Origin of the sequence: Snodgrassella sp. ESL0253, assembly GCF_013344965.1 — a bacterium.
Classification (GTDB): domain Bacteria; phylum Pseudomonadota; class Gammaproteobacteria; order Burkholderiales; family Neisseriaceae; genus Snodgrassella; species Snodgrassella alvi_B.
Map to the genome: position 1 here is coordinate 1 of NZ_JAAEDQ010000006.1, position 57,671 is coordinate 57,671.

Genomic DNA, 57,671 nt, shown 5'->3' on the forward strand with positions numbered 1-57,671 from the left:
CTAACCATTTATAACACCGAAAGACCTCATGAAGCACTAAATAATATGACGCCGATTGAGTATAAAACACTAAAACAAGCAGCATGATTTTCTACGTCAGTTTTGTACTAACTATGGGGTATTTACATTTCCAATTCCAGTAAAGACATGCTGTATCTGGTTGCATCGGTAAAAAATCATAATTTTTGGGGGTAGTTATATATGTTGCCAGTTTCAGTACTTCATCCATTTATTGTGCGTAAACTGTTTGAAAATAGTGATTAGTCAGATTGTAAAAATCTAATTTATAAAATGTAATCTGCTCTGAGCCTTATGTGTAGCACGGCGGCAATGCTGATGTGCTGATGATGCAACAATACGGTATAAAATGGGTAAAGAAAACTTGCAGAATAAGCAATGTATTCAGGAATACACTAGTTTCTATTTTTAACTATGCAGATTCATAGCCTATAATCTGTTTTTGAAACGTTGAATTGGTGACTTTTTTCCTTGTTAAATTCCATATTTTGGAATGCTCCAGTTTATTTTTAGCCACGCTGTGGTTATTTTGTACCTTTTAGAAAGAATGTATGTCTGAAGTGCTCAGTCACAATTATCCATCCCCGTCAGATAATTTTCGCTGTGGGTTTGTTGCCATTGTCGGCCGCCCGAATGTGGGAAAATCTACATTAATGAATCATCTTATTGGCCAGAAAATCAGTATTACCAGTAAAAAAGCTCAGACTACCCGCCATAGAGTTAATGGTATTTATACCGATAATGAAGCGCAATTAATATTTGTTGATACGCCGGGCTTTCAGACTTATCACCGTAATGCACTGAATGACCGTTTGAATCAGAATGTTACTGAAGCAGTAGCCGGTGTGGATGTAATTGTTTTTGTGATTGAGGCATTACGCTTTTCTGATGCGGATCGCGAAGTATTGCAGCAATTACCGCAGCGTATTCCCGTGGTGCTGGTCGTTAATAAGGTAGACAAGGATAAAGCAAAAGACCAAAGTGTCATGCAGGCTTTTATTGAAGAAGTACAGCAGGCTTTTACTTTTACCAAGGTGGCACTGGTGAGTGCCAAGCATGGTTTGGGTGTTGCCCAACTGGTACATACGCTCAAACCCATGCTCCCACAGGGAATCCCGCTTTATCCTGAAGATATGGTAACAGATAAATCGGCACGATTTCTGGCTATGGAAATTGTGCGCGAAAAACTGTTTCGTTATCTCGGTGAAGAGCTGCCTTATGCCATGAATGTAGAGGTGGAACAGTTTGCTGAAGAAGATGGCCTATACCGGATTTATATTGCAGTTCTAGTGGATAAAGACAGCCAGAAAGGTATTCTGATTGGCAAAGGCGGGGAAAAACTGAAAAAGATTTCCACTGAAGCACGCTTGGATATGGAAAAGCTGTTTGAAACCAAAGTATTTTTAAAGGTTTGGGCAAAAGTGAAATCCGGCTGGGCTGACGATATTCGCTTTTTACGTGAATTGGGCATGTAAGGTTTAATAAATATAAGTATTTATCTGCCCAGATGCCGCTGTACAGGCAAGAAAACAGTTTACTCAGTTTGCGCAGATATTTTGTTAATATAGAAATATTTTGATATCCTTGACATGTATTTATTTGTAAATGTAATCAGACATTGCTCTGCATCAGCTAGCAGGTAATAGTGGTTTTATGCTTTTAAATATTCTGGACTTTGTACATGCCAGTATTCAGCAAGTGGTGCAGGCTGGCGATACGGTGATAGATGCCACAGCGGGTAACGGGCACGATACTCTTTTTCTGGCCACATGTGTTGGCGAACAGGGTAAGGTAATGGCCTTTGATATCCAGAAAGCTGCATTGCAGGCAACCAGTAAAAGATTGGTCAATGCAGGCATGCGTGAACGGGTTGAGCTGATTGAGGCCGGACATGAGCATCTGGATGATTATATTGAGGGTGAAATTAGTGCCATCATGTTTAATCTGGGCTATTTACCGGGAGCAGACAAAAACTGTACTACTACAGCCACTACAACACTGAAAGCCATTCAGGCCGGATTAGCTCATCTGGCGGTTAATGGGGTGCTGGCGGCGGTTTTATATCCGGGGCATGAGCAGGGCAGAATTGAAGCTCACGCAGTACAGGAATGGGCTGCCAGCTTACCACAACAGCAGATAGCAGTATTAAAATATGCTTTTATTAATCGGGTACATAATGCGCCATATGCTTTGTTATTGCAAAAGCATGCATAAAACCACGAGTTAAAGCAAAAGGAAACTAGAGATGAAACGCAGGGAACTGATAGAACTGGCTGCCACTGTATTACAGCGGCTGGACGCCATCTTACCACCATTAGCTCAGGAGCCAGACTGGACGGCGGTTGCTTATCGCTGGCATAAGCTAGGTAATAAGGGCATTCTGGAAAGCCTGCCCCATCCACACACCTTTGCCCTGAACTGTCTGGCCGCAGTAGATGAACAACGACGCCAGCTGGTGCGCAATACCGAACAGTTTCTTGCTGGCCGGCCAGCAAACAATGTATTAATGACTGGTGCGCGTGGTACGGGTAAATCATCATTGGTTAAAGCGTTATTGCATCAATATGCTGCTCAGGGTTTACGTTTGGTGGAAGTGGATAAAAGTGATTTGCTCACTTTACCCGCGTTGCTTACTATGCTGGCGCAACGGCCAGAAAAATTTATTCTTTTTTGTGATGATTTGTCGTTTGAAGACGGCGACGATGCTTATAAAGCACTGAAAACCACGCTGGATGGTGGCTTGTCACAGCGCTGTGACAATGTACTGGTTTATGCTACTTCCAACCGTCGGCATCTGATGCCTGAATATATGGCCGACAACCTTGCACAGACTGGCAGTGGTGGCGAAGTTCATCCACAGGAGGCGGTAGAAGAAAAGGTATCATTGTCTGATCGCTTTGGTTTGTGGCTGAGTTTTTACCCATTCGACCAGAGTGCCTATTTGCAGGCAGTAGAAAACTGGCTGGAAGAAGCTGGTTTACACTTGGATGACATGGCCAGACGTGCTGCACTTAACTGGAGCCAGAGTCGTGGCAGTCGCTCGGGCAGGGTGGCTTGGCAATTTGTCTGTGACTGGGTCGGGCGGGAACCACAAGAAAGAAAAGTTTGATTTTTTCTGCGTGAAGATTTTTTTGGTTCTACAACTTAAAAAATAATGTAATTAATTATAGAATAGATTTAATAAATCTTTTTGTAATAATTTATTTGTTTTATATATTGTTAATAAATTATCTTGAACAATATATAAGTAATCATTGTTTTGAAATTGATAGCCTAAAAAACGATGAGATAAATAATCATTTATTGTTTTTCCTTACAACTGTATAAAAGCTTTATCTTTCTTTTTTGAGCCTTCATAATAAACATTATCACAATCTAATTCTCCTTCTTTACAACAAGAAACTATTTTAATTGTATACCTCGCTGATTCATAATTATTGGTATATAAACAATCACGAGTAAGTTCTTTTGCTGAACAAGTGAAAGACAATAAATACGCTGTATTTCAGACAAATTTTTGTCATGGTTAATTCTGCCAGTATAAGTTTATTTAATTCTTAAGCTTTACAGGATGCAATATGGCTTTCTTGTCAAAATAATATTCTCCATTTGGCGCAGTAATTAAATCCCATTTTAAATTATGCCTCTGTAAAGTAATGATTGCTATACTGTCTTTGCCACCAAAAGTACTATCAAAATGAACTTTAATTTGATTATTCGCCAGCCGGGATTTGAATCTTATATGACAATCTATTTTATTACCAAAATGAGCAATTGAGCACAACTCTCCCTCTACGGCATCATCTGTATTTATTGTTAACTGTATTGAAAAAGTACTATATGGTATTTTGCTATTATCTAAATAAATTTTATTGTTCCAAAGTCCTTTAATATTTACAGCATGTGCGCTTCCTGAATGAAATATAAAAAAAGAGAAAAGGAATAAATAGCGTATAAAACCAAGCTTCATGGATTTTACCTTTTGATAATTATCTTCTTGTTTTAAACTGCTTTATATAAATCAGCAAAAGCTTAATTATCAAATAAATCAGACTGAACTTTGGGCGGAGCCACCTGTACACGGCGTTCACCCGCAGCAAAGCGAATATTTAGATACTGGCCGGTTTTCAGTTTACTGCTATCGCTAATAACCTGTCCGCGCTGATTGGTTACTACGCTATAGCCTCTGGCCAGAATCTGCAATGGTGAAACAGCATCCAGCACGGAAGCTTGCTGTTGTAGTCGCTGCTGTGCACGCAGCAGAATATGATGCCAGAATTGCTGTAACTGCTGTTTGCGGTAGGCGAGTGCCTGCTGCGCATGAGTAGTTTGTGGCCGCAAGCTGCTTAAGCTTCGCTGTTGCTGTAACAGAATTTGCTGTTGCTGTCTGATCTGACGTTGCATGCTTTGCTTTAACTGGCGTTGCAAGTCTGATAGTTGCTGCTGCTGTTGCTGCCAGTTTTGTTGCGGGTGTTTTAACTGGCGCGCCACCCAGTCGAGTTTCTGTGAAGCATCGTAATAGCGCTGTTGCAACAATTGGTGAATGCGGGTTTGCCATTGTGCAACAGTACGTCGCAATTGCGCCATATCCGGGCTGACCAGTTCTGCGGCCGCAGTAGGAGTAGGTGCGCGCACATCAGCAGCAAAATCAGTCAGGGTAAAATCGGTTTCATGGCCAACGCCGCTAACGGTAGGGATAGTACTGGCGGCTACAGCCCGTACTACAATTTCTTCATTATAAGACCATAAATCCTCAATACTGCCGCCACCACGGCAGATAATCAGTACATCTGCGTGAGCATGCTCGTTGGCAGTGGCAATGGCAGATGCAATCTGTTGTTCACTGCCGGCTCCCTGTACCGCAGTCGGATAGACAATCACGCTGATGCCGCTATGACGCCGACGTAAAGTTGTCACCACATCACGCAAAGCTGCTGCGGCCAGACTGGTGACCACACCTACCACTTTCGGATGGGGCGGTAACGGGCGCTTACGTTGAGAAGAAAATAAACCTTCCGCAGTTAATTGTTGCTTCAGACGTTCATAAGCTTCATATAACTGTCCCAAGCCCTTATGCCGCACGGCATTGATGGTAATCTGGAATTCACCACGGGCTTCGTAAATACTGATTTTTCCGGCTACTTCAAGGTCATCGCCTTCCTGTAACGGCTGGCTAAGTTGCTGTGCCACGCCTTTAAACAGTACACATCTGACCTGTGCACGGGCATCTTTTAAAGAGAAATAATAGTGTCCGCTGGCGGCACGGGTAAGATTGGAAACTTCGCCACCAATCCACAAACCAACCAGATTCTGTTCGAGTAATTGCCGGGCACATGCATTGAGTTCAGAGACACTTAATGCAGCTGGAGCAAAGAAGTCAGACATAAAAAACACCATTATTTCGAGCAATTTTGTGGTGCTGATATTATACGGCCTTTTTTACTGGGTTTCAGTTCTGTATATACACCGTGGTATAGTGCCATTTTGTCGTTTATGAGCAGAATTATGGGCTGGTTAGCCGGTTTGATACAACGCCACTGGCAACATCCACAGACAGGGCTGGCCATATTGTTATGGCCGCTGGCACGGATTTTTCAGATAATAGCGATGCTGCGCCGCTGGCTTTATCGAGTCGGGCTATTGCCCAGTAAGCGGCTGCCTTGCCCGGTAGTGGTAATCGGCAATATTCATGTTGGTGGCGTGGGTAAAACTCCCTTAGTGGCTGCACTAGTGCAGGCATTGCATCAGCGGCAGATTAAAGTTGGTATCATCAGCCGCGGCTATGGGCGTTCCAGCAAAGATACGGTAATTATCAATGCCCGTACTACGGCTTCAGAAGCCGGAGATGAACCGCTGATGCTGTTTAAGCAAACTCAGGCACCGATTGCCGTTGCCAGCACACGCGAGGCTGCAGGTAAAGCATTATTACAGGCACACCCGGATTTGCAGCTTCTGCTAAGCGATGATGGCCTGCAACATTATGCTCTCAAGCGGGATATGGAAATTGTGGTATTTCCGGCTGCGGATATTGGCAAAACAATGGATTTGCTACCCAATGGCCCGTTACGTGAATCACTTGGCCGTTTGCACCTGGTTGATGGCGTAATATTCAGTCAGGGCGATGCAATAGCCACGCACCGAGCACAACAGTTAGACATGCTAAAAACACAGTGGTGTGGCTACAGCACATTAAATTATGCTGATTTTTATTGCCTGAACCAGCCTCGGCAGACTGCTCAAGCAATAGAGTTTGCAGGCAGGCATTGTGCGGCCATCGCTGCTATTGGCCGACCAGAGCGCTTTTTTCAGGCATTACAAACTTTAGGCATTGATCTGAAGCAAACCATTGCGTTGGACGACCATGCCGTGATTAAACCAGCAGACTGGCCTGAGGCGGATGTGATATTTATTACCGAAAAGGATGCAGTTAAGCTGACTATGCCTTTGCAACATAATATCTGGGTTTTGCCTCTCTCGGCTCAAATCTGCCCCGATTTGGCTGAATTTATTCAGTCGCGATTACAATTGCGCAGTACTGCTACAATAAAAACGTTATCGTGATGAAAAAGATGCCATAAACACTGGCTACTGGTAAAATTTCTGTAAATTGTTCACACAGCATTTATGGATTGTACAGACTGGTTTGGCTGGTATTGCAGGCGAGGAATTTCTGTTCAGGCCGAATATTTCAGCGTACCCTGTATCGCCATTTCAATATATGGTAAAGTCATTCATCGATGTTATGTGTCAATTATTAACTGGCAATGCCTCATTCAGACATCAGACTGAATGAAAAACGATAGATATCGCTTACCACTGTTGTGGTACTAAGGACAGAAAATGGATCAAAAATATCTGGATATTCTGGTATGCCCCCAATGTAAGGGAAAACTGCAATGGCATGCACAGCAACAGGAGTTGTGGTGTAAGGCTTCGCGGCTGGCTTATCCGGTTAAAGACGGCATTCCCTATATGCTGGTAAATGAAGCGCGTGAATTATCTGACGAAGAATGTACAGTCGACGCATGAGTGATTTTGTCGTATTGATTCCGGCACGCCTGTCTTCCAGCCGCCTGCCAAACAAGGCTTTAGCTGATATTCATGGTAAGCCGATGGTGGTGCGGGTGGCTGAGCGCGCCCGCTCAAGTAAAGCCAGTAAAGTCGTTGTGGCCACAGATCATGCAGATATTCAGGCTGCGTGTCAGGCTCATGGTATTGAAGCCGTATTAACGGCCACAGACCACGAAAGCGGCACCACACGTCTGGCTGAAGCGGCCAGCATCTTAAATTTGGCCGAAAATGACTGTGTAGTTAATGTGCAGGGTGATGAGCCCCTGATTGAACCGGAACTGATTAATGCAGTGGCCGCACAGCTACAGCAAAGCTGTGCCCCAATGGCTACAGCCGCACACTTATTAACTGATTACGCAGATTTTATTGATGCTAATTGTGTTAAGGTAGTGCTGAACAGCCAGCACAATGCATTGTATTTCAGCCGCGCAGCCATTCCTTGGCCGCGTGAGTTGATGCGCAGCGGTGCCGAAATGATGCCGAAAGATATACCGGTATATCGTCATATTGGTATTTATGGTTATCGGGTACAATTTCTGCACCAGTATTCTGATTTGACACCATCCCCATTAGAGCAGGCTGAATCGCTCGAGCAGTTACGGGTGTTATGGCATGGTTTTAACATCGCGGTACAGATCACCCCCCACGCGCCAGCGGCGGGGGTTGATACGATGGCAGATCTGGAACGGGTACGTGCCAGTTGGCCAGATATACACAAATAAATATTATTATTTACAGTATATTAAATTAAAATATAGACACATTCAGGAGTTGAAATGAAAATTTTATTATTGGGTGCACCTGGCGCCGGCAAAGGCACACAGGCACAGTTTATTACCGCTGCGTTCAATATCCCGCAGATTTCAACCGGCGATATGCTCCGTGCAGCAGTTAAAGCAGGCACGCCACTGGGTATTGAAGCCAAAAAAATTATGGATGCCGGTGGTTTGGTGCGTGATGATATTATTATTGGTCTGGTTAAAGAACGTATTGCTCAGCCTGATTGTGCCAATGGCTTTTTGTTTGATGGCTTTCCACGCACACTGGCTCAGGCTGAGGCCATGGAAAAAGCCGGCGTGCATCTGGATGCCGTAGTAGAAATTGCCGTACCGGATGATGTGATTATTGAGCGCCTGTCAGGCCGTCGTGTGCATCAGGCTTCAGGTCGTACCTATCATGTAATCTATAATCCACCAAAAGTAAGCGGTGTTGATGATGAAACGGGTGAGCCACTGATTCAGCGTGACGATGATCAGGAAGAAACCATTAAGAAACGCTTACAGGTTTACCACGAACAGACAGAAGTACTGATTGATTTTTATGGTAAACAGGACGGAGCTACGGCACCGGACTATATCCGGGTAGATGGTACACAGCCGGTAGAAGCAGTTAAGACTCAGGTACTGGCGGCATTAAAACTTTAATATTCTACTCAGGCTGTCTGTTGCGAATTTAATTTTAATCGCAGGCAGCCTTTAATTTTGGCTACAATGTGCCAATACTTTTCCAAACATATATGGCTGGATAAAATATTCAGCCGCGGAGACTTGGGTATGAATATTGCCAAAACTATGTTCGCAACTTTGCTGCTTGGTGTATGTGCTCTGGCACTGGCACGCAAGGAAACCCTATATAACGAACATTATATTGGCCCGGATGAAAATCAGGCATGGGAAGAACATGCTGTGCCGATGCCAGCCTATCCAACAGGTAACGAACAGTGGGCTGATCTCTATATCAGCCAGACTTATACAGGCCAGCCAAAATTAATGCTGAACAGTATTCATATTAATACTGACCATACAATACATTATATTCTGAATCAGCAGTCTAAACAGGGTATCAATAATCTCTCTGCCGAAGCCATCCATTGCCCCACACGACGCATGAAAGTATTTGGATTTGGTGATGATGTCAATAAACGCTGGATACAGCCGCGCAACAGTCAATGGAAAGTAATCGGTACCACCCTGAATGAGCTGGATAAAGTACGCTCAGTGCTGTATCAGACTTTCTGTGAAGACGGATTGCCACGCAATCAGCAGGAACTAATGCAACGTATTACTACTCGCGCCATGCGCTAGACAGGATTAATCGTGGAATGGTTCAGTGATGCTCATATTTGGAGGTTGGTAGTCATCGGTTTTAGTGCCGGTTTGATGGATGCTGCTGTAGGAGGTGGCGGGCTGTTGCAGATACCCGGGCTTTTTAATGCTTTACCAAAACATACCATTGTGCCTATTGTCATGGGTGTCAATAAATTTGCATCAGCTAGTGGTACGCTGGTAGCAGCCATACAATATACTCGACGTATACCTGTACCGTGGGCAATGCTGTTGCCAGCAGCCGTGCTTGCGTTTGTTTTTTCCTATCTGGGCTCGCATATTGTGGTGTATCTGCCCACAGCATGGATGAAACCGTCCATTCTGGTTATTTTAATTGTGATGGCGGTTTATACTTTTCTCAAAAAAGATCTCGGACAGGTTCAGCGCCGGAGCCATCTTAGTCGGCGCGAATATGTTTTTGGTCTCTTTATGGGGGCATTAATCGGCCTTTATGATGGTATTTTGGGCCCCGGTACCGGCAGTTTGCTGGCTTTTGTATTTGTGCGCTTTTTTGCCTTTGATTTCATTACGGCAACCGCCTCATCCAAAGTCATCAACCTGACAACCAATCTGGCCGCGCTGGCTTTCTTCATTCCAAACCAGTACGTGGTGTGGCACTGGGCAATTCCACTGGCTGCTGCCAATTTAACAGGCGGATTAATCGGAAGCAGACTGGCTATGGTTGGTGGCAGTGAATTAATACGCAAAGGATTCATTATCGTGTTATGTATTATGATTTGCAGCTTTGGCCGTGATTTACTTATGCCTTATCTTAAATAATATATTTTTGTATATCATGCTTGTAGTATGTCGTAGTTGCTTGTTTATATCTCTGTACTGCCAGCAGATATATCTGTTATTTAAACAGATTGGCGTTTGTGCCGGAAAAATTGCTGTAATAACTCTTTGGATTCAGCCGCCAGTACACCGCCCAGAATTGCGGTGTGCGTATTAAGCTGGCGGTTGGCAAATAAATTAATCACACTGCCAGCAGCACCAGTTTTGGTTTCAGCAGTACCATAAATTACTCTTTTGACTCTGGCCTGTATTAAGGCGCTGGCACACATGGCACAAGGTTCCAGAGTAATATATACATCACAGTTTTGTAAGCGATAATTGCCCAGCGTGCTACTGGCTGCTGCCAGTGCCTGAATTTCAGCATGGTGGCTGACATTATGGTCGGTAATACAGCGATTATAGCCATAACCAATAAGATTATTTTCGTACACCACAACTGCACCTACCGGCACTTCATTCAGTAGCTGTGCCTGCTGCGCTGCATGTAATGCCTGTTGCATCCAGTGTTGCATGATTTTTGCAGACGGAAACAGGGCTACAGGTGGATGCTGCTTTATCTGTTGACGCCAAAATGTTTTCTCTTCGGCGCTAAAGCTCTGCGCGGTACGGTTTTCCACTAAAGCGATAAATTGCCATAACACGCTTTCAGTACTACTGGTGCTAATGTTTTTAAACTGTAAAAAAGCGGTAATAGCACCATGCTGCTGCAAATCTTCTACGCAATGTATATTAAGCTGTTTAAGAATGGCTATGGTTTTAGGTGCCAGCGGTGGTGTTGTAAGTGGCGTATTCATAAGCAAAGAGAATGATTGATGCCTATTATCCTACTATAAATCTGGCCAATCATGAAAAGGGAATTTGATATGCAGATGGTGTGATAATTACTGATCATCATGGTGGTTTGGGCGTGCGCTGGCTGAATATTATCTGACTCAGAAAATCAAGGTTATTTGCCTGATGCACCATGGCTGGCGCAAGCAGCCGGAAGGAGTACTATAATATGTAATTAATTGGCTGATACTGAGATTCAGGCCATATGACGACAAATTGGCCAGCGAGCAAAACGATCTGGGAAACAAGGATGATATGGTTCTGATTAATAATGCCGGTATAGTGGAATTTAATGTGCTGATAAGGCTAAAACAGCACCACTTAACAAATTCCCGCCCAGCAAAGAGGCATGATTAAATCTATCCGGTAAAATTGTATTCTGATTACTTCTTCGTTTAGTACCTTGTAGAAATTTGTATTAAATCAGAATAATTAGCCAATCTTAAATAGTGATTGGCCATTGATTTTCACTCGTGGTTAAGCATTGGTACTATCGTTAAGCATACTGGTTTGACCTTGCTCAATAATAGCTTGCTCTATAGCGGCTTGATGCACCTCATCGCCATAATCTTGTCGTGGTTCTGGCCTAATCCCTAATTTAATAAGTAATGCTTGATCTTTTTCTATCTGGGGATTAGCTGTTGTTAATAATTTATCTCCATAGAATATAGAATTAGCGCCTGCTAAAAAGGCTAGTGCTTGGGTTTGCTCATTCATTTGTTGCCGGCCTGCTGATAAACGCACATAGGATTTAGGCATCATAATACGGGCGACAGCAAGCATTCTGATAAAATCAAACGGGTCTATATCTGGTTCATTTTCCAGAGGTGTGCCTTTAACTTTAACTAAATTATTAATGGGAACGCTTTCTGGATGTTCTGCTAAATTAGCTAACTGGATTAATAAATTAGCACGATCTTTAACTGATTCTCCCATTCCCAGAATACCACCTACGCAAATTTTCATACCTGCTTCTCTCACATAAGCTAATGTCTGTAATCGATCACTGTAAGTATGGGTGGTAATGATATGAGTATAAAATTCTGGTGAAGTATCTAGGTTGTGATTATAGTAATCTAGTCCGGCATCGGCCAAGGCACAGGCTTGATCTGGTGATAGTTTACCTAAAGTCATACAAGTTTCCATGCCTAATGCTTTCACACCCTTTACCATCTCTAAGACATAAGGCATATCTTTAGCTGTAGGATGCTTCCATGCTGCTCCCATACAGAAACGGGTTGAACCTATTGCTTTAGCTGCTTTGGCTTTCTCTATAACCTTTTGTACCTCAAGTAATTTTTCTTTATCTAGCCCTGTATTGTAATGGCCGGACTGAGGACAGTATTTGCAATCTTCCGGACAGGCACCTGTTTTGATTGATAATAAGGTTGAAACCTGTACCTCATTTGAATTGAAGTATTGTCGGTGTACGGTTTGAGCCTTAAAAATAAGATCATTAAAAGGTAATTGAAATAATTGCATTACTTCAGGCAGAGCCCAGTCATGACGAATAGTGCCCAAGGACATAATAGTTTCCTTTAGTAGCAAGGTTGAGTTTCACAATGAAACATAGCATTTAATGCTGTATTGCCAACCATTTTAAGTTGTAAAATCTACATGAAACGGGGATAGATTTACGGACGGATGCAGTTTTCTGTTTGTGCTATACTGTTTGTTATCTGAAGTTAAAATACGTCTGAATTGGTTTTCTCCCAGCATCAGAAATTGCGATAATACGCTATCAATCCTGAATATACTAATATTTTTTTTAAGGATAAACAGATTGTTTTGTGCCGCACTGCTGTAAATCTTCTATGCTATATATCAAGCTGTTTTAGAATAATTATGGTTTTAAAGGCCAGTGGTAGTGTAGTTACCGGTATGTTCGTAGGCCATGAATTTGTTTGGTGTCCAGTGTCACTCTACAACTCTGGTTAATCTTGAAAAAGGAATTTGATATGCAAAATTGTGTGATTATTACTGGCCATAGCCGTGGTTTGGGCCGCGCTCTGACTGAATACTATTTAGCTCAGGAAATCAGGGTTGTTGGCCTGTCGCGGCATGGCTGGGACAATCCGCCAGAACGATTACTGCAATATGCAATTGATTTTGCTGATGCAGAGGCTATGGCAACATTAGTACAATCAGCTAGCTGGCAGAGTAATCTGGAAAACAAGAATGAAGTGATTCTGATTAATAATGCTGGGATGGTAGAACCAAATGCACTGGCCGGCCAGCAGGACTATGATGCAATTATCAAAGCCGTAACGGTAAATATTGCTGCGCCATTGTTGTTAACCAATGCCGTGATTGCGGCTGCCACCAAGGCCGACATTCGTATTGCTCATATCAGTAGCGGCGCTGGCCGCCATGCAATAGCAGGCTGGAGTGTTTATGGTGCTACCAAGGCCGCATTGGATCAGCATGCAGCGGTAGTGGCTGCTGAGAAGCATCCGCACGTGCGTATTGCCAGCATTGCACCTGGGGTGGTTGATACGAATATGCAGCAGAATATTCGTTCTGCCGAGATAGAAAAATTTCCGCTGGTACATAATTTTATTAATTTAAAAGCGAAAAATCAGTTACAGAGTGCTGAAGATACGGCACAACAAATTGCTGCCATGATTGCAGCCGAAGATTATGGCCAGCAGACTCAGCGTGATGTGCGGGAATAAACAGGGGTTTGTTATAATAGCTCCTTTTTTGCTTTGCCTGTTAATTTCATGACGACTGCCGCTTACGAACAACAACTGTCTGATAAACAACTTTATCTGGATAATTTATTTGCAGACTGTGCTTTCCCACCGGTGCAGGTTTTTACTTCGCCTGCATCGCATTACCGGATGCGTGCCGAGTTTCGCATCTGGCATGATGGGGATGAGTGCAGTTATGCCATGTTTACGCCGGGTGAAAAAGCCAGTGCCAGTAATGTACGCAAGTTGCGTAATTTTACTATTGCTCATGAAAATATTAATTCACTGATGCCAAAGCTGTTGGATAGCATACAGGCCAATGAGCTGATAAAAGCACGGCTGTTTCAGGTTGAGTTTTTAACCACACTGGCAGGTGACACGCTGGTAACGCTGATTTATCACAAAAAACTGGACGATAGCTGGGTTCAGGCGGCCAGAATATTGGCAGCCAAACTGGGTATTCAGATTTTGGGACGCAGTCGCGGACAGAAAGTAGTTCTGGAACGGGATTATGTTATTGAGCGGTTAACTGTTAATCATGAGGTGTTTCAGTACAAGCAGCTGGAAGGTGGCTTTACTCAGCCCAATGCAGAAGTATGTCAGTCTATGTTGAGTTGGGCTACGAATGTGGCGCAAGCGATTAATAGCGGAGACTTGCTGGAACTGTATTGTGGCAATGGTAATTTTACTCTGCCTCTGTCCCGCCATTTTCGCCGGGTGCTGGCTACAGAAGTATCAAAAACCTCTGTACAGGCTGCGCACTGGAATATTGAAACTAATCAGATAAATAATATTGCTTTGGCTCGGCTGTCGGCCGAAGAGTTTACTGAAGCTTATACCGGTGTCAGGGCTTTCCAGCGTTTGGCGAGCGAGCAGATTTATCTGGCTGATTATCAGTTCAGCTCGGTTTTTGTGGATCCGCCACGAGCCGGCATTGATCAGGCAACGCTTGAATTATTGCAAAAATTTGACAATATCATTTATGTATCGTGTAATCCTGTCACTTTGCACGAAAATCTGCAAATGCTTCTAACTACGCATGAAGTGAAGCGGGCGGCGATGTTTGACCAGTTTCCCTTTACACCACACATTGAATCGGGTGTGTGGCTGCAAAAGCGTTGATTAATTCAATTATTGATAATATTCGGCTTAATCCAGTGCTCTGAACTTTAAAACGCTCTGATTCTGGCTTGTTTAGCTTTGATACCAATTCTATTTTAACTCTCATCATCAATGATGATTCCGATAAAAAAACTGCCTGACAGCTATCAGGCAGTTTTTTTATTGCATAAAGAAAAAGCAATTAATTCTGTTCTTCAGTTTGAGCTTTCTGACGTAAGCGCAAGCCTAATTCATGCAGTTGTTTTTCATCTACATGATTTGGTGCATCTACCAGCAAGTCCTGTGAACGTTGGGTTTTCGGGAAAGCAATAACGTCACGAATGGAGTCAGCACCAGCCATCAGGGTAACCAGACGGTCCAGACCGAAAGCCAGACCACCATGAGGTGGCGCACCGAATTTCAGGTTGCTTAGGAGAAAACCGAATTTATTCTGTTGTTCTTCTGGCGTAATTTTTAGTGCAGCAAATACTTTTTCCTGAATATCAGCACGATGGATACGGATGGAACCACCACCGATTTCCCAGCCGTTTAATACCATATCATAAGCACGGGCAAGGCATTGTTCGGGTGCACTTACCAGTAAATCTTCATGGCCAGTCTTGGGTGCAGTAAACGGGTGATGCATGGAAGACCAACGTTGTTCTTCCTCATCATATTCAAACATGGGGAAATCAACTACCCATAATGGGCGCCATTCTTCGGTAAAGTAACCATTGGCAGCACCGTGTTCATGGCCAATTTTGACACGCAGGGCACCAATGGCTTCGTTCACAACTTTAGCTTTGTCTGCGCCAAAGAAAATGATATCGCCATTCTGGGCACCGGTTTTTTCAATAATCGACTGCAATGCGCTATCAGACAGGAATTTCACAATCGGAGACTGCAAGCCGCTGTCTTCGCCATTGTTTATCTTGCTGGTGTCGTTAACCTTGATATAAGCCAAACCTTTGGCACCATAGATGCCTACAAACTCGGTATAAGTATCTATTTCCTTGCGGCTCAATCCGGCGCCATTAGGTACACGCAATGCCACAACTCGGCCGTTTTTCATGTCGGCAGCAGCACGGAATACTTTGAATTCTTCCGTTTTCATGACATCAGTGAGCTCGGTAAATTGCAGGTTTACCCGTAAATCCGGTTTGTCTGAACCATACAGGAACATGGCGTCGTGCCAGCTCATGCGTGGGAAAGTGGGTAAATCGACAGACAATGCTTCCTGAAATACCAGTTTAACCATGTTTTCAGTGATATCCATGATTTCGTTCTCGCTAAGGAACGAAGTCTCCAAGTCAATCTGGGTAAATTCAGGTTGACGGTCGGCACGTAAATCTTCATCACGGAAACATTTAACAATCTGGTAGTAACGGTCAAACCCGGCCACCATCAGTAACTGTTTGAATAATTGCGGTGATTGAGGCAACGCAAAAAATTCACCCGGGAATACACGGCTAGGTACCAGATAGTCACGAGCACCTTCCGGAGTAGAGCGGGTAAGCATCGGTGTTTCGATATCAATAAATCCCTGACTGTCCAGATAACGGCGCACAGCCATGGCCACACGATAGCGTAGGCGCAGATTATTCTGCATAACCGGACGGCGTAAATCGATTATCCGGTTGGTGAGGCGAACATTTTCGCTAATGCCCTCGTCATCAATCAGGAAAGGAGGGGTAGCAGCGGTATTGAGTATTTCTATTTCCTTGGCTAACAGTTCAATGCCGCCAGAAATCATTTTGTCGTTTTTGGTGCCATCCGGGCGTGCACGAACACGGCCAGTAATGCTCAGTACATATTCATTACGGGCAGAATCGGCCAGAGTAAATGCCTCTGGTGTATCAGGGTCAATCACAACCTGTACGATGCCTTCGCGGTCACGCAAGTCAATAAATATTACACCACCATGGTCGCGACGGCGATGTACCCAGCCTTTTACGGTGACGGTCTGGTCGAGATATTGCTCGTTAATTAAGCCACAATAGTTGGTTCGCATTTTAATGCCTTTGTTGCAGTGATTACGGTTAATTGTGTCATCAGGAATATCATCCCGGTCAAAGCCCGGTGCTAGTGTGGTTTGGCTGGTTTGTGTAGCGGGAAAATAGCCTGTAATGACTGTTTATGTGGGGGTTCGTCTGGCTGTACCATGCCCAGCGATATAACATATTTCAGTGCATCGTCCACGCTCATATCGATTTCGCGTACATCTTTACTGTTGACCATAATATAGTAGCCGCCGGTAGGATTGGGCGTAGTTGGCACATATACAGAAATGTACTCGTTTGCCGGCGTGTCGCCAGCCTGATGTGGCAGGGCAGATGCAATGTTATCCGGTATATGGCCAGATACAAATCCAATCGTCCAGATGCCTGGCTGCGGAAAAGGTATCAGTACCGGTGTTTTGAACGACTGGCGCGAATCTGACAATAATGATTCAGATACTTTCTTGACGCCCGAATAAATGCTTTTTACGACAGGAATGCGCCCCCAAAATGCATCCCAAGCAGCTAATATTCTGCGCCCGAGCATATTTGCGGCCAGTAAACCAGTAACAAATACAATGATAAGCGCAGCCAGCAAACCTATACCATGGATTTTAAAACCTAAAAATGCCTGTGGTTGCCAGCGTGCCGGTAAAATGTTGACGAGCTGATCTGCCATGCCAATGATATAACTGATTACCCAAATTGTCACAATGATGGGCAGCCATACGAGCACGCCAGTGAGCATGTATTTTTTTAAGGATTTTTTCAGTTTTCCGCTCTCGGCAGGCTGTTGCGCCATGGTGTAGTTAAATCCTTTTAATCTGGTCAGCTTACGATTATCAAACTTTATATTATACCTACATTTGGTTGTTTTCACAGTGGCTATTACTGATGTTAATTAAATTTAATTTTAGGCGGGTAGTTTTGGAAATATAAGCTGTCTCTATCTGGGCAGGCTTGTGATTAATCTGATGCGAGTGAGTAATGGCTCGGGGCAAAAATCAGTTTTATGAATACTTTGCTGTTTATGGTTAAATCTGAATATTGATGTCCGCTGTCTTGTATAAGCTATTATGTGATTTATTTCCATTTAACTGTTTGATTGTTTGATGTAAAGATGATTGCTGTAGCCAGTATTTACCCATATATAAAATAAGCAGATGAAAATCGGTTAATTACTGACTAATGCCTGAGTGGCTTTAAGATTGAACTGATTCAGTCGATAACACATAGAAAAATAATTATAAGTTTTCTGAGGTTAATTTAGAATTATACCGATTAAACCATGAATAAATTACAAAGACATTTTATGTTAATTTATTTGGTATAATGTATGTAGTATAAATATAAAATTAATTATATCTTTTTGGGGAATTGTAGCTGTTTATATGGCGAAAATCCGTTTTGCCTGTGCCTGGTTACCATGGTGGGTTGTGGGTGTCTGTGGGTCTTACTTATTACCTCAGTCTGTAATTTTGCCATGGCTAAGTGCTTTGTTTATTCTGGCTGTATTGATTGTGTGGCCTGGCTGGCAATGGTGTCGTTATGGCTGTGCAATTTGCGCTGGCGTGATATTTGCACTCTGGCGTACCGATATGATATTGCAACAGCAATGGCCATTAACTGATAAAGCACAGTTACAAGATGTTGTGATTAAAGTCACGGATATTCCTCAGCAGAATCAGCAGCGCAGCCGCTTTGTGGCTCAGGTAAGTTTACCCAACGGCCAACAGCAGCAATGGCTACTAACGGATTACACAAAACAGCAATGGCCGCCGGGCAGCAGATGGCTGGTAAGGACAAAAGTACGTGCGATTATCGGCGAAACCAATAAGGTTGGTTTCAATCAGGAAGCCTGGGCGCTGGCCAATCATATTGGTGCGATGGCAACTGTTGTCAAAGGGCAGCGTAAAGCATTACCAGCTACATCTGGCTGGCAGGAATGGCTGGCACGCTGGCGTCTGTGGTGTAGCGCACGCTGGCAGGCACAGGCTCAGACTTACCCGCAGGGTGTAGCCTTGCTCAAAGCGCTTGCTGTCGGTGAGCAGTCTGCATTACCCGTAGCCGCCTGGCAAATATTTCGCCCACTTGGATTGAATCATCTGGTTAGCATTTCCGGCCTGCATGTAGGTATGCTGGCCATGCTGGCTGCATGGTTATGTGGTAAATGTTTACAGTATTTACCCATACGCATTCACCAGCCATGGATATACACCCGCTGCACGGCTGTGCTGACAGCTATTCTTTATAGTGCACTGGCCGGTTTTGCTGTGCCCACTCAGCGCAGTATGCTGATGATTATTATTCTGGCCTTAACTTGGCGACGCGGGTATTTGCGTGCCTTTCAGGTATGGTGGTTAACGATAGCGATTGTGTTGCTGTTTGACCCTTTGGCTGTATTAAGCGTTGGATTCTGGCTGTCTTTTCTGCTGGTTGCTGTGTTGATGTGGGCTGGTGACGGCTATGGCTATGGTGCTAAATGGCGTCAGTTAGTACTGGCGCAATGGGCAGCAGGGCTGGCTTCGGTTGTACTGGTGGCTTTTTGTTTTGGTTCGGTACCGCTAATATCGCCGCTGGTAAATGCACTGGCTATTCCCTGGTTTACGCTGGTACTGGTGCCGTTGGCCTTATTGTCATTGATTGTACCAGTGGATATATTGCGTACTCTTGCCGCCTATCTGAGTGAACAAACCATGTGCCTGCTACACTGGGTAGCTGGCTATGCTCCTGAATATTATCCGGCACATGCTCCTTTGGCGTTGTGGCTGCTGGCGTTTATTGCCGTTTTGCTGTTACTGCTGCCACGCGGCTGGTATTTACGTCCATTATGTCTGTTGATTTTATTTTTATTGCTCAGCTATCGGCCACCGCGTCCAGCTCAGGGTGAAGCGGTTATCAGGGTATGGGATGTTGGGCAGGGTTTGGCTGTAAGTATCAGTACAGCCAAACATGAATTATTGTTTGATACTGGCACTGCCTATGCGGCGCAATCTGCCTTGTTGCCCAATTTACGTGCTGCTGGTATTAAACGGCTGGATACGCTGGTTCTGTCTCATAATGATAGTGACCATGATGGTGGTGCAACGCTGATTAAGCGGCATCTGCAACCACAAAGTATTATTGCCGGACAACCACAAGCATATTCTTTTCCCGTGCAAGCATGTAGAGGCGGTTTGAACTGGCAATGGGATGGGGTATGGTTTGAGTTTCTTAATCAGCCAGTGGCGGCCAAAAGCGGAAAAAATGAATATAGCTGCGTGTTACGTGTTGTGAGTGCCGATAAAGCCATCCTGATTACTGGTGATTTGGGCAAAAAGGGGGAGCGTGCTTTACTGGCTGCATATAACGATAATTTATTCAGCCAGATTTTAATTTTAGGCCATCATGGCAGCCGTCACTCCAGTGATATGAATTTTATCCGTACAGTGGCACCACAATATGCTGTTGCCAGTGCCGGCTTCGCCAATCCATATGGCCACCCGCATGTTCAGGTACAGCAGTTGCTGGTACAGGAGGGTATTACCCTGTTGCGCACAGACCGGATGGGAGGCATGCAAACTACTTTATCGGCACGTCCGGTGCGCTGGCAGCTATTACACAGTTATCGGCCTTACTGGCAGCGCAAGCCGGTAGTAGAGATAATGCCAAAATAGCTTCTGAACGGCATAATATACTGGCGTATAATGATAAATGTGCGTTAACTGGCTGGATAGAAGGAATTAATATGCATTGGCGTAGAATTTTCACTTTGGGCTTGATGGGCTTAGTGCTGGCTGCTTGTGCTACACCGGAACAAAAAGCTGCCCGGGCGGCAGCGGAAAAAGCTGCTGAACAGAAGCTGAAGCTGGATTTGGCAGCACAATGTGATGCACGTACTGCCGAATTGATGCAGGCACAAATGCAAAATCCGGCATTTTTTTCTGACCCTGCTAATGCGAAAATAGCGGAAGAATATCGGCAAAAGGTTAATCTGCCGATTTTTCAGAGTTGTTACAGACTGGCTTGGGACAATTATGTGAGTAAGATAAGGTTACAACAGGCGCGGGACTGGGCAATGCAGCGCAGATGGGATGATGACATGAACTGGATGATGTTCAGGCCACGCTGGTGTCGCAGCACCCACAATGGGCGTTCATATGTATACCGCTGCTGATAGCGAAATAAAACAGGCAGGTAACACCTGCCTGTTTGTTTAATTGTGCTTGCTACTGGGTCAGTACATCGACACCTTTAGGTGGTGTAAATTTAAACTGACTGCGGTTAAATTGCGGATGGGTATTGATTTTGCTGAATGTGATGGTGGTTTGATTCCCAAAACTGTCTTTTAGCTGCATGTTGGCCAGATTGTCGCCACGAAAACCGATACGAATATTCTGATAACCGGTATTACTGCGTTTCGGTATGGCGCGTACATAATCGACACCATCGCTGCTGCCATCATCTGACAGGGAATAATTGGCATTCAGTGCTGATTTATTGGAAAGAATGGCTGCTGGCGAATCACCAATTGTCTGGTTCTGCTCTTGTTTGGTTACCTGAGCCAAATCCTGATCATATAACCAGACAGTTTTACCGTCGCCGACAATTGTCTGTTTATAAGGCTGCGTGTATTCCCAGCGAAAGAGCCCCGGGCGTTGAATGGCAAATGTCCCGGATGTTGTTTGCGTGCGTTTTTTGCTGTGAACTGTCTGGGTGAACTGGCCAGAAATACCATCTGTATCTGAATTAAATTTTTGCAGGGTGTCTAAACCACCTGCACTAACCAGTACACTGCTGATAGCCATAATGCCACTAAGCACAGCTTTACTCAAAATTCGCATTAATCACTCCTTTGCTAAACTATTAATGAATATTTTAGCTGTTCGCGGCTAAAGTTGAAACAGAAATTGCCTGTTTGGCTATTTCTGCACAATAGTGCTGCAAACAGGCAAAACCATTTTGGTAAATCAAGTGGCCATTTTAAATGACATCTTATGCATTTCAGGCAAGTAACCGGTTGCCTGAGTGGGCAAAATAAAATTACAAATTAATAATGTTAATTATTGGTTTGTATAATAGATTACTTTTTGAGTATATTTAAAGATTAAGGCAATGGTGCCATATAAGTAAAGTAATCATGCAATAGGATTCTAATGGAAAAAAATCGTAATCCTATCAACTTTTCCATCAGCATGGATTGATCAATTTACTGCTTGGCTGCCTGCTCAAAACGGGCAAAGTTCTGTTTTGCCTGTTGAAGTTTTGCCTTATTCTCATTCAGTTTATTTTGCAGGTCAGTAACTTTGTCACTGTCGCCTTTAGCCTGAGCTTTGTCCAGCTTGCGCTGGGTTTCATTAATTTTATTGATTAATTTATCGATTTTCTGGGTATATTTCTGCCGCAAATCTTCGTTGCTACAGTTCTGGGCAATATCGGCTTTCTGGATATTTAGACGATTAATTTGTTTCTGATTATTATTGGCATGAGCATATTGTAATTGCTTCTCAATCTGTTGCTGCTTTTCTTTACAGGTTTGCCAATTGTCATCTGCCATGGCCGGAAATGTGGCTGACAAGGCCAGTGCAAGTAGGGTACCTTTAAGCGTGCGTGAATAATTCATATATTTATCCTTTTCATGTTAAAGATTTTATATTGTAAAACTATTAGGTGATTTCCACTATATGCAAGGTAAAATCTATCTAAATGATGGTTTATTTTGCTCGTGCAGGCCATGTATACTGAACTGTAATTTACTTTATGCCTGTTTTTGAAAATGTCTATTGCTGCCTTGCTGGAATCTGCCTTATTAAGTTGTCTGCCAGATGAAAAATGTGCCCTGAGCAATGAGGCACAACAGTTATGTTTACAAACACCAGCCAATGCATTGCAACGGGATGAAACTGCTGTAATTAAAGATTTTCGTTTTGCTGGCCATCCGGTGCGGCCAACGCTGGTGCCGCCAGCCAAAGTCAAAAGCCGCAAGTTTACGACAGCGGAGGGTTATGCAGCCTTATTGCATGCAGTTTGTCACATTGAGTTTAATGCAATCAATCTGGCGCTTGATGCTGCCTATCGTTTTCGGCTGTTACCAGAAGAATTTACTCGCGATTGGGTGCGGATTGCCGCCGAAGAAGCACATCATTTCCAGCTTATGCGGCAGCGTTTACAGGCCTCAGGCTACGATTATGGTGATTTTTCCGCGCATAATCATTTGTGGGATATGGCTTATAAAACCGCATTTGATCCACTGTTACGCATGGCTCTGGTGCCCAGAGTACTGGAAGCGCGTGGGCTGGATGTTACCCCGGGAATGCGTACTAAAATAGCGCAAAAGGGGGATGATGCCACTTGTGCTGTGTTGGATATTATCTATCGCGATGAGGTGGGGCATGTGCAGGTGGGGAATTACTGGTATCAGTATCTATGCAGACTGCGCGGTTTGGAACCATTGGCTTTATTCCGGCGCTTACTCAGCCGCTATGATTTATTTATTTTTCGTGGCTATGTGAATATTGATGCACGTGAACAGGCCGGTTTTTCGCGCTTTGAACTGGAAATGCTGGAAAATTTTGAGCAAAACCGCCAGTCTAATGTACATAACTGGCGGCAGGCTCTGCAAAATTAAAAGCAAACGCATAAACCAGACACATAAGTTGATTGGGCTATGCGTTTGTTTGCCCGCTTATTTCATGGCAGCACTTAAAGCATTGACATTATAACGGAACATATCAATATAAGTTGCAGCGGGTGCGCCTTTACTCAGTGCATCAGAATACAGGTGGCCGCTAATTCTGGTTTGGGTTTCACTGGCAATCCGCTGTACCATTTTTGGATTTTTAATATTTTCAATAAAAATGGCTTTAATATGGTCACGGCGAATCTGATTGATGATTGCTGCTACCTGTCGCGCAGACGGTTCTGCTTCTGTGCTTACACCTTGCGGAGCGATGAATTGAATCTGGTAGCGCTTGGCCATATAGGCAAAAGCATCGTGTCCGGTCAGTATTTTACGTTTTTCTGGCGGTACGGCATTAAACATTTTGCTGGCCCAGGTGTTTAATTCTGCAAGTTGTTGCTGGTAGGCGGTCAGCCGCTGCTGATAGTAGGCTTTACCTTGCGGGTCTACACTAATCAGGGCATTGGCGATATTACGCGCATACGTTTGCATTAAAACGGGGTCATTCCAGACATGCGGGTCGGTGTGCTGGTGATGATCGTGTCCATCATCAGCCATCATCAGTGGCTGAATACCCTGAGTAACGACAAACAGGGGAACACGGCTTTGCTGGGCAGCACGTTGTAAAGACAAAGGTTCCAGTCCCAAACCATTCAGCAAAATCAGTTTGGCCGTACGCATTTGACGCAAATCCCTGCTTACCAACTGATACATGTGTGCATCCTGATCGGCACCAATCAGGCTGTGTACCTGAACACGTTCGCCACCAATTTGCTGAGTAACATCACCCAGAATACTGAAGCTAGTAATAACAGGTATAGGTGCGGCATAAATCATGCGGGCAAAGCCCGTCAGACATAAGGTTAACAGGCAGATAAAAAAGCCACGTTTCATTAGCACATCTCCTAAAATGGGTTTATGAATCAGTAATCTGTTTTTTCAGGCAACATGATGGCGTTGGCGTCTGTATAAACGCCATAATATACCGCTCTCACTGCCAATAAATAACGACAAAATATAGACAAAGCCACAGCACAGAATAATGGCGGGGCCAGAAGGTAAATCAATATAGTAAGACAATAACAAGCCTACATAGCCGCACACCACTGCAATAGCAGCAGCGATGGTCATGATGCCGCCCATGGTTTTATGCCATAAACGCGCACTGATAGCGGGTAACATCATTAAACCTACGGACATCAGTGTGCCTAAAGCCTGAAAACCAGATACCAGATTCAATACGACAAGTACCAGGAATATAATATGCCACAGTGTACCCTTACCATTTACAGAGCGTAAAAACAAAGGGTCGATACTTTCAAGCATCAGTGGTCTATAGATAACGGCCAGTACCAGCATGGTTATACTGCTGACAACTGCGACTAATGTTAGTGCCGCACGGTCTACTGAAAGTATGGATCCAAACAATAAATTAAGTAAATCTACGCTATTACCACCTCTACTCACCAAGACCACCCCAATCGCCAGACAGGTGAGAAAAAAAGCGGCAAAACTGGCATCCTCGCGCACATTGGCAAAGCGGCTGGCCAGCCCCGCCAGCAAAGCCATCAGCAGGCCGGCTATAAAGCCGCCTATGCTCATTGCAGGCAGGCTCAAACCTGCGAGCATATAGCCTACCGCGGCGCCCGGTAAAATGGCATGTCCCAGTGCATCACCCACCAGACTCATGCGACGCATCATCAGAAAAACACCTACGGGTGCGGTTCCCAGTGCCAGAAATACAATCGAACACAGGGCAAAACGCATGAAATCGTAATCAGCAAAAGGCTCTAGAAGAAAATGGGCAATATTCATTGATTTACCTGTCACACCACTGGTTTTGTTCATATTGCTGCATGGCTTCTTTAGCCTGTTGCAGATATTGATCCGTTAATACGCTGTCAGTTTTCCCTGCGGCAATTTTTTCACGTGCAATCAGCAGGGTATTAGGAAAATAGGCTTGCACCTGTTCGTAATCATGCAAAACGGTAATTACGGTACACTGGTGTTGTTGCTGGTGTGCCTTGAGAATATCCAGCAAAGCAAAAGTAGTGGCGGCGTCTACGGCATTAAATGGCTCATCCAGCAACAATACTTTGGCATTCTGAATCAGCATGCGCGCCAGTAATACACGCTGAAACTGACCATTGGATAACTGGGCAATGCTGCGTTCCTTATATTGCAGCATGCCTACCTGATTTAATACATCAAGAATACGTTGATGCATGCTTGCGGAGACAGCGGAAAAAAAACCGATTTCATACCACAAACCCATCGCTACGAGCTCAAATACACTCATTGGCTGGCTGCGATCAATGTCGGATTGTTGCGGCAGATAGGCAATATCAGATCGTTGCAATTGCGGCCAGCGAATCTGGCCGCTATCAAGGCGAACAAGATGCATGATGGCTTTCAGCAGTGTCGATTTACCCGCACCATTAGGGCCGAATATTGCCCACATTTCATTAGAATTAAAATCGATACTGATATGGTGGATAGCTGGCCGGTGTCGATAGCTAACGGTAACATTGTCAACCTGAATACTCATGATGCGCACACAGCCCAAGCATACATCAACCACAGCAATCCCAGAATCACGCTCACCCAGGATAAGCGTTTACCCACTCCACACAGCAAAAGAGAAAACATATTATGCCTTTACCGATTCAGCCAGATAATAAATGTTACTATATAACATTACAGTAATGATACCCTATAACATTAGAGCTGTGCAAAATGTTATTATGCTTAAATCGATAACGGGAAAGACTGATGGTGCGTTAGTGATCTAATGGGCAGGCGGTTAGGGTGGAGCGCCTGTTGCAGCCGAACCGACAATGGCGATGGCAGGCCAAGCATAGTGGCGGCTATGGCTTCTGCACATAGGGGGGCAGTTACCAGCCCGCGGCTGCCATGAGCTGTATTGATAAATATACCCGGCTGCCATGGACAGGGTTGAGTAAGCGGGTAGTTTTTGTCCAGACGTAATTGGGCATACTGTGTCAGCATGGCAGAAGTATCACCAACAGGCCCTACCACCGGTAAATGGTCGAAAGCATCACAGCGTATTGCTGCATGTCCCTGGGGGCTGGTATTTGCACATAAATCTGCGGCCAGATGTGGCAGCCATTGACGTAATTGTTGCCAGTTAAGATTTTCATCCTCGGCAGACAAATTATCATCAGTTTGGTTAGGATGGAATGTAGCGCCAAAGCAAAGTTTATCTTGCCATGCTGGTGTGATATAGCTATTGCCACTCAGTGCACACTTTAGATGGGTTGCTTCTGAACGCATGCTGGCAGTGGTTGTCTGCCCGCGTATCTTGTGCAGTGGCCAGCCAGCAACTGGATACAGGGAATTACTCTCGGCACCGGCACAAATCACAATATGAGATGCATCAAGATAAAACGATTTTTGCTGGTTCTGACAGGCGATCTGCCATAAGTCATTCTGGCGGGAAATCGTATTTACTTTAGTAGTCGTTAACACCTGTATGAGCGGATGCCTGAGTAAAACCTGAATCAAGCTAAATGGGTTAATCGCAGCACCATACGGCCACCATAGGCCACTATATGGCACATCTATACCAGCAATCTGGCCTGCCTCTGCTTTTGTAACAGTCTGAAAGAGTGCGCTCTGAGGATTTTGCTGTGCCAGCAAAGTGTTACGCTTCTCTTCGGTGGCGTTGTAATCCAGATGAATAACACCACAATCCAGCCAGCCTTGTCCGGCAGGCAGGCAATTCTTGAGGAGCGCATGGCTGTAGCCATAACTAGCCAGTAACAATTCTGTTTGCACAGTTGCATGCGCTGAAATTTTTGCATACAACAGGCCAAGATGATTGCCTGATGCTGCACTGGCAATTGCATGCTGCTCAATTACTGTTACCGCTATACCACGTTTTGCCAGCGCAAAAGCGGTGGCTGCTCCGGCGATACCCGCACCAATAACCACTACAGATTTAATCGGTAGTGGTGCCGGCAAGGTAAGCCAGGGCTTGTAAATGAATTTGGAATATAGCGGTGTAGGGCAGGCCATACCGGGATTAAACTGCACCCATTGCTCGTATACCTGTGGCTGAATAAGCGTAAATTTACCAGCATCACGAAAGGGATAGCTGAAAACGGGTTGCTGCTGCCAGAATATTTTTGCTTCAAGCCATTGCTGCACAATAGTCTGGCCGGCTGATGATTTTGCAAGCAAAGATTCTGGCCACTTTTCGGCAACAATCACTAGCTCTACTTGCTCATCATTGCTTAGCTGCTGGGCTAACTCATCTGGCTGTGGCCATCCATGAAAAACGTAAATACTCATGGCTGGTGTGCTGGTTCATGATTTTCAGATGATGCACTGCTTCCCTGATTCAGCCATAACCATTGCTGCTGTAATGTTTGCCGTAGACTGTCCTGCTTTTGCTGCGATGTATGTAAGCCAGCAGTCAAGCGTTGATAGTCAATGGTGAAGGCTGGTCGGGTAAATGAGCCATTGATACGTAATGGCAACAGATTTTGCTGTTTCGCCCGTCGGGTAGCAATCAGTACGTTGTAATCCATCTGCTGTTGCAGCCACTTAACACTGCCTGTACCTTTAATATCAAAATTATCGGCATGCAATTCGATACGACTGTTTTTGGTATATCCATTATTTAATGGAATAGCCAGCCGGATAAAGCGAAACGGCGTCTGACTGGTTTCGTTATAGGCCACTGTAGTCTGGTTATCGCTGTTTTGCAGAATATTATTGATATCAATACCATTCCAGACACCCTGATTAATCTGGATGTGTGCCTGCCCGCTTAGGCTGGACAACCATTGCTGGCGGCTAATGCCAGCACCATAGAAATCAATATCTGCATCGCCCTTGCCATCCAGATTATGCAAACCAAATGTATCCTGTAGGAAAGATTTCATTTGCACACGATTTGCGTGTTGCTGCACTTTCCAGGTTAATGGATTGGTATTACTTACCTGCAACATACCATTACTGCTACCACCATATATTTGCAGACTGATTGGGTTTAGCGTGAAAGTACGTGCATCTAAGGCTAGTTGGGTTTTAAACTGATTCAGTTGCACTGTAGGTGTGAGGATGGAGTCGATAGCCAGTTGTGTATTAACTGAATTGTTTCTGAACCAGCGAAGCCAAAGTTGTTGCCAGTCGGCTGAAAGCAGATCTGTAGTCGTTTCTAAGTAAGGGCGTAAATTCAACTGCACAAGGTGAATATTGCCGCTTATTTTCCCTAAATGCCGGTCTGTCTGATAATCCAGTGCAATGTTTATAGGCTGATTATCAAACTGACCTTGCAGGTTGAGTTGGCCATTACCGGCATCATCACCCTGTACGGTACCTGATAAATCACTGATAAAACGTGAATTGGGCAGGGCATCTACTGTATCCTGATGGCTGTTAATCGAAAAATTATCAATTTTCCAGTGACGCATATCCAGCCAGGATAACTGCCCCCTGAGGGTCAGCGCGGTCTGATATAAATGACTTTGCCAGCCACTATCGATTTGAAACTGGGGTAGAGACCAATGATTCTGCAACCAGCTGGTATTGCTGGCAGATAATGTTGCATTAATCTCATTGTCGCCAATCTGTGCAGTGGCTACACCATTTAACTGCGGTAAAAACAGTTTGGCCCAGCCTACCTGCCAGTTTTGGCCGTTACCAGTAACATGTAACTTATTACGTTGGCTGTGCCACTGCCATTGCACGGCCGATGTCTGGAATAACTGCTGTTGCGGCAGCCAGCGAGCATCAAAATGCCACTGGCCATTACTGTCACCTAAAGTGGGCAAGCTGGTTTTTACGTCGAGTTTAACATCCTGCCACTGCATGACTGCATCAGGATGGAATACAGCGCTAAGCTGGCATTGTGTGGTTTGCATACCTTCACCACTTAACACCCCGTTTAGCTGAAGCACGCTGGTGCTGCCAAGATTTTGCCACCTTAAATTGAACTGATTAATCTGTTGCAGATTAATCCCATCATGAATGCGAAAACTGGCATTATCCAGAATCAGACGATTAATCTGAAGCTTCTTACCTTTATGCGACTTTTGCCATAAATCAACCAGATTCCAATGCTCCTGACTATTTCGAATCAGATTAATATCTGTATCCATTAGCTGCAACTTTTCAATAGTCAGACGGCCAAACAGACTCTGCCAGCCCAGACCGATTTTCATATTACCAATATTGATATCATCTGTTTTGGTGGCTTTATTTTGAATGTGTACCTGATGCAAGGTTACAGTTGGGCGTGGAAATATTGAACGGCTGATATCCGGGTCAAAAACAACCTGACGGCCGCTCTCAGCCACGAGTGCATTAGCGCGTTTATTAATTTCTTCTGCATTAAACAAATAATGTAGCACAGCCATATCGATGGCCAAGAGCAAAAAGATGCCCAGACAGCTAAATACCATCAATTTCAGCCAGAATTTGCCTGAATGCAATAAGGAAATCATAAATAGTTAAAATTAAATTATTTTCAAAAAGCAGTAATCTGCCTGCTATGAGACTATATATTTGAGAAATATCTATTACTGACAGCAAATATAATCGACACTGAAAACACAGCACTGATTATACAAATAGTTACATAGAATTACCTGAGTAAATTCAGGTTTGGAATTTAAGTTAGCCAGTTCAGTTATCCAGCTGGCAGGCTAACTTAATGATGCATATGCGAGTGTTCTGGCATAGCCGCATCTGTCTTAGTGGCCGGTGCGACACTAACTGGCACATTAAGGGTAATCGGTTTGGCATGGCGAAAGGTCAGGCGCACAGGAATGGTAGTCCCTTTTATCAGTGGTTTTTTCAAACCCATCAACATAATATGCATTTTACCCGGCTGTAGCTGGGTTACCTGTCCGGCAGGCAAGGGCAATCCATGTGCTAGCGGGCGCATCTTCATCACACCGTTTACCTCAATAGTTTCATGTACTTCACTGGACATTGCTACCGGTGTGGATGCACTCAGCAATACATCATCTTTACCAGAATGATTGTCCAAATCCATAAATACACCGCTGGAAGACATACCGGGTACGCTGAATCGTGCCCATGCATTATTGGCTACAATACCTTGTGCTAATACCAGACCTGCATATGAAGCTAACAAAGTGGTAAACAGAACTTTTTTCATGACTATTACCCCTATCAAAGACAGATATAAAATCTGGTGGTAGCGGTTTAACCGCATAAACCACCACAAAATATATTATATTGCTAAATGAGGTGCAATAATTTGCAATAACTGTGCCAGAATTTTCGGATTAGCAGCCACAATGTCACCACTATCCAGCCAAGTCTGCTCGCCCTGCATGTCGGTAACAATACCGCCAGCTTCCTGCACAATCAAAGCACCACCTGCAATATCCCACGGTTTCAGATTAAACTCAAAATATCCATCTACACGGCCACAGGCTACATTACATAAATCCAGTGCCGCAGACCCTTCACGGCGGCCACCGGCTGTTTTCGCCAATACATCTTTTAAAATGGCCAGATAAGTATCCATCATGCTCTGGTCAACAACTGGAAAACCCGTTGCAATCAGGCTGCGCAACAAATCAATGCGGTTGCTCACCCGAATGCGTTTATCATTCAGTAATGCACCTTGACCGCGGCTGGCCACATACAAATCATTTTGCTCCGGTGCATAAACCAGCGCTTCAGTTAAAGTTCCTTTATGCAGCAATGCCATTGAAATGGCATACTGTTTATGGCCATGCAAATAATTGGTGGTTCCATCCAGTGGATCAATAATCCACTGATATTCAGCATTGTCGTTACCCAGATAGCCAGCTTCCTCACTCAAAATGGCATGGTGCGGGTACACTTCCTGAAGAGTGTTAACAATAATACGTTCTGCCTCACGATCAACATCTGAAACAAAATCATTAGCAGCTTTATTATCAATTTTTATAGTATTTAAATTGCTGCTGGCACGATGCATCATTTGGCCGGCCTTGCGTGCTGCTTTCCAGGCAGTAGTTAAAATAGGATTCATGCTAATTCTCGTGATAGGGCTGATAAAAGCTTAAAACAGATACAAAATGATGTATGTTAAAGAACAAATGCCGCATCTCAAAAACATTGCGGCAATTAAACAGAATAGATAGAAGGCAATTATACGGCAAAAAATGCTTTTTCCCAAACCGGCACGCCAGACCTACCGTTTGCACAGGATGATTTTGCTATAATATACAGGATTTATCAGTGTTCCACTGTCTGAGAGCACTATCCCTATTTTAATTGCAAACATGAATAAACCCATACTTCCAGATTTTCTTAATAACATTACTGTTGTGCTTACCCGCACCAGCCATCCGGCAAATATTGGCTCAGCAGCACGAGCCATGAAGACAATGGGGTTAAACAGATTGACACTGGTTGCACCCAATCTGATGCAGACTCCGATGACACCAGAGCCCGCTGTGTTTGATCATGCAAATCCTGCTGCTTTCGTTCTGCCTGAAGAAAGTTTTACTCTTGCATCAGGTGCACGTGATGTACTGGAGAATGCGCGAATTGTTGCCTCCCTCAATGAAGCACTGGCAGAAACGACATTGTCCTGTGCATTAACCAGCCGGCGCCGTGAACTGACTGCACCATTGCATGCGCCACGCGAAATTATGCCATCACTAATTGATGCCGCACGTGCTGGGCAGAAAATAGCACTTGTATTTGGTAATGAAACTTTTGGTTTGAGTATCGAAGAGGTACAAAGCTGCAACCGTTTGATTACCATCAATGGTAACCCGGATTATTTTTCCCTCAATCTGGCACAGGCTGTACAGGTAATCTGTTATGAGCTGTTCAGTCACGTTGATATCAGCATGGCTCATTTAAAGCAGGAACAGAATCTGGCCACACATCAGCAGACAAGCAGTATGGTAGAGCATTTACGTGAGGTGATGGGCAATGCCGGATTCTTTAACCGTCGCAATGAAGAACGGCTAATGCGGCGCATGGCGGCCATGTTTGACCGTGCCCAGCTAAGCACAGAAGATATTGATGTCTTACGTGGCTTTTATAACACCATAAATCAGCAAATACAGAAAAAGCACAATTAGCACCCAATTGCACAATCTGTCTATACAAGAGGAGAAAAACTTATGAATTATGCTTCTGATCCAGTCTGGTGGCGTCTGAAAAAAACGATTGTGCGTGATTTGGCCAGCTTGCTGACCGCGCCATCGCCCTGGATATCATCTGCTGAGCTGCCCGTTTCAATATTATTAGGGGATGAGGGATTTCGATTTCTACTGTCACTGGATGAACAGCCGGATAATCTGTACCTGTTTCTGAAACAACATGGTGGCTATCAGACTCATCTGGGGGTATATGCAGAACATTTACTTTACTACTGGTTTTTACATGCGCCGCACAGCCGCTTAATTGCTCATAATTTGCCCGTTCAGGATAATCAGCGCACAGTAGGAGCCTTTGATTTCATTGTGCAGCTAAATGACCAGATTTTTCATCTGGAATTAACCTGCAAATATTATGGCAGCCAGTCAGACAAAGCAGAAAGCTTTATTGGTCTGAACAAAGCAGACCGGCTGATAGATAAAATGCACAAAATCAAGCAGCAGCTGGCATTAAGTGTTCAGCCTGCTGCTGAAAGTGCTTTAAAAGACCTGATACTTGAAACCAGCCTGTTGCAGCAAGCCAGTATTATCCGTGGCATGCTATTCACACCCTCAGCCAACCAGCACTTTCAGGCACCGTTACATCCTTTATGCTGGCAGGGGCGTTACATTGAAAACTGGGCAGAATTTGAATTTCAGGAGCACCATCGCTTCTATGTACTTGACCATTTATCCTTTCTGTCGCCAGTACGCGTAAGCAGTAATGCAATTGTTAATTTCAATCAGATTAAGCAAATCAGGCAGGGCATGATAGCATTGGTGCAACAACACGCCGATGGCTATTGGCATGAAGTAGAAAGAATAATGAAAACAGGTCAGCACAGCTAATCAGCCACAAACTGCAGAAAGTGTTTTGTCATTACATAGGCTTTTATAAAGGCTTATGGTACACTTGCCATTTAATTTTTGTCTGCATGAGTGAATGCCCGTGTGCGTACAGCCCAAGCAGTACTTTTTAAGACAAATGAACCAAATCAGATCAACTGACATCTAAGGGTTTACGATGAGCGTAACAGTAGAAAAACTAGATAATTTAGAGCGTAAAATCATTTTGGCTCTGAACTGGGAAGACATCCGAGCAAAAGTTAACGCACGCATGAAAGTAGCACAGAAACGTGCTCGTATTGATGGATTCCGTCCGGGTAAAGCACCGCTGAAAATGATTGATTCCATGTATGGTTATGGCATTCGCGATGAAGTGCTGAATGAAATGACCCATAAAGCATTTGAAGACCTCATCGTAGCTGAAAAACTGAAGGTTGCCGGCCTGAAAAGTCTTACTGCGCTGGAAGATGCTGAGCAGGATGATGAAAAAGTATATAAAATTGCCGTGGTATTTGAAGAATTCCCTGAAATTAAAATCGGTGATTTAAGTGCTCAGGAAGTAACTAAATTCAGTACTGAAATTGGCGACACAGAAATTGACAAAACCGTAGATATCCTGCGCCAGCAACGTACCCGTTTCAATCATGTAGAACGTGAAGCGCGTAACGATGATCGGGTTATCATCGATTTTGCTGGTAAAATTGATGGTGAAGCATTTGCAGGCGGCACTGCCGAAAATTACCCTTTCCTGCTGGGCAAAGGCCAGATGTTGCCAGACTTTGAAGCAGGTATTGCTGGTATGAAAGAGGGTGATGTAAAAGAAGTTTCCGTTACATTCCCAGAAGATTACCAGAGCAAGGATCTGGCCGGTAAAACTGCTATTTTCACCATTACACTGAAAAATGTTTCTGAAGCAGTGCTGCCAGAAGTAAATGAAGAATTTGCCAAATCACTGGGTATTGAAGATGGCGATGTACAGAAAATGCGTGCTGAAATCAAGAAAAATGTCAGCCGTGAAGTAAACCGTCGTGTAAGTGAAATGACTAAAGACAGTGCCATTAATGCCTTACTGGCTGCCACTCCGGTTGATGTTCCTTCATCATTGATTACTGAAGAAGCAAAAACCATGGCCGCGCGAATGAAAGAAAATTTTGCGGCACAGGGTATGGATCAAAAAGATCTGGAATTGCCACTGGATATGTTCAATGAGCAGGCCAGCCGTCGTGTGGCCATCAGCCTGATTATGGGCGAACTGGTGCGCGAAGAAAAACTGGAACCATCAGAAGAACAGGTACGTAACGTAATCAATGAATTTGCGGATAGCTATGAAGACCCGCAAGAAGTTATCGACTGGTACTATAGCGATAAAAAGAATCTGCAGGCACCTACCTCACTGGCTATAGAGCAGAATGTAGTTGACTACGTTTTAAGTAAAGCAAAAGTGGCAGATAAAGTGCTGACTTTTGATGAAGTTATGGGGCAACAGGCTCAGGCCTGAATGTAATACGCATTAAACAACGACCAAAGCACCGAAGTAGTTGTGAAGCTGCTTGGGTGCTTTTATTTCAATTGAGGAAAAAACATGTCACATATTGAAAATCTGGGTCTGGTACCTATGGTTGTAGAACAGAGTGGCCGCGGAGAACGTGCGTATGACATCTATTCGCGCCTGCTCAAAGAACGGATTATATTTATGGTTGGCCCAGTTACCGATGAAACTGCCAATCTGGTTGTAGCCCAGTTACTGTTTCTGGAAAGTGAAAATCCTGATAAGGATATTTCTCTTTATATCAACTCTCCGGGCGGGTCGGTAACTGCCGGTATGTCCATTTTTGATACCATGAATTTCATCAAGCCTGATGTGGCAACTTTATGTCTGGGGCAGGCTGCAAGTATGGGCGCTTTCCTCCTGTCGGCTGGAGCTAAAGGTAAACGATTTGCTTTGCCAAACAGCCGGGTCATGATTCACCAACCACTTATCAGTGGTGGATTGGGTGGCCAGGCTTCGGATATCGAAATCCATGCGCGTGAATTACTCAAGCTGAAAAAACAATTAAACGAACATCTGGCGCGCCATACCGGCCAAAAACTGGCTCAAATTGAAAAAGACACCGATCGCGATAATTTTATGTCGGCTGAGGAAGCGAAAAAATACGGCCTGATTGATGAAGTCCTAACCCACAGACCCAAGTAAAAAGCTTAGATAGATATTTAGATTCAGCTTTTATATTTATGCAAAAAAAATCGAAACCTTTTATAAGGTTTCGATTTTTTACTACTGTCGCCAAAAAAAGTATCAATCAAGATGCAATCTGGTATTACTGTTTGCGCTGATTACTGATACCCATCAGCATTGCCAGAATAACCATTACCGATAAAGTAGCGGTACCACCGTAGCTCACTAGCGGTAAAGGCACACCAACCACAGGTAAAATACCACTAACCATGCCCATATTTACAAATGCATAGCAAAACAGGGTCATGGTCAAAGCACCAGCCAAGGTACGGCAATACAGTGTAGGTGCCTTAAAGGTAATATATAACCCACGCATAAGAATAAATGTGTATACAGTAACTAGCAGGATATTTCCGATCAGCCCAAACTCTTCACCAAACACAGCAAAGATGAAGTCTGTCGTTGATTCGGGAATATAATCAAGATGAGTTTGTGAGCCTTCCAGCCAGCCTTTACCCCAGATACCACCAGAACCAATTGCAGTCATTGATTGCAGAATATGATATCCGGCACCAAGGCGGTCTTTCGTGGGATCAAGCAAAGTTAAAACCCGCATGCGCTGATAATCATGCATCCCATAATTCCAGATTACAGGCAGCATGGCCACGAAACCAATAATCGCTGAAATAATGACTTTCCACGGTAAACCGGCGAAAAATATCACAAACAAACCAGATGCCATAATTAACGTAGCTGTACCCAAATCCGGCTGTTTTAAAATCAGTGCTACAGGAATAAAAATCAGCACAAAGGCAATACTATAGTGATACCAGCGTATATTACTTTCGTTTTTCTGAAAATACCATGCCAATAACATGGGAACCGCAATTTTCATGATTTCCGAAGGCTGAATACGAGCTATACCAATATTCAACCAGCGAGTAGAACCATTTACAGTAATTCCGACAAAATGTACACCAATCAGCAGCAATATACCCAGACAATACGACGGTAAAGCAAAATTACTTAATATCTGTGGTGGCGTACGAGCAATCACCCACAATAAAATAAAACTGAGAATGGTATGCAGAGTTTTATTTTCCAGCTGGCCAAAATCCTGTCCGTCGGCAGAATACAGTAGAAACAGACTCATCACATAAATGGTCAGCATGGCATAAAACAGCCATACATCCATTGGTGCCCACAATTTGTACCAAAAGCGTTTGAGCCATTGTTTTTCATTAATCATCATTTATCTCGCAAGCCAGACTGGGGACGATAAGCGCGCAGTAATGGCGGCAAAGCAGCCTGACTATGTTCATCATGCCGCCGTGCATCCATCATGGCATTATTGGATAAATCATTCACTGGTAAATCTGAAGCGTTGGTTGATTGGCCTGCACTGGGTAGATTTTTTAATTTCAACAGATAAAAATCAGCCAATTGCCGGGCAAGTGGTGCAGCTGTTGCTCCCCAGCCATTGTTTTCCAGAATAACGGCAATGGCAATCTGTGGCTTATCAGCCGGCGCAAAAGCAATAAACCAGGCATGGTCACGTAGCTGCATTTTCAGTGCTGCAGCATTATAACGGGCACCCTGTTTAATCTGCACCACCTGTGCTGTACCGGTTTTACCACCCATGGAATAACTCAAACCCGAACCGATTGCCGCGGCAGTACCTCCCGGTTTCAATACCTTTTGCATTGCATCCTTAACGTATTCAAAATTGCTGCGCTTAAATGGTAATGTTCGAACCGGTTGCGGGTCGATTAGGGTCATTTTTTGTGAATTATGGTCGAGCAAAGCCTGAACCAGATGAGGACGATAGACTATACCATCATTACTCAGAATTGCTGTAGCAAAGGCTATCTGTAAAGGAGTGTAAGCATTGTAGCCCTGTCCAATGGCCATGCTAACACTATCTGCCGGTTGCCATACCCGCGCCTGTGGCTTATTGCGTGCAAATCTTTTTTCCTTCCATGCGCGCGTAGGTAATACCCCCGTGTATTCATGATTTATATCGATACCGGTCTGTTTACCCAGATTAAACTGGGCTAAATAAGGTGACATACGGTCTACACCCATTTCATAACCCAGACGATAAAAGAATGTATCTGATGAAACCTGAATAGCCTTGCTCAGATTGGCCGAACCATGTCCGCTACGGGCAGCATCACGAAACTGATGGGTTGAACCCGGTATACTCCATACTCCTGGCGCAGGCAGAACTGTACTTTGGGTAAGCTTGCCACTTTCGAGCGCAGCCATAGCCAGAAATGGTTTGAAAGTAGAACCGGGCGGATACATTCCCTGTGTAGCACGATTCAATAAGGGATGGCGCCAGTCCTCATTCAGACTTTTCCATGTGTCCGTATCAATTCCATCAATAAACAAATTCGGGTTATAACTCGGTTTGGATACCATTGCCAATATTGCACCCGTTTGCGGATTGATAGCTACCAAAGCACCCCGTTTATTACCCATCAGGCGGTCTGCCTCCTGCTGTACGCGGATATCCAGTCCTAAACGAAGTGTTTGCCCGGGAATTGCCGGTACTGTTTTAATTGTACGGACAATATGACCTTGCGCATCTTTTTCAACTTCACGATAACCTGGAACACCATGCAGCTGCCGCTCATAGTATTCTTCCAGTCCCATTTTGCCGATATGTGTGCTACCACGGTATAACGCAGTCAGATTGGCTTTCTCAAGAGCAGTCATATCGCGGTCACTGATACGGCCGATATATCCCACTATATGTGCCAGCAATTCGCCGTACGGATAATCCCGAAATGTTCGTGCATTAATTTCTACACCCGGAAAACGATACAGTTCAGCAGCCAGCCGGCTGGCTTCTTCCATGGTTAACTTAAGTTTTAATGGCACTTTGTCATAGGAACGATAGTCGGCACGGAATTTTTTAAAACGTTTCAGGTCACCAGGTGTGATATCTACATACGCACGTAATGCATTAATTGTATCTTCAAGTTTGCCATGCACCTGATTTGGGGTGATTTCCAGCGAATAGGCTGGATAATTATGTGCCAGTACCACACCATTAACATCAACTATTTCACCTCGTATCGGTGGCGTGGGTATCAGCGAGATGCGATTGTTAGTGGCTGCAATAACATAGTCGTCATATTTAATTACCTGCAAATAGACAAAGCGGGCAATCAGCATGCAGAAACAGACGATAATCAATATGAAAGCAACCGCAATCCGCAGCCCCAGATCACCATATTGAGCAGGTTTGGATGGGCGTTTTTTTTTGGTTCGAAATTGCAGTGCTTTCATAGACGTCTGGAATAGGCGAGATAAAGCATGAACTTGGATAAAAGAGGCCAGAGCAGAGCACTGATGAATGGAGAAACAAACAGATTCCAGCCAGTAAACTGATGGGTTGAAAAGAAATGTACAATCACCAATAATAATGTCATCAGCATCAGGCAGCCAAAAATAGTCAGAGCCTGATATCCATAGGAATAACCAAGTATCTGATGCCGGTTTTGCTCAACCAGATATACTGCCGCCATTAAACCCAATGCATGTTGCCCAAACGGTGTACCAAGGCCAACATCCATCACCAGACCAAGTACAAAAGCCATACCGATACCAATGTTTTTTGGCCGGTGTAAGCTCCAGTACAAAGTCATCATAGCTGTGCAGGCTGGCAACCAGCCAGCCAGAGGCTGAGGAAAAGGAATCAGGTCAAGAAATAGTGCAACCACCAGGCTCAATACAATAAGCCGTTTTCGGGTACGACGGTGCAGGCTGTCAACTTCAGTCATGATTGGCAGAGGGTGGGTTAGTAACTGCTACATCAGCAGAATAATGAGCAGTCTGCCCATGCTTTTGTGGAATAACCAGTACAAAATTGCTATTGTGTAACTGTGCAACAGGTTCAATCTGTACACGATAATAAGGCGAACCATTACCACTTTGCACCTGTGTCACAGTAGCAATAGGGATACCCGCCGGATAAATACTGTCCATTCCGGACGTAACCAGTAAGTCGTCACGCATCAGACTTGCATTGGCTGGGAAATAGCGCAGATCCAGACTGCCCGAACGGCCATAAATCAGTGTACGTACACCAGTTCGCATCACCATCGCCGGAATAACTGTATTACTACTGGTTATCAAGGTGACTTCAGAACTTAATGGCTGAACAGACGTAATCTGACCAATCAGCCCATGTTCGTCGCTTACCGCATCACCCTGACGAATCTGATGGTGGCTGCCCTTATCAATAATGAAACGGTCAGCCAGTGGATTGGCATCATTGGATACAATCTGTGCCACCTGTGCCTGTGGTAGCGCTGCTTTCTGGAGTTGGGACAAATGATCCAGGCTAACTACAGATTTTAACTGTACATCCAACTGACTGATTTGCAGTTTCAGCTGCGCATTTTGCGCCTTTAACATCCTGTTTTCATTGCTCAGGTTTTGCTGTTTTTCAAAAAAAACCATGCTATTGGAAACAGCATTAACCGGCTGCATGGCCAGCCATTGCAAGGGATATAAGGCCGTACCGATATAATTGCGGCTGATTTTAACCACATCATAACGATTATCAAGCAACAGCAATGCAACCGCAACCAGTGACAAAACAACCAGTTTACTGGTACTGCGCAGGCCATTGTGGACAAAATTTAGTGAAGGCTCTGCCATTGTTAATTATATTAAACAAACATTACGGTGTTTAAGGATTGGATACAAATACAGAATTCATTTTACCAATCATATCTAGCGCATGACCAGAACCACGAGCAACACAAGTCAGCGGATCTTCGGCAATCATCACTGGCAGACCGGTTTCTTCTGACAGCAATCGATCCAAACCTTTCAGTAATGCACCACCACCAGTCAGTACTAAACCACGGTCGGCAATATCAGCACCCAGCTCCGGTGGCGTCTGTTCCAGAGCGTTTTTAACGGCTTGCACAATCTGGTTTAATGGTTCAGTCAGTGCCTCAAGTACTTCATTCGAACTAATTGTAAAGGCACGGGGAATGCCCTCAGCCAGATTACGGCCTTTAACCTCAATTTCCTTAACTTCCATACCTGGGAAAGCAGAACCGATGCTTTTCTTGATTTCCTCAGCAGTTGATTCACCAATCAGCATGCCGTAATTGCGTCGTACATAGTTGATGATTGCATCATCAAACGCATCTCCGCCTACACGGATTGAGTGAGAATAAACCACGCCAGACAGGGAAATCACGCCCACTTCAGTTGTACCACCACCAATGTCAACCACCATGGAACCAGTAGGTTCTTCAATAGGCAAACCTGCACCAATAGCTGCGGCCATTGGTTCTTCAATCAGGTTAACAATTGACGCTCCAGCAGCCAGAGCAGAGTCACGAATGGCTTTGCGCTCAACCTGAGTTGAGCCACAAGGCACGCAGATAACAATACGTGGTGCAGTAAAGCGGCTATTGTTTACTTTTTTGATAAATTGCTTGAGCATTTTTTCAGTGACATTAAAGTCAGCAATCACCCCGTCTTTCATTGGCCGGATTGCCTGAATACTACCCGGAGTGCGTCCCAGCATTTTTTTTGCTGCTGTACCTACCGCCAGCATACCATTTTTAGCATTTATGGTATCGTTTTGCACGGCAACAACTGACGGTTCATTCAGTACGATCCCTTTATTTTTAATAAAAATCAAAGTATTGGCTGTACCGAGATCAATAGCCAGATCATTGGATAAATATTTGGTAAAAAAGCGAAACATGAGGCTGTCCTAATGAACTTTTAAATTATAAGTATGGCAAAAGCTGTTGTGTGACACATTAACCAAAGCAAATCAATGCGCCAAAGAATAGGGTTTTCGGTTATAATTCGACACTATGTAATAACCGAATCAGAACGCGCAATGATACCGCAGTTTGCCCGTTTTGCTAAATCAAATTTAAGGATTTTTGATGGCTTTAACATTAAGTGATGTAGATAAGCTCGCACGCCTCTCTCGCTTGAGTCTTTCAGAAACAGAGCGAAATAATATGCTGGCAGAACTTAATCATGTTTTCGATCTGGTCGAAAAAATGCAGGAAGTCAACACAGATGGGGTTGAACCAATGGCGCATCCACATGAAGTGGCATTACGTTTACGTGACGATTGCGTTACTGAAAAAGATGAGCACAGTGCGTTACAGTCATGCGCTCCTCTGGTAGACAAGGATATGTATCTCGTACCCAAGGTTATCGAATAAGCTCATACTTCATGATATTAACCTTATCTTTATTTCGTTTGAATTTATCGCAGGCAGCCTCTAGCAAGTGTTGCCTGAAAGCTATATAACCATTATGCCAAAAACTTATACATTGAAACAGTGCAGTGAGTTGCTGCAATCAAAACAGGCTTCGGCCAGCGAATTGGCGCAGGAATATCTGGCTGCAATTGCAGAGGGCAATACCAGCCTGAATGCCTATGTAACATTGGATAAAGAACGCACTATTGCTGAAGCCAAAGCTGCTGATACACTTTTGGCACAGGGTTCAGCTACAGCGTTAACAGGTGTGCCCATAGCTTATAAGGATATCTTCTGCCAGCAGGGCTGGCGCAGTGCCTGTTCTAGTAAAATGCTGGACAACTTTATCGCTCCCTATACGGCTACAGTAGTACAGAATCTGCTTGATGCAGGCATGGTTACTCTCGGGCGCACCAATATGGATGAATTTGCTATGGGTTCGACTACCGAGTCTTCCCACTATGGCATCACTCGTAATCCATGGCAGCATGAACATGTGCCCGGCGGTTCTTCTGGTGGTTCAGCCGCGGCTATTGCTGCACGTCTGGCTCCTGCGGCACTCGGTTCAGATACTGGTGGTTCTATCCGCCAGCCAGCTTCACATTGCGGTATTACCGGTCTGAAACCCACTTATGGTTTAGTCAGCCGTTTTGGTATGATTGCTTATGCTTCCAGCTTTGATCAGGCCGGGCCAATGGCACAAACCGCAGAAGACTGTGCACTGTTACTCAATAGCATGGCAGGTTTTGATGAACGCGATTCCACCAGCATCGAGCGCAATAAAGAAGATTACACCCGGGATTTAAACCGTCCGTTACACGGACTGAAAGTAGGCCTGCCACGTGAATTTTTTGGTGAAGGGCTGGATAATCAGGTACATACATCTATCGATAATGTTATAGAAGTATTGAAAAAACAAGGGGCAGAAATTGTAGATATCACCTTGCCGCATACTGAGTTATCCATTCCAGCCTATTATGTACTTACATCTGCTGAAGCCAGTACCAACCTGTCACGTTATGACGGCGTGCGTTATGGTCATCGAGCAGCTGAATTTGGCAATCTGGATGAAATGTACAGTAATAGCCGTGCGGAAGGTTTTGGTGATGAGGTGAAACGCCGTATCATGATCGGTACTTACGTTCTGTCTCATGGTTACTATGATGCCTATTACCTGAAAGCACAAAAATTACGCCGTATGGTTGCAAATGACTTTCAGGCTGCACTAAATCAGTGCGATATTATTCTGGCACCAGTTGCACCTACTGCGGCACCCGCATTGGGAAGCCATAACAGTGATCCGGTGCAAATGTACCTGTCTGATATTTACACGGTTTCACTTAATCTGGCCGGTCTGCCGGGCATTGCGTTACCAGCAGGTTTTACCACCAGTGGACTGCCTGTAGGTGTTCAGCTCATCGGTAACTATTTCGCAGAAAGCCGTCTGCTTGGTGTTGCACACCAGATTCAGCAAAATAGTGATTGGCATACCAGAACACCATTTGCACAATAACTGCCAGTATACGAATTGAAAGAAGACAGAATGAATTGGGAAACTGTAATCGGTCTGGAAATCCACGTTCAGTTAAATACACAGTCAAAAATTTTTAGTGGCTCATCAACTGCATTTGGTGCCGCTCCTAATGCTCAGGCTAATGTGGTGGACTGTGCCTTACCCGGCGCCTTACCAGTAATGAATCGTGAAGTAGTTAACAAGGCCATCAAGCTTGGGCTGGCATTAGGTGCCACGATTAACCGAAAAAATGTTTTTGATCGTAAAAACTACTTTTATCCTGATTTGCCCAAGGGGTATCAAATCAGCCAGTTGGAGCTGCCTATCGTAGAACATGGCCAGCTGGAAATTGTAGTGGGTGATGAAGTAAAAACCATTAACGTAACCAGAGCACACATGGAAGAAGATGCTGGTAAATCTATCCATGATGAATTTGAACAGTATACAGGTATTGATCTGAATCGTGCCGGTACGCCTTTGCTCGAAGTGGTATCCGAACCGGAAATGCGTTCAGCAGCCGACGCTGTTGCATATGCCAGAGCAATGCACAGTCTGGTAACGTGGCTGGATATTTGTGACGGCAATATGGCAGAAGGTTCTTTCCGTATTGATGCCAATGTTTCAGTGCGTCCCAAAGGGCAGGTAGAATTCGGCACCCGCTGTGAAATCAAGAACCTGAATTCTTTCCGTTTTCTGGAACAGGCGATTAATTATGAAGTGGAGCGGCAAATTGAACTGATTGAAGATGGCGGCAAAGTTATCCAGCAAACACGTCTGTTTGATCCCAATAAAGGTGAAACCCGAGCCATGCGCAGCAAAGAAGATGCGCATGACTACCGCTATTTTCCCGACCCTGATTTATTACCAGTAATCATTACGGATGCCATGCTGGATGCTGCTAAAGCAGCCATGCCGGAGCTGCCAAAAGAAATGGCCACCCGATTTATCGAACAGTACGGTATTTCTGACTATGATGCACGGTTGCTAACCAGCAATCATATTCAGGCCAGCTGGTTTGAACAGGCAGCCAAATTAAGCGGTCACGGCAAGCTGGTCGCTAACTGGATGCTGGGCGAACTTGCTGCCGCACTGAATAAAGCCGGTATAGATATCTCCGCCAGTCCAATCAGTGCAGAACGTCTGGCGGGTTTGACAAGCCGGATTGCAGACAATACCTTAAGTAACAAACTGGCTAAACAGGTATTTGAAACCATGTGGGACAGTGATCTGACTGCTGATGCTATTATTGAACGTGATGGCCTGAAACAGATGACAGACACTGGCGCAATTGAGAAAATCATTGATGAAGTGCTCGCCAATAACCAGAAATCTGTAGAAGAATTCAAGTCTGGCAAAGAAAAAGCATTTAATGCTTTGGTGGGGCAGGTCATGAAAGCTTCACGTGGTAAAGCCAATCCACAACAGGTTCAGTCTTTACTGCGTAGCAAACTGGCCTAGGTATTATAAGGATTAAACATGAAAAACTGGCTGGTACTGGCTATCCTATTCGGATTAACTAGTTGTGGCTTTCATCTGAAAGGCACTTCCGCATTTGATGCACCAATGCCTTATCATAGCTGGAAAATTGATGGCGGTAGTATGCAACGAGCACTAGAGGTAGTATTGCGGCGACAGCCAGATGTTATTGTGAATACCGAAAAACCGGATGTGGTGGTTAAAGTCATTTCAGCTACTCAGGATTCGTCTACATCAGCAGTAGACTTGTCTGGCGGAGCCAGCGAATACTTGCTGACACTTAACGTTAGTGTACAAGCCTATCGCCATGATCAGCCGCTGGGAAACCCTATACAAGTAACTGTAAATCGCTATATGGATTACTCTGATCATGAAGTCTTGGCTAAAGAAGATGAACAACGCATGATCTGGCGTGATATGCGCATTGATGCAGCCGAACAGATTGTACGTCGTCTAGCTTTTCTGCCCGTAATTACTGACGAATGAGTGAGTTATCTACCCAGCCTCTAGCCGCAGCCTATCTGATTTATGGTGAAGAAGATTTGTTGCGGCTAGAGGCTATAGACAACGTTCGCACAGCTGCGCGCGAGCAGCAATATAACGAGCGTGAAGTTGTGGTTATTGAAACTGGTTTCGACTGGGCGTCGCTGTTGGCTTCGGTGCAGTCTGTTGGCTTGTTTGCTGATAAGAAATTACTGGAAATGCATATACCCTCTGGCAAACCCGGTAAAGAAGGTGCAGCAATGCTACAACAGTTGGCAGAACAATTGCCGGACAGTACCTGTATGCTTCTGATACTACCCAAACTGGAGCGCCAGCAAATGCAGAGCAAATGGTTTGCAAGCTGGGCTAAAGTTGCTCAGGTATATGATGCAAAAGCAATCAGCCAGGCTGTCTTACCGCAATGGATAAAAAAACGTCTGGCAGAACAAAAGCTGGCCATTGACAATGATGCACTGGCATTATTCGCAGACAAGGTTGAAGGCAACCTTTTAGCAGCGCGGCAAGAAATTGATAAGCTGGCGCTAATTCATCCTGCAGGCCATGTGGTTACCCTGGCTGAAGCACAGGCAGCAGTGGCCAATGTAGCACGTTTTGATGTATTTCAATTGTCTACCGCATGGATGAGCGGGAACTCAGAGCGTATGTTGCGTCTGCTTGATGGTTTAGCCGCAGAAGGCAATGAGCCGGTACTATTGTTATGGGTTATCAGCGAAGATATTCGTACCCTGTTGCGTTTGCTTGCAGTATTAAAACAAGGTAAATCCATCAGTGAATTACGCCAAAGCCTGCGTCTATGGGGTGACAAACAAACTCTGGCGCCACAGGCAGCCAAACGTATCGGAGTTAAACATTTACTCAGGGCCTTACAAACATGCGCGCATATCGACCGGCTAATTAAAGGTGTAGAAGACGGCGATGCATGGACAGAAATCAAGCATTTATTTCTGACTCTGGCAGCCTCAACAGCATGCAGATAACTTCATCATATGTGACAAAAAATGAAAACAGTTGAAAAAAGCGTTTTGGTGTTACACAGTGCCGAACACATATTCGATCTGGTCAACGCTGTAGAAGATTACCCAAAATTTTTACCCTGGTGCAATCGTACAGATATCTTAAAACGGGATGGACAATCGCTGGAAGCCGTTTTGCATATGGATTACATGAAAATACGCCAATCCTTTGCTACCAGAAACATCAATCAAAGACCAAATCAAATCCAGATGAGCTTACTCAATGGTCCCTTTCGCAAACTGGAAGGTATCTGGCAATTTACCCCTATCGATAATCTGGGCTGTAAAATTGATTTTCGTCTAGAGTATGAATTCTCAAATGCCGTGCTTTCAGCCCTGATTGGTCCGGTTTTCAACCACATTGCCACCACTCTGGTAGATGCCTTTATTCAGGAAGCTGACAGGCGTTATGATAACTGACATCATTATAGAAGCAGTTTATGCTACGACTGAACACCAGCATCTCTGGCAGGGGAAGGTTCCTGCTGGAACCTGTGCACGTCAGGCATTACTGCAATCAGACTTACCACAAACATTCCCGCAAATTGATTTTCATACAGCGCCTATTGGTATATTTGGTAAAAAAATTAAAGATGAGTATGTATTGTGCGACTGGGATCGCATCGAAGTTTATCGACCATTACTCATTGACCCCAAAGAAAACCGGCGGCGACGGGCACAGCAGAAAGACTAGTTTCTTTCTTTTAAATTCATTTATTCAGCTTGCTTACACACTGAGGAACATACATGTCTCATATCCGGCTCATAGTAGGTCTGGGCAATCCGGGCAAAGAATATGAACATACTCGACACAACATAGGTTTTGACTTTGTCGATGAACTGGCCTGCTTATGGAAAATTGGTTTAAAAGAAGAAAAAAAATTCTTTGGGCAGGTTGCGCGAGTTAACCTGGATGAAGGTGAAATCTGGCTACTTAAGCCATCTACATATATGAATAAATCAGGTACTGCGGTGCAGGCGCTGACTAAATTCTACAAAATAGCACCCGAAGAAATACTGATTATTCATGATGAACTGGATATTCCCTGTGGTCAGATTAGATTTAAAAAAGGCGGGAGTAATGGCGGCCATAATGGTTTAAAAGATATTCAGGCATGGTTGGGTACACCAGATTTTTACCGACTTCGGCTGGGAATCGGCCACCCGGGTGACCGTAATCTAGTTGTGCATTATGTATTAAACAAGCCGCAGGCACAGGAACATGCCTTAATAACTGAGGCGATACAAAAATCCCTGACTGCCATGCCTCACTTGTTAAAAGGTGAATACAGCAGCGTACAGCAGCAATTGCACAGCAAATAAATTTTGAAAGTTCATGTCATGAAATATCGTGATTTACGTGAATTCATTTCCGTTCTTGAACAGCAACAACTATTAAAGCGGATTCACACACCAGTATCTCCCCATCTGGATATCACAGAAATTGCTGATCGGGTATTGCACAAACAAGGGCCGGCTTTGCTGTTTGAACAACCTGTTAGTCAGGCTGGAAAACCATATCGTTTTCCGGTTTTGGCCAATCTGTTTGGCACACCTGAACGTGTAGCAATGGGTATGGGTGCAGACAGCACCAGCCAGTTACGGGAAATAGGCAAAACTCTGGCTTATCTGAAAGAACCAGAACCACCCAAAGGCATCAAAGATGCTTTTTCCAAATTGCCATTACTCAAAGATTTATGGAGCATGGCACCACATATCGTAAAAAAGGCTCCATGTCAGGAAATTGTCCTTGAAGGTGACGCAGTTGATTTAACACAGTTACCTATTCAGAAATGCTGGCCAGAAGATGCTGCTCCACTCATTACGTGGGGATTAACCGTTACACGCGGACCAGAAAAAAAACGCCAGAATCTGGGCATTTACCGGCAGCAATTACTAGGTAAAAATAAACTCATTATGCGTTGGCTGGCTCACCGTGGCGGCGCACTGGATTTTCAGGCATTTAAACAGAAACATCCCGATAAACCTTATCCAGTATCAGTAGTATTGGGTTGTGATCCGGCAACCATACTGGGGGCAGTTACTCCAGTACCAGACAATCTCAGCGAGTACCAGTTTGCCGGTTTATTACGCGGTTCACGTACCGAACTGGTAAAATGTATCGGCAATGATTTGCACGTCCCAGCCAGAGCAGAAATCGTACTGGAAGGGGTTATACAGCCAGAAGAAATGGCACTTGAAGGCCCGTATGGTGATCATACCGGTTACTATAATGAGCAGGATTATTTTCCGGTATTCACAGTGGAACGCATTACCATGCGGGAAAATGCCATCTATCACAGCACCTATACCGGTAAACCCCCAGACGAGCCAGCAGTACTGGGAGTCGCATTAAATGAAGTATTTATTCCCTTACTGCAGAAACAGTTTCCTGAAATTATAGATTTTTATCTGCCTCCAGAAGGATGCTCGTATCGCATGGCTATTGTCAGTATGAAAAAACAATATGCCGGGCACGCAAAAAGAATAATGATGGGCTGTTGGAGCTATCTGCGTCAATTCATGTATACCAAATATATTATTATTGTAGATGATGATATTAATATACGGGATTGGAAAGAAGTTGTCTGGGCTATTACCACGCGTATGGATCCAGTACGGGATACCACTTTAATCGATCATACCCCGATTGATTATCTGGATTTTGCCAGCCCCATTAGCGGACTTGGCGGCAAAATGGGACTGGATGCAACCAACAAATGGCCGGGAGAAACGAACCGGGAATGGGGTAAGGTGATACACAAAGATGCAGCAACCATAGCCAAAGTTGATGCCTTATGGCAAGATTTAGGTTTATAAATTTATTCAGGCAATATGCAGTTTTCAGTTTTCAGTTGGATAACCCACATACGGTACACACATGAACAGCAAATATATTAATCATGTCTGTACCTTATGTCTGAATCTTTGCATACTATGCATGCTAAATGCCTGCCAAAGTTTGCCTTCACTGCAAGGGCGCAGCGTCGAAACTCATATAGCAGCTGATATCCCTTCTTCTCTAGCTTACACCAACGCTTCTCTGATCACCCAGCACCCGGGATTATCCGGTCTCTATCCTTTGGACGATGGTCATGAGGCATTTGCAGCACGTATGGCTTTGATTCGTGCCGCAGAGCACAGTTTGGACGTACAGTATTACATCTGGCGTAATGACACATCCGGCCAGTTACTCTTTCATGAACTAGTATTGGCTGCTCAACGTGGTGTACAAGTTCGTTTACTGCTGGACGATAACAATACCGTTGGTCTGGATAAAGTATTAACTGCCCTTAATCAAGAACCCAATATCCAGATACGTTTATTCAATCCATTTATGCACCGGCACTGGCGAGCATTAAGTTATGTAACTGATTTTGCCCGTTTAAATCGGCGTATGCATAATAAATCAATCACAGCAGATAATCAGATAACTATTCTTGGCGGACGTAATATCGGCGATGAATACTTTGATATGGGTAAAGGTACACTATTTGTTGATCTGGACATTCTGGCCATAGGGCCGATCGTCAATCAGGTATCCAATAATTTCGATCGTTATTGGAATAGCGCTTCAGCATATGATTTCAGCAGCATCGTTCACCGCCGTAACAAACTACAGGCCAGCATGCCAGTATTCAAGCGCCGAAGTTTCAACTACTTGCGAGCTGATAGCTACGGTAATGCCTACAACCGCGACAACTTTATCAACCGATTACTGGACGGTTCTCTCAATTACCAGTGGGCACATCTGATTCTAGTAAGCGACAATCCAGACAAAGCTTTGCCCAAAGGCAAAAACAAATCAAATACCAGCCAGCCTACTGACAGTCTTTTAGTTGCACCAGATACAGCTCAATCACCTGTAATCAAATATGAAAAAGCCAGTTTGACCCTGAATGCACTTGCTGCATCTGTTGTAGAACCACAAAAAGATTTGCTGGTTATCACACCTTATTTTGTGCCGACACAAACAGGTTTGGAATATTTGTTCAAACTCAGGGAAGAGGGCGTAAGAGTACGCATCCTTACTAACTCATTGGCTGCAACTGATGTACCTGCCGTACATTCTGGTTATGTACATTACCGTACTCCCCTGTTAAAAGAGGGTGTTGAGATTTATGAACTTAAGAATCAAGGATTCTTAAAAGGCCCACGTGATCGGGTTTTTACAGGTAATTCTGAGTCAAGCCTGCATGCAAAAACCTTTACCATAGATGGGCAGCAGCTCTACATTGGCTCCCTCAATTTTGACCCACGTTCGGCTCGACTTAATACAGAAATGGGCGTAGTTATCCAGTCACCCGAGATGGCACAATTCATGAATCAGGCCATCAACGAAGCATTACCGGATGTCACCTATCAGGTAAAACTTTCAGCACAGGGCAAACTCGAATGGTTGAAAACCAACGACAAAAATCAAACTAGGGTTTATCATCATGAACCCGACACCAGTATTTGGCAGCGCATATGGGTCAAAATGCTCTCATGGCTACCTCTGGAAAGCTTACTCTGAAACTGCTACGATTCATATTACCCTTAAAAGGCATGGCTAATGTTGCTATTCATTGATAATTACGATAGTTTCACCTATAACATCGTGCAATACCTTGGCCAGCTAGGCGAAGAAATAATCGTTAAAAACAATGATGAAATCACTGTGGAAGATATAATTGCCCTGGCACCAGAAAAAATTGTCATCGGTCCTGGGCCTTGTACCCCAAAAGAAGCAGGTATCTCGGTAGCGACCATAAAACATTTTGGTGGCAAAATACCTATTCTGGGAATTTGTCTGGGGCATCAAAGTATTGGGTATGCTTTCGGAGGCAAGATAGTACGTGCCAAAAATGTTATGCATGGTAAAATTTCTCCTGTTTACCATCACAATAACTCTCTGTTTTCCAATTTGCCCAATCCCGTAAACTGTACCCGCTACCATAGTCTGGTTATCGAAAAAGAAACATTGCCTGAGTGTCTCGAAATTACCGCTTGGACAGATGATAATGAGATTATGGGCATCAGGCACAAAACTCACGCCATCGAAGGCGTTCAGTTTCATCCCGAAGGATTACTTACCGAAAGCGGCTATGAAATGTTGCATAATTTTCTGCAACAGCACCAAAAATAATAGAAGTAATAAAGCCGTTTAACATACTGGTTACTTTTAGAAAGAATTAATATGATCACGCCGCAACAGGCACTTAACCGTCTTCTGGACAATAACGAATTATTTTATGACGAAATGACCGATTTAATGCGCCAGATTATGAATGGAGAAGTAGCACCCGAAGTTATTGCTGCCATTCTTATCGGTTTACGTATCAAGGTAGAAAGCGTATCAGAAATTGCAGCTGCAGCTACAGTAATGCGCGAGTTTGCAACAAAAGTTCCGGTACAGCAGCGTGAACATCTGATTGATATCGTCGGTACTGGTGGTGACAATGCGCATACATTCAATATTTCCACAACCAGTATGTTTGTAGTGGCTGCTGCGGGTGCCAAAGTAGCAAAACATGGCGGACGTTCAGTATCTTCGTCCAGCGGTTCTGCCGACATTATTGAAGCCATGGGCGCAGCACTAGAATTAACACCCGAGCATGTAGGGGAGTGTATTGACCAGTTAGGTGTTGGATTTATGTATGCACCAAACCACCATAACAGCATGCGCTATGTAGCTCCTGTACGCCGGGCGCTGGGGGTCCGTACTATATTTAATATACTTGGGCCACTAACCAACCCAGCAGGAGCTTGCAATCAGGTATTAGGAGTATTTCATATCGATCTAGTTGGAATTCTATCGCGGGTATTAAAACAGCTTGGCAGCAAACATGTTTTAGTAGTTCATGGTAGTGATGGTCTGGATGAAATTACGCTCACAGGTACTACCCGCGTTGCCGAACTGAAAAATGGCACCATAATGGAATACGATATTCATCCAGCACAATTTGATATACCTATTATTGAAGATCTGAAACCCTTAAAAGTATCTAATAGCGAAGAGTCTCTGCATATTATGAATGCAGTATTAAACGGCGAAAAAGGTCCTTGTCGCGACATAGTCGTACTCAATGCTGCCGCAGCAATTTACGCTGCCGATATCACATCTTCATTAGAGGAGGGCGTAGATTTAGCCATTACCGCCATTGATTCAGGCAAGGCCAAAGCCAAACAAACTGAATTTATCCAGAAAACACAGCAGCTAGCTGCGCAACAAAATATTTAAAGCCAGTTAGCCACCCTGCATTACAACTACTAATCGTTTACAATAATAGCCATAACTCGTCACTAAACACATTATTATCATGCTAGACATTCAATTACTCCGTCAAGATATCAATAGTATTGCCCAAAGATTACAAACCCGTGGCTACAATCTGGATACCGCAGCTTTTTCCCATCTGGAACAGCAGCGCAAACAATTACAGATGCGTACAGAAGAATTACAGGCCAAACGCAATAACCTGTCCAAACAGATTGGCGCACTAAAAGGACAGGGCAAACACAATGAAGCCAGCGAAGTAATGGCTGAGGTTGCCCAGATTAAAACAGAGCTGGAACAAACCGACCAAAATTACCAGAGCATACAGAACCAGATTAACAACTTAATCCAGACTATCCCCAATCTGCCACATAACGATGTTCCTGTAGGTAAAGATGAAAACGACAACATTGAAATCCGTCGCATTGGCACACCACGGCATTTTGATTTTCAGGTTAAAGATCATGTCGATTTAGGCGAACCATTAGGATTGGACTTTAAAACCGCATCAGAACTGTCCGGAGCCCGATTTGCATTAATGCGCGGCCCGATAGCGCGATTGCACCGAGCATTAGCACAATTTATGCTTGATACCCATACACAGCAGCATGGCTATACAGAGCATTACACCCCCTACATTGTCAATCCAGAAATCCTGGTCGGTACAGGGCAGTTACCCAAATTTTCTGAAGACATGTATAAAGTTAGCAGCGGAGATAAAGAAAATACACAGGAACAATACCTGATATCAACCGCAGAGATCACTCTAACCAATACCGTGCGTGAGCGCATCTTAAGCAAAGATGAATTACCCAAAAAATTAACCGCACATTCACCTTGCTTCCGTTCTGAAGCCGGTTCATATGGTAAAGACACTCGGGGACTGATTCGACAGCACCAGTTTGATAAAGTAGAAATGGTGCAAATCCAGCACCCAGAAAACTCCTATGCAGCACTGGAAGAAATGGTTGGCCATGCTGAAAAAATTCTTCAGCTGCTGGAATTACCCTATCGGGTAATCGTATTATGCACAGGTGATATGGGATTCAGTGCGGCCAAAACCTATGATCTGGAAGTGTGGATACCAGCGCAAAATACCTATCGCGAAATTTCAAGCTGTTCAAACTGCGAAGATTTTCAGGCACGCCGCATGCAGGCACGCTTCAAAGACAGCGATGGCAAAAACCAGCTGGTACATACATTGAATGGCTCTGGTTTAGCTGTAGGCAGAGCATTGGTTGCAGTACTGGAAAACCATCAGAATGAAGATGGCAGCATCAACATTCCAGCAGCGTTACAGCCTTATCTGGGTGGTCAAAGCGTCTTGCAGCCATAAGTATCAAAAACCTACATAGGATATTGCCCTTCAATGTAAAGACGCGTATAATCTCCCGCTCAGATGGGTCGTTAGCTCAGTTGGTAGAGCAGTGGACTCTTAATCCATTTGTCCAGGGTTCGATCCCCTGACGACCCACCACTGATTATTGCATTATATTCAATACTTTATCTAGCACTTTTGATGTTAATGAATAGTCCACTGATTCGCCGGTTTTGACATTTTTTTGACATGTATATATCATGAGATCGTCAGAATCACAACCGGCAATAAAAAAGGTACCCAAGTGGCTATCAGTGCATTTTTTTCATACTTGCTTGCCCGCCTATCGCTTTAGCGGGCTTTGATCATGCAAGTAAGTCTAATTGGCATTCATGAATGTTCAATTTGGAAATAAATTGGCAAATGATACCCAACACATAGCCAGCTAACGAAGCAATCAGCAAATGAAAAAAGCCAAACCTGATATGGTTTGGCTTTTTAAAATTTTATCCAATAAATATCTAATAAAATATGGGCAAATAAAAAGCTATTGTTTACAATACGGCCACTTAAACTTAAATGCAGGACATTTAATCATGGCAGATTTTAATCAGATTCTCGATGCCGGTGATGTAGACGGTGGTATTATCAATGTAGTAGTAGAAATCCCGGCTGGTTCCAACCATAAAATAGAGTGGGATCGCAAGCTTGGCGCAATGAAACTGGATCGTGTTGAGCCGGTTATTTTCGCCAAGCCAACTAATTATGGCTTTATCCCGCAAACACTAGACGAGGATGGCGATGAACTGGATGCTTTAATCGTTACCGACCAGCCTCTGAGCACTGGTATCTACCTAGAAGCGCGGATTATTGGCGTAATGAAATTTGTTGATGACGGTGAAGTTGATGACAAAGTAGTTGTTGTACCAGCAGATGATCGCAACAATGGTAATGCTATTCAAACATTGGCGGATTTACCGCCACAATTGATTAAACAGATTGAATTTCACTTCAATCACTACAAAGATCTGAAAAAGGCTGGCACCACTCAAGTAACACACTGGGGCGATATCGAAGAAGCTAAAAAGGTTATTCGTGAATCTCAGCAGCGTTGGCAACAGCAGTAATCTAAAAAAAACAGTATTTAGGTAGCAATAACCTGTAAAGTGGTAATAAATAGGAAAATGCCCTAAATGAGCTGCGAAATTTTTATGTTTTTGATATTAAAATTTCGCAGCAAATATCTTAAATGCAAAATCTGAACATAACATATTTGATAAAGCATGGGCTGCTTCTGAGATAATTTACAATAAAGCTGATAATCTAGAAGAAAGACGGCAAAGAGTTGCTAAGATCATTGGTGGTCTTGTTGCATACAATATAAATCATCCAGACCAAAACTAAGGTGGAATAACACTTGTGCAGTTCGCATGAGTTATATTCTGAATCAGTCTGGATTCAGAATACCATTTATACCAAAGCAAACAGTATCTGGGGGAGATAAGAAATTCAAGTATTTCTATCGAGTTATAACCATCTAATCAATTTTTTATATGTGCAATGGGGCAAGCCAGAAATTGTATGTTATCCGCCTTCAGGAGGTGGAATCTTAATTGGAAAAAAAGGGATAATTTTATTTGAGGTTTCCGGCTGGTCCGATGCTGAGGGCCATGCTACTTTATTCAACGGCTATAAGTGTTATGACAGTTGCTATTTTAATGAACCAGAGTCAACATATACCACAGATCGGGCTAACTTTTGGAGTTTGCTATGAAAATTTTTAGAATGCAAATCATATGTGCTTGTTTACTGATTATATTATCATTTGGTTGTAATGCTTCAAACAATAATATCACATCACCAGAAGCACCTAAGAGAACAATTATTCAAAACTATAAGGACATGGTTTTGGCATTTTGCATAGCAGATGCCTATCATGATGATAAATTAGCTGCAATAGATGCAGGAAGCAGTGTTAGTGCATTAGAGGAATGGACTTACTACGATTTGGAAGAAAGTACGAAAGCGATACAAAATTTAGTAGATACATATCTGTCACGAAATTACTTTAATCCACTCGTTGAAGCAGAGATAAAAGGGGTGAAATTTGATTTCCTAAAATGCCTGGATCTTTATCATAGCAAAGATTTAAATAGGCTAGCTAAAAGAATGGTTGAATATCCACATGAGACTTACAAGAGTTCATTACATAACTATTATAGAGATTTAAATAGAAATAAATGAAAAATATTTCAAATCATCTTGTAATTCTGAAAATTAAAATTTAGAGTTTGCTATGAGAAACTTTAAACTCAAATTTCTATGTGGTTATTTCTCAGCGTTATTGCCATTTTTGTGTAATGCTGCTAGCGATAAAATTACTTCACCCGAAGCGCCTAGCAGAACATTTATTCAAAACTACAAGGATATGGTGTTAGCACATTGTATAGCTAATGCTTATCAAGAAAGTGAAATTGCCTCAATGGATGCAGGAAGTAGTGTAACTGCGTTACGCGAGTGGACTTATTATGATATGAATGAAAGCATAATAGCAGAAGTTCAAATGGTTGATTCATATTTATCACGCAACTATTTAAATCCATCAGCTGAGATAAAAATAAAGGATATCAAATTTGATTTTTTAAAATGTCTGGATCTTTATCATAGTAAAGAATTAGATACTTTAGGAAAAAGAGTAATTGAACATCCACAAGAAACATTTAGAAGTACAGTTCGTAATTATTATAGAGATTTAAATAGAAAAAAATAATTAGTGAAAATGAACAAGAAGCAAGACACATAACAACTCAAGCCAATTTCTGGGAACTAATCGGTTCAAGTTTAATATTACAAATTTAACATAATATTCATTATGCGAAATAAACAAACAATATAGCAGCTATAATGAATCAATTAGATTGGTGTCGGTGATTATCAATTTTTTCTGCGTTTTCCGTGTTTTTATATACTGACTTTACCAATAAAGCCATAGTTTAAAATTACTAACAATATTTTTTATCGTAAAATACAAATTAATTAAAGTCTTTTATATCTTTATCAGGCTAGCAACAACTAAGCAAAACGGGATTAAAAAATCTAGTACGAACAATTGAAACCAGCTGATTTAATTTCAGGTGGCTTATGAGCTAAAAATTGATATTTCTGGAATTACTATGAAAAAAACACTATTACTTGTTGACGGTTCATCTTATTTATATAGAGCATTTCACGCTCTGGCACCATTAACTAGTCCAACAGGCATGCCTACAGGTGCATTATACGGTGTACTAAATATGTTACGCCGCTTGCGGCTGGACACACCACACGATTATGCCTGTTGCGTATTTGATGCTAAAGGTGAAAATTTTCGCCATCAGCTTTATTCTGAATATAAAGCCAACCGTCCACCGATGCCAGAAGATTTGCGACCGCAGGCTGAAGCTTTACCGGAATTGGTAAAATTAATGGGTTGGCCTGTTTTATCTATAAATGGTGTAGAAGCTGATGATGTAATTGGCACATTAGCCTGTTCAGCACAACAAGCCGACTATCAGGTTATTATCTCAACTGGTGATAAAGACATGGCTCAGCTGGTTAATAATCAGGTCACCCTGGTAAATACCATGAGTAATGAAAAGCTTGATGCTAGCGGTGTATTAGATAAGTTTGGTGTCAAACCTGATCAGATAATTGATTACCTGAGTCTGATTGGTGACAAAGTTGATAATGTACCGGGCGTAGATAAATGCGGCCCCAAGACAGCAGTCAAATGGTTACAGGAATATGGAACACTACAAAATATCATTGAGCATGCTAATGATATTAAAGGAAAAGTTGGTGAAAACTTACGTATAGCTCTACCAAAATTACCTTTATCTTATCAATTAATTA

At 43.7% G+C, this 57,671-nt stretch carries 58 protein-coding genes and 1 tRNA gene (1 of these 59 running past the window's edge); 39 read left to right on the forward strand and 20 right to left on the reverse strand.

All coding sequences use genetic code 11. The features are described from left to right. The first annotated feature begins 6 nt into the window (after positions 1 to 6). The 4 genes from GYX26_RS11675 (at position 7) to GYX26_RS06205 (ending at position 3,127) form a co-directional block, all read left to right on the forward strand. On the forward strand, positions 7 to 87 hold the full coding sequence (locus GYX26_RS11675; protein ID WP_141670356.1) for a transposase: 81 nt from the start codon (positions 7 to 9) through the stop codon (positions 85 to 87). 482 nt (positions 88 to 569) lie between these two features. Beyond that, positions 570 to 1,493: a GTPase Era gene (gene era, locus GYX26_RS06195; RefSeq protein ID WP_174828550.1), complete on the forward strand. Its 924-nt coding sequence runs from the start codon at positions 570 to 572 to the stop codon at positions 1,491 to 1,493. A 178-nt stretch (positions 1,494 to 1,671) separates the two neighbouring features. Further along, the gene (locus GYX26_RS06200; protein WP_174828551.1) at positions 1,672 to 2,232 is read left to right on the forward strand and encodes a class I SAM-dependent methyltransferase; all 561 of its coding nucleotides are present in this window, start codon (positions 1,672 to 1,674) and stop codon (positions 2,230 to 2,232) included. A gap of 31 nt (positions 2,233 to 2,263) precedes the next feature. Continuing rightward, positions 2,264 to 3,127: an ATP-binding protein gene (locus GYX26_RS06205; protein ID WP_100113287.1), complete on the forward strand. Its 864-nt coding sequence runs from the start codon at positions 2,264 to 2,266 to the stop codon at positions 3,125 to 3,127. Between the two features lie 441 nt (positions 3,128 to 3,568). Here the strand turns inward: GYX26_RS06205 and GYX26_RS06210 are convergent, their stop codons facing one another. Together GYX26_RS06210 and xseA are read right to left on the reverse strand one after the other, a co-directional pair. Then, a complete protein-coding gene (locus GYX26_RS06210; protein ID WP_174828552.1) occupies positions 3,569 to 3,988 on the reverse strand; it encodes a hypothetical protein in 420 nt (139 codons plus the stop codon). 62 nt (positions 3,989 to 4,050) lie between these two features. Beyond that, the gene (gene xseA / locus GYX26_RS06215; RefSeq protein WP_174828553.1) at positions 4,051 to 5,403 is read right to left on the reverse strand and encodes an exodeoxyribonuclease VII large subunit; all 1,353 of its coding nucleotides are present in this window, start codon (positions 5,401 to 5,403) and stop codon (positions 4,051 to 4,053) included. 120 nt (positions 5,404 to 5,523) lie between these two features. Here xseA and lpxK point away from each other — a divergent pair, with 120 nt between their 5' ends. The 6 genes from lpxK (at position 5,524) to GYX26_RS06245 (ending at position 9,974) form a co-directional block, all read left to right on the forward strand. Then, positions 5,524 to 6,579, forward strand: a complete 1,056-nt coding sequence (gene lpxK, locus GYX26_RS06220) for a tetraacyldisaccharide 4'-kinase (protein ID WP_174828554.1) — start codon at positions 5,524 to 5,526, stop codon at positions 6,577 to 6,579. Positions 6,580 to 6,858: 279 nt separating this feature from the next. After that, the gene (locus tag GYX26_RS06225) at positions 6,859 to 7,047 is read left to right on the forward strand and encodes a Trm112 family protein (RefSeq protein WP_174828555.1); all 189 of its coding nucleotides are present in this window, start codon (positions 6,859 to 6,861) and stop codon (positions 7,045 to 7,047) included. Then, complete coding sequence (gene kdsB, locus GYX26_RS06230) at positions 7,044 to 7,811, forward strand: 3-deoxy-manno-octulosonate cytidylyltransferase (protein WP_174828556.1); 768 nt, start codon at positions 7,044 to 7,046, stop codon at positions 7,809 to 7,811. Before GYX26_RS06225 ends, kdsB begins: the two co-directional genes overlap by 4 nt. A gap of 54 nt (positions 7,812 to 7,865) precedes the next feature. Next, positions 7,866 to 8,513 (forward strand): adenylate kinase, encoded by a 648-nt coding sequence (gene adk, locus GYX26_RS06235; protein ID WP_100089510.1) that lies wholly within the window; start codon positions 7,866 to 7,868, stop codon positions 8,511 to 8,513. Positions 8,514 to 8,642: 129 nt separating this feature from the next. Then, on the forward strand, positions 8,643 to 9,173 hold the full coding sequence (locus GYX26_RS06240) for a CNP1-like family protein (protein ID WP_100137224.1): 531 nt from the start codon (positions 8,643 to 8,645) through the stop codon (positions 9,171 to 9,173). A 12-nt stretch (positions 9,174 to 9,185) separates the two neighbouring features. After that, on the forward strand, positions 9,186 to 9,974 hold the full coding sequence (locus GYX26_RS06245) for a sulfite exporter TauE/SafE family protein (protein WP_370520854.1): 789 nt from the start codon (positions 9,186 to 9,188) through the stop codon (positions 9,972 to 9,974). A gap of 80 nt (positions 9,975 to 10,054) precedes the next feature. Here GYX26_RS06245 and tadA read toward each other — a convergent pair whose 3' ends face one another. Then, the gene (gene tadA / locus GYX26_RS06250) at positions 10,055 to 10,786 is read right to left on the reverse strand and encodes a tRNA adenosine(34) deaminase TadA (RefSeq protein WP_174828557.1); all 732 of its coding nucleotides are present in this window, start codon (positions 10,784 to 10,786) and stop codon (positions 10,055 to 10,057) included. 514 nt (positions 10,787 to 11,300) lie between these two features. Beyond that, entirely contained in the window at positions 11,301 to 12,350 is a 1,050-nt protein-coding gene (gene bioB, locus GYX26_RS06255; RefSeq protein ID WP_174828558.1) for a biotin synthase BioB, read from the reverse strand. A gap of 431 nt (positions 12,351 to 12,781) precedes the next feature. Here bioB and GYX26_RS06260 point away from each other — a divergent pair, with 431 nt between their 5' ends. Then, positions 12,782 to 13,498 (forward strand): SDR family NAD(P)-dependent oxidoreductase, encoded by a 717-nt coding sequence (locus GYX26_RS06260; protein ID WP_174828559.1) that lies wholly within the window; start codon positions 12,782 to 12,784, stop codon positions 13,496 to 13,498. 48 nt (positions 13,499 to 13,546) lie between these two features. After that, on the forward strand, positions 13,547 to 14,638 hold the full coding sequence (trmA, locus tag GYX26_RS06265; RefSeq protein WP_174828560.1) for a tRNA (uridine(54)-C5)-methyltransferase TrmA: 1,092 nt from the start codon (positions 13,547 to 13,549) through the stop codon (positions 14,636 to 14,638). 181 nt (positions 14,639 to 14,819) lie between these two features. Here trmA and aspS read toward each other — a convergent pair whose 3' ends face one another. Beyond that, complete coding sequence (aspS, locus tag GYX26_RS06270; protein WP_174828561.1) at positions 14,820 to 16,628, reverse strand: aspartate--tRNA ligase; 1,809 nt, start codon at positions 16,626 to 16,628, stop codon at positions 14,820 to 14,822. A gap of 71 nt (positions 16,629 to 16,699) precedes the next feature. Next, positions 16,700 to 17,416, reverse strand: coding sequence for a DUF502 domain-containing protein (locus tag GYX26_RS06275; RefSeq protein WP_174828562.1), 717 nt, complete (start codon positions 17,414 to 17,416; stop codon positions 16,700 to 16,702). 589 nt (positions 17,417 to 18,005) lie between these two features. Between GYX26_RS06275 and GYX26_RS06280 the strand changes: the two genes are divergently transcribed. Both GYX26_RS06280 and GYX26_RS06285 read left to right on the forward strand, forming a co-directional pair. Next, a complete protein-coding gene (locus GYX26_RS06280) occupies positions 18,006 to 20,270 on the forward strand; it encodes a DNA internalization-related competence protein ComEC/Rec2 (protein WP_174828563.1) in 2,265 nt (754 codons plus the stop codon). A gap of 71 nt (positions 20,271 to 20,341) precedes the next feature. Then, positions 20,342 to 20,770, forward strand: coding sequence for a hypothetical protein (locus tag GYX26_RS06285; RefSeq protein WP_174828564.1), 429 nt, complete (start codon positions 20,342 to 20,344; stop codon positions 20,768 to 20,770). A gap of 52 nt (positions 20,771 to 20,822) precedes the next feature. On the opposite strand, the gene lolA is transcribed toward GYX26_RS06285, so the two are convergent. Further along, positions 20,823 to 21,437 (reverse strand): outer membrane lipoprotein chaperone LolA, encoded by a 615-nt coding sequence (gene lolA, locus GYX26_RS06290; RefSeq protein ID WP_100089519.1) that lies wholly within the window; start codon positions 21,435 to 21,437, stop codon positions 20,823 to 20,825. Between the two features lie 365 nt (positions 21,438 to 21,802). Beyond that, positions 21,803 to 22,216 (reverse strand): DUF1090 domain-containing protein, encoded by a 414-nt coding sequence (locus GYX26_RS06295; protein ID WP_174828565.1) that lies wholly within the window; start codon positions 22,214 to 22,216, stop codon positions 21,803 to 21,805. Positions 22,217 to 22,363: 147 nt separating this feature from the next. Between GYX26_RS06295 and GYX26_RS06300 the strand changes: the two genes are divergently transcribed. Continuing rightward, positions 22,364 to 23,221 carry a ferritin-like domain-containing protein gene (locus GYX26_RS06300; protein ID WP_174828566.1) on the forward strand — a complete coding sequence of 286 codons (858 nt, stop codon included), beginning with the start codon at positions 22,364 to 22,366 and terminating at the stop codon, positions 23,219 to 23,221. Positions 23,222 to 23,278: 57 nt separating this feature from the next. Here the strand turns inward: GYX26_RS06300 and GYX26_RS06305 are convergent, their stop codons facing one another. The 7 genes from GYX26_RS06305 to GYX26_RS06335 form a co-directional block, all read right to left on the reverse strand. Further along, positions 23,279 to 24,166 carry a metal ABC transporter substrate-binding protein gene (locus GYX26_RS06305; RefSeq protein WP_370520855.1) on the reverse strand — a complete coding sequence of 296 codons (888 nt, stop codon included), beginning with the start codon at positions 24,164 to 24,166 and terminating at the stop codon, positions 23,279 to 23,281. Positions 24,167 to 24,211: 45 nt separating this feature from the next. Next, a complete protein-coding gene (locus tag GYX26_RS06310; protein ID WP_174828637.1) occupies positions 24,212 to 25,087 on the reverse strand; it encodes a metal ABC transporter permease in 876 nt (291 codons plus the stop codon). Positions 25,088 to 25,091: 4 nt separating this feature from the next. Next, on the reverse strand, positions 25,092 to 25,820 hold the full coding sequence (locus GYX26_RS06315; RefSeq protein ID WP_174828638.1) for a metal ABC transporter ATP-binding protein: 729 nt from the start codon (positions 25,818 to 25,820) through the stop codon (positions 25,092 to 25,094). Positions 25,821 to 26,020: 200 nt separating this feature from the next. Continuing rightward, positions 26,021 to 27,586, reverse strand: coding sequence for an FAD-dependent 5-carboxymethylaminomethyl-2-thiouridine(34) oxidoreductase MnmC (gene mnmC, locus GYX26_RS06320; RefSeq protein ID WP_174828567.1), 1,566 nt, complete (start codon positions 27,584 to 27,586; stop codon positions 26,021 to 26,023). Further along, the gene (locus GYX26_RS06325; protein ID WP_370520856.1) at positions 27,583 to 29,745 is read right to left on the reverse strand and encodes an AsmA family protein; all 2,163 of its coding nucleotides are present in this window, start codon (positions 29,743 to 29,745) and stop codon (positions 27,583 to 27,585) included. Before GYX26_RS06325 ends, mnmC begins: the two co-directional genes overlap by 4 nt. A 206-nt stretch (positions 29,746 to 29,951) precedes the next feature. Further along, positions 29,952 to 30,425: a copper chaperone PCu(A)C gene (locus GYX26_RS06330; RefSeq protein WP_174828569.1), complete on the reverse strand. Its 474-nt coding sequence runs from the start codon at positions 30,423 to 30,425 to the stop codon at positions 29,952 to 29,954. 75 nt (positions 30,426 to 30,500) lie between these two features. Further along, positions 30,501 to 31,292 (reverse strand): inositol monophosphatase family protein, encoded by a 792-nt coding sequence (locus tag GYX26_RS06335; protein WP_100137241.1) that lies wholly within the window; start codon positions 31,290 to 31,292, stop codon positions 30,501 to 30,503. Positions 31,293 to 31,545: 253 nt separating this feature from the next. Between GYX26_RS06335 and GYX26_RS06340 the strand changes: the two genes are divergently transcribed. From GYX26_RS06340 to clpP, 4 genes are all read left to right on the forward strand, one after another. Next, positions 31,546 to 32,358 (forward strand): RNA methyltransferase, encoded by an 813-nt coding sequence (locus GYX26_RS06340; RefSeq protein WP_174828570.1) that lies wholly within the window; start codon positions 31,546 to 31,548, stop codon positions 32,356 to 32,358. A gap of 42 nt (positions 32,359 to 32,400) precedes the next feature. Next, the gene (locus GYX26_RS06345; RefSeq protein WP_174828571.1) at positions 32,401 to 33,264 is read left to right on the forward strand and encodes a DUF1853 family protein; all 864 of its coding nucleotides are present in this window, start codon (positions 32,401 to 32,403) and stop codon (positions 33,262 to 33,264) included. Between the two features lie 175 nt (positions 33,265 to 33,439). After that, positions 33,440 to 34,759 carry a trigger factor gene (gene tig, locus GYX26_RS06350; RefSeq protein WP_174828572.1) on the forward strand — a complete coding sequence of 440 codons (1,320 nt, stop codon included), beginning with the start codon at positions 33,440 to 33,442 and terminating at the stop codon, positions 34,757 to 34,759. An 84-nt stretch (positions 34,760 to 34,843) separates the two neighbouring features. After that, on the forward strand, positions 34,844 to 35,455 hold the full coding sequence (clpP, locus tag GYX26_RS06355; RefSeq protein WP_100089530.1) for an ATP-dependent Clp endopeptidase proteolytic subunit ClpP: 612 nt from the start codon (positions 34,844 to 34,846) through the stop codon (positions 35,453 to 35,455). Between the two features lie 124 nt (positions 35,456 to 35,579). Here clpP and rodA read toward each other — a convergent pair whose 3' ends face one another. From rodA to GYX26_RS06380, 5 genes are read right to left on the reverse strand one after another with little or no spacing between them, the layout of a single operon-like run. Continuing rightward, positions 35,580 to 36,686, reverse strand: coding sequence for a rod shape-determining protein RodA (gene rodA / locus GYX26_RS06360; RefSeq protein ID WP_100089592.1), 1,107 nt, complete (start codon positions 36,684 to 36,686; stop codon positions 35,580 to 35,582). Beyond that, entirely contained in the window at positions 36,686 to 38,734 is a 2,049-nt protein-coding gene (mrdA, locus tag GYX26_RS06365; protein WP_174828573.1) for a penicillin-binding protein 2, read from the reverse strand. Before mrdA ends, rodA begins: the two co-directional genes overlap by 1 nt. Beyond that, positions 38,731 to 39,228: a rod shape-determining protein MreD gene (gene mreD / locus GYX26_RS06370; protein ID WP_100089532.1), complete on the reverse strand. Its 498-nt coding sequence runs from the start codon at positions 39,226 to 39,228 to the stop codon at positions 38,731 to 38,733. Before mreD ends, mrdA begins: the two co-directional genes overlap by 4 nt. Next, positions 39,221 to 40,111: a rod shape-determining protein MreC gene (gene mreC / locus GYX26_RS06375; protein ID WP_174828574.1), complete on the reverse strand. Its 891-nt coding sequence runs from the start codon at positions 40,109 to 40,111 to the stop codon at positions 39,221 to 39,223. The genes mreD and mreC overlap by 8 nt, the downstream gene beginning before the upstream one ends. A gap of 31 nt (positions 40,112 to 40,142) precedes the next feature. Then, entirely contained in the window at positions 40,143 to 41,180 is a 1,038-nt protein-coding gene (locus GYX26_RS06380) for a rod shape-determining protein (protein ID WP_100089534.1), read from the reverse strand. Between the two features lie 190 nt (positions 41,181 to 41,370). On the opposite strand from GYX26_RS06380, the gene gatC reads away from it, so the two are divergent. The 20 genes from gatC to polA form a co-directional block, all read left to right on the forward strand. Then, positions 41,371 to 41,658, forward strand: coding sequence for an Asp-tRNA(Asn)/Glu-tRNA(Gln) amidotransferase subunit GatC (gene gatC, locus GYX26_RS06385; protein ID WP_100089535.1), 288 nt, complete (start codon positions 41,371 to 41,373; stop codon positions 41,656 to 41,658). Positions 41,659 to 41,752: 94 nt separating this feature from the next. Further along, entirely contained in the window at positions 41,753 to 43,210 is a 1,458-nt protein-coding gene (gene gatA, locus GYX26_RS06390) for an Asp-tRNA(Asn)/Glu-tRNA(Gln) amidotransferase subunit GatA (protein WP_174828575.1), read from the forward strand. Positions 43,211 to 43,225: 15 nt separating this feature from the next. Further along, entirely contained in the window at positions 43,226 to 44,668 is a 1,443-nt protein-coding gene (gene gatB, locus GYX26_RS06395) for an Asp-tRNA(Asn)/Glu-tRNA(Gln) amidotransferase subunit GatB (RefSeq protein ID WP_255453848.1), read from the forward strand. 18 nt (positions 44,669 to 44,686) lie between these two features. Continuing rightward, positions 44,687 to 45,172, forward strand: a complete 486-nt coding sequence (lptE, locus tag GYX26_RS06400) for an LPS assembly lipoprotein LptE (protein WP_174828577.1) — start codon at positions 44,687 to 44,689, stop codon at positions 45,170 to 45,172. Next, positions 45,169 to 46,167: a DNA polymerase III subunit delta gene (gene holA, locus GYX26_RS06405; RefSeq protein ID WP_174828578.1), complete on the forward strand. Its 999-nt coding sequence runs from the start codon at positions 45,169 to 45,171 to the stop codon at positions 46,165 to 46,167. Before lptE ends, holA begins: the two co-directional genes overlap by 4 nt. A 21-nt stretch (positions 46,168 to 46,188) precedes the next feature. Continuing rightward, positions 46,189 to 46,623, forward strand: coding sequence for a type II toxin-antitoxin system RatA family toxin (locus GYX26_RS06410; protein ID WP_100089539.1), 435 nt, complete (start codon positions 46,189 to 46,191; stop codon positions 46,621 to 46,623). After that, the gene (locus GYX26_RS06415) at positions 46,613 to 46,897 is read left to right on the forward strand and encodes an RnfH family protein (RefSeq protein WP_100089540.1); all 285 of its coding nucleotides are present in this window, start codon (positions 46,613 to 46,615) and stop codon (positions 46,895 to 46,897) included. The genes GYX26_RS06410 and GYX26_RS06415 overlap by 11 nt, the downstream gene beginning before the upstream one ends. Before the next feature lie 53 nt (positions 46,898 to 46,950). Further along, positions 46,951 to 47,526 carry an aminoacyl-tRNA hydrolase gene (gene pth / locus GYX26_RS06420; RefSeq protein ID WP_174828579.1) on the forward strand — a complete coding sequence of 192 codons (576 nt, stop codon included), beginning with the start codon at positions 46,951 to 46,953 and terminating at the stop codon, positions 47,524 to 47,526. 18 nt (positions 47,527 to 47,544) lie between these two features. Beyond that, positions 47,545 to 49,023: a 4-hydroxy-3-polyprenylbenzoate decarboxylase gene (ubiD, locus tag GYX26_RS06425; protein WP_174828580.1), complete on the forward strand. Its 1,479-nt coding sequence runs from the start codon at positions 47,545 to 47,547 to the stop codon at positions 49,021 to 49,023. Between the two features lie 61 nt (positions 49,024 to 49,084). Beyond that, a complete protein-coding gene (locus GYX26_RS06430) occupies positions 49,085 to 50,719 on the forward strand; it encodes a phospholipase D family protein (protein WP_202984289.1) in 1,635 nt (544 codons plus the stop codon). A gap of 39 nt (positions 50,720 to 50,758) precedes the next feature. Continuing rightward, the gene (locus tag GYX26_RS06435; protein WP_100113314.1) at positions 50,759 to 51,331 is read left to right on the forward strand and encodes an aminodeoxychorismate/anthranilate synthase component II; all 573 of its coding nucleotides are present in this window, start codon (positions 50,759 to 50,761) and stop codon (positions 51,329 to 51,331) included. A 51-nt stretch (positions 51,332 to 51,382) separates the two neighbouring features. After that, a complete protein-coding gene (gene trpD, locus GYX26_RS06440; protein WP_174828581.1) occupies positions 51,383 to 52,426 on the forward strand; it encodes an anthranilate phosphoribosyltransferase in 1,044 nt (347 codons plus the stop codon). A 79-nt stretch (positions 52,427 to 52,505) separates the two neighbouring features. Then, on the forward strand, positions 52,506 to 53,798 hold the full coding sequence (serS, locus tag GYX26_RS06445; protein WP_174828582.1) for a serine--tRNA ligase: 1,293 nt from the start codon (positions 52,506 to 52,508) through the stop codon (positions 53,796 to 53,798). A 65-nt stretch (positions 53,799 to 53,863) separates the two neighbouring features. Then, positions 53,864 to 53,939, forward strand: a tRNA-Lys gene (locus tag GYX26_RS06450). Between the two features lie 437 nt (positions 53,940 to 54,376). Next, entirely contained in the window at positions 54,377 to 54,907 is a 531-nt protein-coding gene (locus GYX26_RS06455) for an inorganic diphosphatase (protein ID WP_174828583.1), read from the forward strand. 246 nt (positions 54,908 to 55,153) lie between these two features. After that, positions 55,154 to 55,321, forward strand: coding sequence for a T6SS effector amidase Tae4 family protein (locus GYX26_RS11680; protein ID WP_370520861.1), 168 nt, complete (start codon positions 55,154 to 55,156; stop codon positions 55,319 to 55,321). Beyond that, positions 55,321 to 55,554 carry a T6SS effector amidase Tae4 family protein gene (locus tag GYX26_RS11685; RefSeq protein WP_370520862.1) on the forward strand — a complete coding sequence of 78 codons (234 nt, stop codon included), beginning with the start codon at positions 55,321 to 55,323 and terminating at the stop codon, positions 55,552 to 55,554. The genes GYX26_RS11680 and GYX26_RS11685 overlap by 1 nt, the downstream gene beginning before the upstream one ends. Next, positions 55,551 to 56,024, forward strand: coding sequence for a type VI secretion system amidase immunity protein Tai4 (locus GYX26_RS06465; RefSeq protein WP_100113460.1), 474 nt, complete (start codon positions 55,551 to 55,553; stop codon positions 56,022 to 56,024). The genes GYX26_RS11685 and GYX26_RS06465 overlap by 4 nt, the downstream gene beginning before the upstream one ends. Positions 56,025 to 56,076: 52 nt before the next feature. Further along, the gene (locus tag GYX26_RS06470; RefSeq protein ID WP_174828584.1) at positions 56,077 to 56,550 is read left to right on the forward strand and encodes a type VI secretion system amidase immunity protein Tai4; all 474 of its coding nucleotides are present in this window, start codon (positions 56,077 to 56,079) and stop codon (positions 56,548 to 56,550) included. Between the two features lie 403 nt (positions 56,551 to 56,953). Next, positions 56,954 to 57,671 carry the 5' portion of a DNA polymerase I gene (gene polA, locus GYX26_RS06475; protein ID WP_174828585.1) on the forward strand. Its footprint extends 2,072 nt past the window's final position, so the window shows 718 of its 2,790 coding nt (coding positions 1–718); the start codon lies at positions 56,954 to 56,956; the stop codon falls past the right edge of the window.

Excerpts from the sequence above, each read along its gene's own strand:
- era (WP_174828550.1), top strand. The coding sequence starts at position 570 with ATGTCTGAAGTGCTCAGTCACAATTATCCATCCCCGTCAGATAATTTT.
- GYX26_RS06200 (WP_174828551.1), top strand. The coding sequence starts at position 1,672 with ATGCTTTTAAATATTCTGGACTTTGTACATGCCAGTATTCAGCAAGTG.
- GYX26_RS06205 (WP_100113287.1), top strand. The coding sequence starts at position 2,264 with ATGAAACGCAGGGAACTGATAGAACTGGCTGCCACTGTATTACAGCGG.
- GYX26_RS06210 (WP_174828552.1), bottom strand. The coding sequence starts at position 3,988 with ATGAAGCTTGGTTTTATACGCTATTTATTCCTTTTCTCTTTTTTTATA.
- xseA (WP_174828553.1), bottom strand. The coding sequence starts at position 5,403 with ATGTCTGACTTCTTTGCTCCAGCTGCATTAAGTGTCTCTGAACTCAAT.
- lpxK (WP_174828554.1), top strand. The coding sequence starts at position 5,524 with ATGGGCTGGTTAGCCGGTTTGATACAACGCCACTGGCAACATCCACAG.
- GYX26_RS06225 (WP_174828555.1), top strand. The coding sequence starts at position 6,859 with ATGGATCAAAAATATCTGGATATTCTGGTATGCCCCCAATGTAAGGGA.
- kdsB (WP_174828556.1), top strand. The coding sequence starts at position 7,044 with ATGAGTGATTTTGTCGTATTGATTCCGGCACGCCTGTCTTCCAGCCGC.
- adk (WP_100089510.1), top strand. The coding sequence starts at position 7,866 with ATGAAAATTTTATTATTGGGTGCACCTGGCGCCGGCAAAGGCACACAG.
- GYX26_RS06240 (WP_100137224.1), top strand. The coding sequence starts at position 8,643 with ATGAATATTGCCAAAACTATGTTCGCAACTTTGCTGCTTGGTGTATGT.
- tadA (WP_174828557.1), bottom strand. The coding sequence starts at position 10,786 with ATGAATACGCCACTTACAACACCACCGCTGGCACCTAAAACCATAGCC.
- bioB (WP_174828558.1), bottom strand. The coding sequence starts at position 12,350 with ATGTCCTTGGGCACTATTCGTCATGACTGGGCTCTGCCTGAAGTAATG.
- GYX26_RS06260 (WP_174828559.1), top strand. The coding sequence starts at position 12,782 with ATGCAAAATTGTGTGATTATTACTGGCCATAGCCGTGGTTTGGGCCGC.
- trmA (WP_174828560.1), top strand. The coding sequence starts at position 13,547 with ATGACGACTGCCGCTTACGAACAACAACTGTCTGATAAACAACTTTAT.
- aspS (WP_174828561.1), bottom strand. The coding sequence starts at position 16,628 with ATGCGAACCAACTATTGTGGCTTAATTAACGAGCAATATCTCGACCAG.
- GYX26_RS06275 (WP_174828562.1), bottom strand. The coding sequence starts at position 17,416 with ATGGCGCAACAGCCTGCCGAGAGCGGAAAACTGAAAAAATCCTTAAAA.
- GYX26_RS06280 (WP_174828563.1), top strand. The coding sequence starts at position 18,006 with ATGGCGAAAATCCGTTTTGCCTGTGCCTGGTTACCATGGTGGGTTGTG.
- GYX26_RS06285 (WP_174828564.1), top strand. The coding sequence starts at position 20,342 with ATGCATTGGCGTAGAATTTTCACTTTGGGCTTGATGGGCTTAGTGCTG.
- lolA (WP_100089519.1), bottom strand. The coding sequence starts at position 21,437 with ATGCGAATTTTGAGTAAAGCTGTGCTTAGTGGCATTATGGCTATCAGC.
- GYX26_RS06295 (WP_174828565.1), bottom strand. The coding sequence starts at position 22,216 with ATGAATTATTCACGCACGCTTAAAGGTACCCTACTTGCACTGGCCTTG.
- GYX26_RS06305 (WP_370520855.1), bottom strand. The coding sequence starts at position 24,166 with ATGAAACGTGGCTTTTTTATCTGCCTGTTAACCTTATGTCTGACGGGC.
- GYX26_RS06310 (WP_174828637.1), bottom strand. The coding sequence starts at position 25,087 with ATGAATATTGCCCATTTTCTTCTAGAGCCTTTTGCTGATTACGATTTC.
- GYX26_RS06315 (WP_174828638.1), bottom strand. The coding sequence starts at position 25,820 with ATGAGTATTCAGGTTGACAATGTTACCGTTAGCTATCGACACCGGCCA.
- mnmC (WP_174828567.1), bottom strand. The coding sequence starts at position 27,586 with ATGAGTATTTACGTTTTTCATGGATGGCCACAGCCAGATGAGTTAGCC.
- GYX26_RS06325 (WP_370520856.1), bottom strand. The coding sequence starts at position 29,745 with ATGATTTCCTTATTGCATTCAGGCAAATTCTGGCTGAAATTGATGGTA.
- GYX26_RS06330 (WP_174828569.1), bottom strand. The coding sequence starts at position 30,425 with ATGAAAAAAGTTCTGTTTACCACTTTGTTAGCTTCATATGCAGGTCTG.
- GYX26_RS06335 (WP_100137241.1), bottom strand. The coding sequence starts at position 31,292 with ATGAATCCTATTTTAACTACTGCCTGGAAAGCAGCACGCAAGGCCGGC.
- GYX26_RS06340 (WP_174828570.1), top strand. The coding sequence starts at position 31,546 with ATGAATAAACCCATACTTCCAGATTTTCTTAATAACATTACTGTTGTG.
- GYX26_RS06345 (WP_174828571.1), top strand. The coding sequence starts at position 32,401 with ATGAATTATGCTTCTGATCCAGTCTGGTGGCGTCTGAAAAAAACGATT.
- tig (WP_174828572.1), top strand. The coding sequence starts at position 33,440 with ATGAGCGTAACAGTAGAAAAACTAGATAATTTAGAGCGTAAAATCATT.
- clpP (WP_100089530.1), top strand. The coding sequence starts at position 34,844 with ATGTCACATATTGAAAATCTGGGTCTGGTACCTATGGTTGTAGAACAG.
- rodA (WP_100089592.1), bottom strand. The coding sequence starts at position 36,686 with ATGATTAATGAAAAACAATGGCTCAAACGCTTTTGGTACAAATTGTGG.
- mrdA (WP_174828573.1), bottom strand. The coding sequence starts at position 38,734 with ATGAAAGCACTGCAATTTCGAACCAAAAAAAAACGCCCATCCAAACCT.
- mreD (WP_100089532.1), bottom strand. The coding sequence starts at position 39,228 with ATGACTGAAGTTGACAGCCTGCACCGTCGTACCCGAAAACGGCTTATT.
- mreC (WP_174828574.1), bottom strand. The coding sequence starts at position 40,111 with ATGGCAGAGCCTTCACTAAATTTTGTCCACAATGGCCTGCGCAGTACC.
- GYX26_RS06380 (WP_100089534.1), bottom strand. The coding sequence starts at position 41,180 with ATGTTTCGCTTTTTTACCAAATATTTATCCAATGATCTGGCTATTGAT.
- gatC (WP_100089535.1), top strand. The coding sequence starts at position 41,371 with ATGGCTTTAACATTAAGTGATGTAGATAAGCTCGCACGCCTCTCTCGC.
- gatA (WP_174828575.1), top strand. The coding sequence starts at position 41,753 with ATGCCAAAAACTTATACATTGAAACAGTGCAGTGAGTTGCTGCAATCA.
- lptE (WP_174828577.1), top strand. The coding sequence starts at position 44,687 with ATGAAAAACTGGCTGGTACTGGCTATCCTATTCGGATTAACTAGTTGT.
- holA (WP_174828578.1), top strand. The coding sequence starts at position 45,169 with ATGAGTGAGTTATCTACCCAGCCTCTAGCCGCAGCCTATCTGATTTAT.
- GYX26_RS06410 (WP_100089539.1), top strand. The coding sequence starts at position 46,189 with ATGAAAACAGTTGAAAAAAGCGTTTTGGTGTTACACAGTGCCGAACAC.
- GYX26_RS06415 (WP_100089540.1), top strand. The coding sequence starts at position 46,613 with ATGATAACTGACATCATTATAGAAGCAGTTTATGCTACGACTGAACAC.
- pth (WP_174828579.1), top strand. The coding sequence starts at position 46,951 with ATGTCTCATATCCGGCTCATAGTAGGTCTGGGCAATCCGGGCAAAGAA.
- ubiD (WP_174828580.1), top strand. The coding sequence starts at position 47,545 with ATGAAATATCGTGATTTACGTGAATTCATTTCCGTTCTTGAACAGCAA.
- GYX26_RS06430 (WP_202984289.1), top strand. The coding sequence starts at position 49,085 with ATGAACAGCAAATATATTAATCATGTCTGTACCTTATGTCTGAATCTT.
- GYX26_RS06435 (WP_100113314.1), top strand. The coding sequence starts at position 50,759 with ATGTTGCTATTCATTGATAATTACGATAGTTTCACCTATAACATCGTG.
- trpD (WP_174828581.1), top strand. The coding sequence starts at position 51,383 with ATGATCACGCCGCAACAGGCACTTAACCGTCTTCTGGACAATAACGAA.
- serS (WP_174828582.1), top strand. The coding sequence starts at position 52,506 with ATGCTAGACATTCAATTACTCCGTCAAGATATCAATAGTATTGCCCAA.
- GYX26_RS06455 (WP_174828583.1), top strand. The coding sequence starts at position 54,377 with ATGGCAGATTTTAATCAGATTCTCGATGCCGGTGATGTAGACGGTGGT.
- GYX26_RS06465 (WP_100113460.1), top strand. The coding sequence starts at position 55,551 with ATGAAAATTTTTAGAATGCAAATCATATGTGCTTGTTTACTGATTATA.
- GYX26_RS06470 (WP_174828584.1), top strand. The coding sequence starts at position 56,077 with ATGAGAAACTTTAAACTCAAATTTCTATGTGGTTATTTCTCAGCGTTA.